Here is a 57,671-nt window from a genome sequence, read left to right on the forward strand (position 1 = left end):
TGTCATCCCGGAAAGACCGATCGCTTCCATCATGAGTGACAAACCAGGGCCCGCACTTGCAGTAAATGCGCGAACACCGCCATAACTTGCTCCAATCGCCATGTTTGCAGCAGCAATTTCATCTTCTGTTTGAACCACTGCACCGCCGACTTTAGGAAGATTTTCAATCATGTATTCCATAATTTCTGATGCTGGCGTAATTGGATAAGCCGCCATGAATCGAGAGCCGGCAGTAATCGCTCCTAAGCCAATCGCATCGTTACCAATCATATAAAGATGCGCATCTTGGTTAGAATCTTCAAGTTCAAAATCCCCTTCAATCGTATCGAGCTGATCTTGCATAAGTCGATAACCTTCATTTAACGCTTCGATATTCATTGAAACGACTTTTTCCCCTTTTTTCTCAAACATGTGTGTAATAATCGTTTCGAAAACGTTGGTATCGAGATGCATTAAAGCAGCTGTTGCTCCTACAGCCACCATATTTTTCATTAATGCCGTACCTAATTCCTTAGCTGTACTTGTAAATGGTAGATCGATGAGTTGGGTGTCACAATCAGCTGGTTTTTCTGGTTTTGCTTTTGTATCTGCGATGATAATACTATCTTTTCTCATTTCTTGATGGTTTAATTCAATGGTTTCTTGGTCAAATGCAATTAATATATCTAAATCATCACTGATTGCATGGACAGGTTGCGTCGAAACTCTAATTTTATTGTTTGTATGTCCGCCTTTAATTCTGCTAGAAAAATGACGATAACCATATAAGTGGTAGCCTTTACGATTCATAGCTGTGGCAAAAAGTTCCCCAGTTGATTCGATACCTTCACCTTGTTGCCCCCCCACTTTCCATGATATTTGTGATTGCATATCATTCTGCCTCCTAAGGTTTTACTCGTTCGTACACTATCATAACAAATATACCACTCTACAACATGAGTTCAGAGTGGTATAAGCTCAAAATGTTTACAAATCTTTACGGATTATTTAAACGGGTGATCATCATTGATTAACACACGTTCAATATGAGATGTGCGTCCATTTTTATCTAAATCAACAATCACACCGGATAAGATACTACGTCCTTCATCTGGTATCACATGACGTTGTGGTAAACTTGTAATAAAGCGACGAATGACTTCATCTCTATTGACACCTAAAATACCATCATAAAAGCCTGTCATACCGACATCTGTGATGTAACCTGTACCTTTAGGTAACACGCGCTCATCAGATGTTTGAATATGGGTATGGGTACCTACAACAGTACTCACTCTACCATCTAAATACCAACCCATCGCATTCTTTTCAGACGTTGTTTCAGCATGAAAGTCTACAAATATATAATCGGTGACGCTTTGAGCTTCTTCAATGAGCGCATCCGCTTTTTTAAAAGGATCATCAATGTCTTGCATGAATGAACGTCCTTGTAAATTGATAATTGCTAACTTGATATCATTGATTTGAATAAATCGCATGCCAACACCTGGTGCTTCTTCAGGGAAATTTGCTGGTCTCACCATTCTATTCGCATCATTGATAAAATCATAGATTTGACGTTGACCGTATGTATGATTACCCATCGTCATAAAATCAACGCCTTCTCGTAAAAGTTGTTTATATATTTTTTCTGTTAAACCTTTACCATGTGCAGCATTTTCTGCATTTACAATTGTCACGGTTGGACGATAATGTTGTTTCAATTTAGGTAAGTATTGTGTGATTGCTTCTCTCCCTACCTTACCAACAATATCACCGATAAATAATATTCTCATTATGTGATGTTCATCCTCTCTCAACCCTTAGTTTAATAGATAATAGTGGATATGAAAAGTAGTAAGCATAATTAAATTTCACTTGCAAGGTTTTATTCGAAATGCAAAGGGTATGGATAATGTAAGAATTGATTTTAAAAAGAAACTAGGAGATGTTTTTAATTCATGTCAATTAATATTGAACCAGAGAAATTTGCTGAATTAGTAGTAAGAGCAAATCCATCTAAAAGTGAAGATCCAGATGATATCGCTAAGGATAGTCTGGAATTATATATCAACGCTTTTCGTCTAGCTGAAAGATACGCAAGTATTTCTACACACAGCTATGACACTGCTGAAACATTGAAAGCAGTGCGTGATACAGACTTAGAACTTGAATAACTAAATGAAATGAACTTCATAAATGAAAAAACGGTTGCCATGGCGGCAACCGTTTTATTTTGCATATTCTATTGCTCTAGTCTCACGAACTACTGTCACTTTAATATGTCCAGGATATTGAAGTTCATCTTCAATTTGCTGTTTAATATCCCTTGCTAAACGGTGTGATTTTAAATCATCAATTTCATCTGGAGAGACGATAATACGTACCTCTCTACCTGCCTGTATGGCAAAGGCTTTATCCACACCATCATAACTTTCTGATAGAATTTCAAGTCTTTCTAATCTGCGAATATAATTTTCAAGCGTTTCTTTACGAGCACCCGGTCTAGCAGCTGATAATGCATCCGCTGCTGCAACTAATATCGCAATAATAGAAGTCGGTTCGACATCACCATGGTGTGAATGAATGGTATTAATTACGATTTCACTTTCGTTATATTTCTTACCTAATTCAACACCGATTTCAACGTGACTGCCTTCTACTTCATGGTCGATGGCTTTACCTACGTCATGGAGTAGACCTGCACGTTTAGCTAATGTTACATCTTCGCCGAGTTCTGCAGCTAACATGCCACTTAAGTGTGCCACTTCTACCGAATGTTTTAAGACATTTTGGCCATAACTTGTACGATAATTTAAGCGTCCAAGAATTTTAACCAAGTCAGGATGGATATTGTGAACATTGATTTCAAACGTTGCTTGTTCACCCGCTTCACGAATGATGTTATCCACTTCTTTACGAGCTTTATCCACCATTTCTTCGATGCGACCTGGGTGTATGCGGCCATCTGATACTAGGTTGACGAGTGCAACTCTAGCAATTTCTCTACGAATAGGATCAAAACCGGATAATATAACCGCTTCAGGTGTATCATCGATAATCAAATCAATACCTGTTAATGTTTCCAATGTTCTTATATTACGACCTTCACGACCGATAATACGTCCTTTCATTTCATCGTTCGGTAGGTTAACGACAGATACTGTAGACTCAGAAGTATGTTCTGCTGCTAAGCGTTGTACGGCTGTAGCCAACAGTTCTTTCGCATTTTTATCAATTGTTTCTTTTGCTTCTTTTTGTTTTTCCTTAACAAGGATTGCAATATCTTGTGACAGTTCTTCTTCAACACGTTGAAGTTGTTCATTTACTGCTTCTTCTTGAGTGAGACCAGAGATGCGTTCTAATTCTTGTTCATGTTTATTTATTAAATCTTGAACACTACTCTCTTTTGCATCTACTTGTCGTTGTCTTTCTTCAAGTTTGGATTCTTTTTGCTCTAAAATCTCATCCTTTTTATCTAACAGATCAGATTTACGCTCCAAGCTATCTTCCTTTTGAAGAAGTCGGGTTTCTTGTTGTTGAAGTTCACCACGGCGTTCGCGAAATTCGCTTTCGCTTTGATCTTTCAGTTTTTGATATTCTTCTTTAGCTTCAAGAAGTTTTTCTTTTTTAGTGTTTTCAGCTTCTTTGTTGGCTCTATCTATAATATCTTCCGCAGTCTGTTTTGCTTGTGATTGTTTTTGCTGCAAAATATTATGGGCAATGATATACCCCACAACAACTCCGAGTATAATTCCTAACAAAATGAGTAGGAGGCTTATTAATAAATTCACATAAACACCTCCTTTTCTCTAGAATCGGGCACTTTATATCAATTTCAATATGATTATATGTGGTTATATAAGAATCATACAATGTAATTGTACGTTTTAAATATGAGGGGTGTCAAGGTTTCAAACTGCAAATATACAAGTAACCGCGCTGCATTGAGTACTACATACTTAAGGTTTATTTTCACTTAACTAAAAAGAGATGGTTTAGGTGTTAAAACTGTTGATTTTAGCATTATATGACGTGGTTCTTTATGTTTTGCAACATTTAATCATCATTTATGTCATAAATATAGGAACATGTAGTGCTAAAATTATAATTTTGTACTGTCCACTACGTGTTTCTTTACGAATAAAGCAAAAGAGACTGAAACAGATATAAGTCTCAGTCTCTTAAACATTGCAATATATGGTACTAATTTTAAATACAGTAAAACCTCATGTATGAAGTTATCCATCTCAATAATACGTTTTTGTGTAATCAACAACTATATATTGATTATTCGTCAAAAAGTGAAGCTGGAGCTTCTTCAGCGTTGTCATTGTCAGGTTTTTCTTCAACATCTCCATCAAAGATACCTAACGCTTCACGTAATTTATGCTCTATTTCTGAACGAACTTCTGGATTTTCTTTCAAGTACGTTTTCACGTTCTCTTTACCTTGGCCCATGCGTTCATTGTTATATGAGTACCAAGCACCAGATTTATTGATAATATCATTTTCGACACCAAGATCGATGAGCTCGCCTTCTTTAGAAATACCTTCACCATACATAATATCAACTTCAGCTGTTCTAAATGGAGGTGCAACTTTGTTTTTCACGACTTTGAGTTTTGTTCTGTTACCCACGACTTCTTGGCCTTGTTTCAATTGTTCAGCACGACGTACTTCTAATCGTACAGAACTATAGAATTTCAATGCACGACCACCAGGTGTCGTTTCTGGGTTACCGAACATCACACCGACTTTTTCACGGATTTGGTTGATGAAAATGGCAGTTGTATTTGATTTAGAAATCGCACCAGATAGTTTACGTAGCGCTTGAGACATTAAACGTGCTTGAAGACCTACATGTGCGTCTCCCATTTCACCTTCGATTTCTGCTTTAGGTGTTAATGCAGCTACTGAATCGACAACGATAATATCAACCGCACCACTACGCACAAAGGCTTCTGCGATCTCTAAACCTTGTTCACCATGGTCTGGTTGAGATAAGTAAAGATTGTCGATATCTACACCGAGCGCTTCTGCATATTCAGGATCTAACGCATGTTCTGCGTCGATAAATGCAGCTACGCCATCTTTTTTCTGAACTTCTGCAATCGCATGTAACGCCACGGTTGTTTTACCTGAGCTTTCTGGTCCGTATATTTCAATGATACGGCCTTTCGGATAACCTCCGACACCTAGCGCATTATCCAATGTGACTGAACCGCTTGAAGTACTTGATACTCGGCGTCCTTTATTATCGCCAAGTTTCATCACTGCACCTTTACCAAAGTTTTTTTCCATATTTTTAATCACTGTATCTAAAGCTTTTTGACGTTCGTTATCCAATACTGGCCCTCCTTAAAGAGTTTAGTCTCTGTAATTGTCTTACTCATACTATACATGGAAATTCATGTTTACGCAAGCATTTTGCGAATATTTGTTCGCTAGAATCTGTCCGTTTCGAACACAAAAACGAACAGACGTGCTATATTTTTTGAAAACTTGAAATGCTATTGTTCACCTTTTAACCACTTCAATAATCGGATTAACACGTAGTTTTGTGATCTATTTTTTAAGATATTGCGTTGATTAGTTAAATGGAAGGTTTCAACCGTTAAATCATTATCATCTAGGATACCTAAATATACGGTATTCCCTTCATTTAAGATAGAAACAATTAATTCTGTATCATAAAATGATTTCGCAAGTCTCGTTGAAATTGCTAACGCGTCTTCGGTATCTTTTGCACCTTTGACGAATTGAGGTGTATGAAGTAATACACCTTCTAACTTGCCGCTCGTATTATAATCTTGTAGACGAGAGTACAACGCACCATCTGTCACACCATCATATAGCACCATCGATTGGTCAAGTTGCTGCATGACTGCTTGTTCGAGCACGATATCGTCAGAACCATAATAATAGTCCCCTATGCGTTCTAATATTTGTTGTTTTATCGGCTCAATCAATTTTTGACATTCTGCTTTTGTGTTTCCATTGGCTGTCAAACGTACTTCCACCTCATGATGACCTGCTAATGGTGCAATGGTAGGATTCGTTTGTGCATCTATCAAATCGTCTATTTCCGTTTCTAATATAGATTCTCCGATGCCGGCAAAATGAAGAGACTCAGAAAAGATGCTTTGTTCACCATCAAATAGTAATGGGAGGAGTTCATTTTTTGCCATCGGTTCCATTTCTTTAGGAGACCCTGGCAATAAAATGATTTTCTTGTCTTCGTAATCTAAAAGCATACCAGGCGCCATACCTACTTTATTTTCAAGTACCTTCGCACCTTCAATCACCAATGCTTGTTGTTTGTTATTTTCTGTCATCTGTTGTTTCGATTCGGCAAAGGATTGTTCGATAAATTGAAGTGCTTGATCATCTGTGACTAAAGATTTATTTAACACGCGAGCCACTGTTTGTTTGGTTAGATCATCTTTCGTAGGTCCTAACCCGCCAGTGAGCACGATCAAATCGTTATGGTCAATTGCGTTTCTAACCACGCGTTCCAAGCGTTCAGGATTATCTCCAACCACGCTATGTGCTAATACACTATGCCCTACAGTGTTAAGCAATCTAGATAAATACTGACCATTTGTATTCGCAATTTGCCCTAATAAGAGTTCTGATCCAACCGCTATGATTTCTGCTTGCATGATGTGATTCCTCGCTTTTCTACATAATCAAAACATAACCTCGTAAAAGACTTTCAATTTCTAAGTTAACTCATTGTTCATTATATCGTGTTAACCTTTGATAATCGAAAAAAAGAGTTTGCTCAGGTATAAAATATTAAAACCTGTACAAACTCCTGCTTTAACTTATTTAGCTTTAAAGACGTCTCGACCTTTATAGAAGTATTCAATACCAGATAATATTGTGAAGAATACGCCAATATAAAGTAAGATTTGTCCAATTGGGAAGCCGAGCCACATTGCGAACGGATCACCTAATAGGATCCAAATTAACGCTACCATTGTGATAGCTGTTTTGATTTTACCTAAATTACCAGCTGCACTTACAAATCCTTGTTCGATTTGAAGAAGTCGTAAACCAGTTACGGCGAATTCACGTGCAATGATAATAATAGCGACAACAGCATTCGTTAAATTAATGTCTACGAGAACGATTAATGCGCTCGCAACAAGTAATTTATCTGCTAATGGGTCTAAGAATTTACCCATGTTCGTTACTAAGTTCCATTTTCTAGCTAAGTAACCATCTGCAAAATCACTCAGCGATGCCACGATAAAAATGACACCACTAATGATGAGTTCGATACGTACCTCATAACCACCTAAAAAGGAGATTTGTCCGAATCCGAAATCAACTAATGCAAATAAAATAAAAAATGGAATCATGATGACACGAAACACTGTAATCCAATTAGGAATATTCATACTAATCCTCATTTCTATATATAACTTATTATAACAACAGCATAGCAATCAACCATATGATAGCTGTAATGACTACTATTGTACTGATGATCACAATCAATTGTAAAGGTTCTTTATCTTTCGTTCTAAAAGATGGTGCTTCAGATTGTTGAAATAAATCAATTGCTTCTTCAATAGAACCTGCGCTACTTGGGATTTCGTTACGATGTTTATCGATGAGTTGCTTGCCGTCAATATTTACTGCACTGGCATATTTTTCGATAAAACCTTCTGCGTAATTGGCATGACGTAATGTATAGAAGTCGTTATTTTCGATGAGTTTTAACGTATCTCGCTTAATCTGTGTACGGTCTTCTAATTCATTTAATGTCATACCTAAGCGTTCTCTACGACCTTTTAGTGTCTGACCCACTGAACTCAAGTTGCTCTTCCTCCTCTAAATCATTTAAAAGAATCCAAAACCATCGCCGAATCCATCACCACTGAAATCAAGATTATTCTTGCTTTTCACGGTTTGTTTTTTCATCTCGTCGTATCGTATTTCATCACTATTATTTTCTCTTAATTCAATGATATAGTCAAAGTCTTCCATATCATAGTCACTCGCTTCAACAAATAAATCAGGATGCTCAACGACCTTAACGGCAGGTAAACTCATCACTTCTTTAACCAATTCTTGGTGCTTCGGATTGGATTCTCTCGCAGTGACAGCTCCATCAATAATATAGACATGATCAGAATCGTATTCACCTTTGATCAGTGAGCTCCGCACCGTCTGTTTAATGAGTGTTGAACTGATGAACAACCAACGTTTGTGTGCACACACTTGAAGCCACGATGGATTCCGTTTTCCCTACACGAGGCATGCCACGAATTCCAATTAACTTATGACCTTTTTCTTTAAACAATTCAGCCATAAAATCAACGAGTAATCCTAAATCGGCACGTTCAAAGCGAAATGTCTTTTTATCATCCGCATCTTGTTTAATGTATCGGCCATGTCTCACTGCAAGACGATCACGCAGTTCGGGTTCACGTAATTTGGTAATCGAAATTTCTTCAATTTCTCTGACGATATTTTCAAATCGTTCTACCTTTTCTAAATCATCCGATTTAATTAATAATCCACGTCTGTTACGATCGATGCCGTTGATGGTTACGATACTGATTCCCATCATCCCGAGTAAACTAGAAATATCTCCAAGTAAACCTGCACGATTTGTTGTAATTTCATATTCTAAATACCATTCTCTTTTAGCTGCTACTGTCACGATTAAACACCCCTTAGTTTAAAAATTGACCCTTTTCTCCGCAAAATTGATGTGTTGCTCTGATGGAAATGATTATTCGGCGGCATCAGATATGGATAAAGTGATGATAGTGTACATCAAAATTATTATAACACTGATCTTTCAGTTGATGGCTTTAAAATGAAACATTTTAAATTATGAGATGTACCAACCACCGTTTACCTTTTGAACGGTGCCTGTCACACTTTGTGCTAACGGATGACAGAGATAAGCACATGTGTGAGCAACTTCTTCGGGTTCAACTAACCGTTGTTGAGGCAGTTCTTCAACAATTTCCGCTAAAGTTTGGTCATCAAATTCACGAGCCATGTGTCCATTCACAAATCCTGGTGCAATGGCGTTCACCGTGACAGTGGTCATCGCTAATTCTCGACTAAGTGCTTTTACAAAACCGAGCTGGGCGCTCTTCATCGTAGAATATACAGTTTCGAAACTGGCACCCGCTTCACCCCAAATCGACGAAACAACGACGATTCTTCCATGTGCACTTTGTCTCAATTGATCCACAAAATAACGAGTTAGACGTAGCAACTGTTTAACATGCAACATATAACTGTCATCGATATCGTCATCGGTCATGTCTTGTAACATCCCATATAGCGAAGCCCCACTCGTATAGATGAGACAATCTAAATTTTGGATAAAACCAAAGATCGCATTAATATCGACATCCTTCGTCAAATCTGCTTGAACCAATTGCACAGGTTGGTTTTCATATAACTCGACTAACCGATCATAATCTGCGCTATTGTAATGTACGATGACTTCATAATCTTCAGCTAATAAGCGTTGTACAATCGCTTGGCCAATGGATCCCGAGCCCCCTATGACCAATGCTCTCATTTACTTTTCATCTCCAGACGGCTATCCACACTTTGTTCTAAGTTGAGATACTGTAAGGATGTACGATTGACACTATCTAACGTAATCTCTTCCATGATATCTAACATATCAAAGAGTGAAATCCCTTCAAAATGTAATTTCGTATATTGGTTCGCAATGTATTCTGGTGAATTCAAACCAGAAATAAATTCTCCTATGAATTGTTTTTTCAATAATTCAAACGCTTCTTGATCTGTAAGTTGACCTTGATAGCGTTTCATTTGATTCAACAAGCGCTGTTTCAATTCATCAGGTGCTTCTGTGGCACTTGTAATAATAGAAAAACTATATGTATCTTCCAATAAGAATTGATAACCAAATGATTCATCAATGAGTGATTCACTAAGTAATGATTGATAGAAATCCGTTTCCTCTCCGAAGATTAATTCAAAAAACAATGTCATTTCAAGGTCACGTTTCATATAATCTTTAGATGATTCATTTAAAGGAAGACCTTTGAAACCTAGCATTAATCGCGGCGCATACAATTTCATCGATTCTTTCACTTCTGATTGTTTTACTTTTTCTGGTTCTTCTACCACATCACGTACGATATGGGGTTGTGCCGTTTTATTTCTCTTACTTTCATGCGTAGACACGACATCATAAATATGTTCTGGATCTACATCACCGACGACAAACAGCACCATATTAGAAGGATGATAAAACGTTTCATAACATAGATAAAGGTCATCCTTTGTAATCTGATAAATGCTATCCACGGTACCCGCAATATCTACTTTAATCGGATGTTTTTCGTACATCGCATTCAGCGTATTGAACATTAACTTATAGCTAGGTTGTTCTAAATACATTTTAATTTCTTCAGCAATAATACCTTTTTCTTTTTCAACGCTGGCTTCTGTAAAATGAGGTGTCTCAACCATTTTTAATAATCGTAGAATATTACGATCGATGTTTGATGTGGCACTAAATAAATAACTCGTGCGATCGTAACTTGTGAACGCGTTGACTTGTGCGTTATCTTCAGCAAATGCGGTAAACAAGTCTTCATCTTCTTCATTATCGAACATTTTATGTTCTAAAAAGTGAGCCACCCCATCTGGTACGGTCACGAATTCATCTTGACCTAAGGGTTTGAATCTACTATCTAAAGAACCAAATTCAGTCGTATATGTGACAAATGTTTTTTGGAAGCCTGGTTTTGGGATAACGAATAAATTAAGTCCATTGTCTAATTGTGTATCATATACATATTCGTCCATTTGTTCATAATATGTTCGTTGCACTAGCTACGCCTCCATTTCTTTCGTCAAAATATAAATTGTATCGAGTTCGGTTTGTTGTGCTAATGCCACAACGTCTTCTTTCGTCACGCGATTGATACCATCTGTATATTCTTCACTCGTCATCACTTCATCTAATAAAATACTCATATTTAGAATTTCGATAATACCTTTGGGCATATCTTGTGCCTCAAGTCTTTGAGAAATGAGTACCTTTTTAGCTAAGGCAAGTTTATCTTCAGTTAACTCACCTTGTTGAATATTTTTAAATTCTTTAATAATCGTATCTTTCGCTTGTTCATATTTGTCACGAGAAACGCCACTCAATACATACATATAGCCATTTTTAGCATCCGTTTGTGAGTGGATAGAGTAAGCGAGACTTTGTTTTTCTCTGACTTCACTGAATAAAATAGATGATGGGCTACCGCCAAAGATTGTATTCAATACGATTAGTGCAAAGTAACCTTCCTTACCAAACTGAGTCGGACATTTAAAGCCCATGTTTAACTTAGCTTGGTCTACATCGTCATATTCTACAACTTCTCTAGGTAGCGGTTCATCTGACGGCTTCGGTTGATATGTATGGTGAGTGATAAATGGCGTAACAGGAATATCAAAGTATTGTTCCAATTGACTTTCAACAGCGCTTTCGTCAACATTCCCTACCACATAGACTGCACAAAAATCATCTTGAATCATGGATTGATATGTATCATAGAGCGATTCAGGTGTGACTTGATCAATCATGTCAGACCGACCACTTGCTAATTCGCTATAAGCTTGATCCCCAAACATCACTTTTAATAAGTTTAAGAAGGATAATTGTGCTTTATTGTCGACTGTCGCATCTAATTTCTTTTTCAATAAAGATTTTTCTTGCGCGACTAACGTGCGATCAAATGCTTTCTTTTCAACGAGGGGTTCCCAAATAACTTGTTGTAACAACTCTAGACCTTGTTCGAATAATGGTGGCGCATCGTTTAAGTACCGCTCGTTCACAAGTTCTAATGAAATAGTAATCACATGTTTATCCTTAAACTTAGAAACATTGCTATAAATATACGCACCGTAAAGCTCAGATAGTCGTTTATTTAACGCTTTATCGCTCGGCCAACGTTTCGTCGCTCTTGTTAAGAGATTACTAAGCAAGGCACGTGATGCCGTTGTTTGTTGATCTAGAGGTGCCATGAATTTGACGGTGATCGTCGTCGTTTTAAATTTAGTTGTTGGCATAATATGTATATGTGATTGTTGTGTTTTACTCATATGTTCCAAATGATCTAACCTCACTTTCTTATGTTTCGTATCTAAAATTAGTTGTTTTAAACTTCACTAAGCTACTTCTGAAATAGTTCAGTGAATAGAGCACAGGGTTGCCTTCCGTATCGTAATGCACAATTTTAAGCAACATTAATGATTCGTGTGGCATCGCATCTAAATTATCAGAGATGTGTGGCTCATAACTTACTGTATCTAATTCCACTTCAACATGTTTAATGTCTATATTGGAGTACTGTTTCATCGCATCTAAAATGGAACCCTCATTGTATTGTTGAAACGCTTGGCATGTTAAATGCGCCGTCGCTACTTTATCTATACAATAGACGAGCGGTGCGCCATCTGCAGTGCGTATGCGCTCAATTTGTGTCACAAGTGATTTCAACTCCAATTGCAGGATATCTGCATCTAATGTCGTTGCAGGAATTTCATCTAAAGCGATGTATTCTGTCCCAGAATGATATCCTTGAGATTCAATCATTTTACTAATGCTTACAAGCTCTCCTAAAGGGTAGTAGAAAGGCCGTAGATGTTTCACTCTTGGCCCTTCTTCTACATGTTCAGTCAATACTTGTTCTGCGATCAATTCCGCAATCCCATCGTAAACGTCATCTGTTTTAACATCTAATGCTCTCGCAATGCCTAATGTGCTTGGTAACGGATGACCTGGTTTTAATTCTCCTGATTTAATCTGTCTGATTAGCCACTCTTTAACTCGATATTTTGAAGATAGTTCCATCATTACACCTCGTCCTCATTTAAATCCACCAAAATTTGTCTTGGTTTGCTGCCTTTTTGTGGTCCAATTACTTGATTGCGTTCTAAATCATCCATCAGTCTTGATGCACGATTATACCCAATTCTAAATTGGCGTTGTAACAATGACGTGCTTGCTTTTTGCTGTTCGATGACAAATAAATAGGCTTCATCATATAATGAATCTTCACTTTTCATCTCAGATTTATCTACTGCAGCATCGGGTTCCATTTCTTTTACATAATTGGCTTTCTGTTGTTCTACGACATGATTTACGACAGCTTGAACTTCTTGGTTGCTTAAAAATGCACCTTGGATACGGGTTTGATTATTAGAATTGTTTGAGACATAGAGCATGTCCCCTTTACCTAATAATTTTTCAGCACCACTGCTGTTAATGATTGTGCGTGAATCGGTTTGAGAACTGACCGCAAATGCGATCCGAGATGGGATATTATTTTTAATAATCCCTGTGATGACGTCTACAGATGGTCGTTGTGTAGCTACAATTAAATGAATACCAGCTGCACGTGCCATTTGTGTGATGCGTTGGATAGAATTTTCAACGTCTTTACCGGCAACCATCATTAAGTCAGCAAGTTCGTCCACGATCACGACGATATAAGGTAACTCTGCTTGTTTTTCCTCTAGCTCTTCGTTCTGATTGCGAATGTAAGCATTATACTCTTCCATATTACGTGTGGATGTATGTTGGAAAAGATCATAACGGCGTTCCATCTCAGCAACGATTTTTTCTAACGCTTGAGATGCTTTATGTGGGTTAGTAACGACAGGAATGAGCAAGTGTGGGATACCATTATACACATTTAATTCCACCATTTTCGGATCAATTAACATCAATTTCACTTCATTTGGTCGTGCATTTAATAAAATGCTCACGATGATGCCATTGATACAGACTGATTTACCACTACCTGTAGATCCTGCCACGAGTAAGTGAGGCATGTCGTTCAGTGAGACGGCGATAGGATCGCCCGAAATATCACGACCTAATCCTACATCGAGTTTGTTGTCTGAAGGGAAATGCGCATCGAGCACTTCTTTTAATGAAACGAGTGAAATCTTCTCGTTCGGCACTTCTATACCTACTGCAGATTTACCAGGTATCGGGGCTTCAATTCGGACATCTTTTGCAGCGAGCGCAAGCGCAATATCATTATGTAAGTTGACGATTTTACTTACTTTAACCCCTTGTGCAGGCTCAATCTCATACTGCGTCACGGCTGGGCCAATTTTAATTTGAGTCACTCTTGCATTTACCCCAAAGTTTTTCATCGTCGTTTCTAACAATTTACCTTTTTGTTGGACTTCTGATTTAGAAGTTGTCCGTTGTTTTTTCGGCTCATTGAGTAATGTCAACGGCGGAATTTGGTAAGCTGCATTTTCGACTTCGCCAGCGTCAGAGATTGAAGTTGTCGCTTCCGATGTTTCAGCTGACTGTCCACGTTCCTCTGCATCAGTTGAACGTTGAGGTTTACGGCTTTGTGTTGTGGTACCTTGTTCATCCTTCGCAGATGGTGTATCTTCTTGATCATAAACGCGGCGTTTATTTAAAGTTGATTCAGTTTCTGATCCTTCATCTTTATCACTGTGACCGTAAATTGGGATAGAAGATGTGGTTTCATCTTGTGGGACTTCAGGTAAGTCTGAAACATCTGTCACAGGTTGAGATTTTTTATCTTTCGCAGCTTGTTCTCGTTGTTCCACTTTGACCCGAGCTTTAGCATCTCGTTTCACTTTGGCTTTTTGACGATGATCTTTAAAGCTTTCTGATGCTTGATGACTAGATGATTTGAGTTGTTCCATTAATGTTTTGGAAACATCTCTGTGACGTTTTTTCAGTAATAAAATCGCACTAGAGACAACGAGTAGCAACGCTAAAATCACAACACCAGCCATTGAAATAAGCGGATTTAATAGTTCAAAGAGATAATAACCCGTCACCCCACCACCAAAGTTTGGAAAATGTGTATTGTCATAAGCATGATACACTAATGATAGTACAGGTTCACGCTCTGCTTTAATCCCATCCGTAAAGTGATAAATCACTTGAGCGATTAACACGAGCGTAAATTGAAGTAAAATAGCACCTACTGTACGGCGAGTACGTGGTATTTTCTTATAGAATGCTATATACCCTGTTGCGATAAATATAAGCGCATATGTATAATAACGGGCTATACCAAATAAATAGTTAAAGAAACTATCAAGCATCGTACCTATAATTCCAAGTTGAAAAATGCCGAGAATGAGAACGATGAATACGACGACTGCAATCAAATAACGCACCGTGTTGTCTTGTTTTTTACGTTTGTTATTCGTTTTTCGTTTCGTTTGAGATGTTTTTTTCCGATTTGTCGTCTTTCTTTTTGTTTGAGGCAAAGCAATTCACCTTCTTTTTATAACTTATTTTCCATCAAATGCATGTATGTGAGACTCAGTTAACTTTCTTGTTCATTCTAGAGCTCAATCTGTATGTATATCCACAAGCTAGTGACATGTGGCAGTTGACAATTCAGCAGATAATATGAAGTAAAGAGGCAAAGACAGCATCAAGGATCCATCGCACATGCACTTACACAACTGTTACTGTTCAAGTCATCCGTCTGTGCTTTCCTCTTTGTGTCTCAACCTCTTATTGTTACATCACATATTATATTTCTGAAATGATTGGAATAATCATTGGTCGACGTTTCGTGCTTTCAAATAATAACTTGCTGATTTTATCACGCATATTTTGTTTAATTTCAGACCATTCAATATGTTTTTCCATTAAACCTTGTTCTACAATCTCTTTGACTTTTTCTTCTGCTTCTTTCAACAGTGCTTCACTTTCACGCACATAAACAAAGCCACGAGATTGGATTTCTGGTCCTGCAGCGATGCGACGGTTTTTAGGATCTAAAGTAACTACTGCGATAAAGATACCATCTTCCGCTAGCAAATGACGGTCTCTTAATACAATGTTTCCTACGTCTCCAACACCTATACCGTCGATGAGCACGTTACCTGCATTCACTTTTTCGTTGAGTATCATCGTATCGCCATCATAATTAACCACGTCCCCTTTTTCAACTAAGAAGATATTTTCAGGTGCAACGCCCGCTTCATTCGCTAGCTTCGCATGCGCGATTTGCATTTTAAATTCACCGTTAACAGGTATGAAATATTCGGGTTTCATAATGTTTAACATGAGTTTCAGTTCTTCCATGCAACCGTGACTAGATGCGTGAATTTTTTTGTTGTTTGGAATGACTTCTGCGCCAGCACGAACGAGATCATTCAATGTATCTTGTACGATGACTTCCATGTTTGCTGATGCAGTGACTGCTAGGAAGACTGAATCCCCCGGAATAATGTTTAATATCTTATGTTTTTGTTTAGCCATTTGACTCAATGCTTCGATAGGTTCACCTTGCATACCTGTCGCAATAATCACGACTTCGTTTTTAGGATAGTTTTCAACTTCTGAGATAGGGATTAATAAGTCTTTAGGAATGTTGAAGTAACCCATTTTTCTCGCAATATTAAAAGAGCTTTCTAATGAACGGCCTAAGAAAGACACTTTGCGATTTAAACGGCTCGCGATGTTAAATACTTGTTGAATACGTACGAAGTTTGACGCATAACAAGAGACGATCAAACGTCCGTTAGCTTTTGAAAAGGCATCATACATATGAGATTCGATGACGTTTTCAGGTGTATTATAGCCTGGTTTTTCTGCTTCAGCTGAGTCACTGATGAGTACGAAGACGCCTTCATCACCAATTTCAGTCATTTTTTTCAAATCTGGTGCATATGCGCCTTGCAGACTTTGATCAAATTTAAACTCGCCTGTATATACAATCGCACCGTATGATGTATGAATACAAACACCTAAACTGTCTGGAATACTGTGCGTCAATTTGAAGAATGTGACGTTCACGCCTTTAAAGCGCATCACTGATTCATCATTGACGACGTAATAGCGAATTTTCTTATCGATATGACGTGATTTCACCGCTTCTTTGACGAGTTCTATGGTAAGTTTAGACCCATAAACCGGTGCATCCACTTGTTCTAAAATATAAGAAGCAGCCCCGATGGCATGTTCATGACCATGCGTTAAAAATATCCCTTTGAGTTTATGTTTATTTTCTAACACATATTGGATGTCTGGAATGACGATATCGACGCCTAACATTTCATCGTCTGGAAACATTAATCCAGCATCTAACATAAACATTTCATCGTCTACTTCGACAATGTACATATTTTTCGCAATTTCCCCAACGCCGCCGAGGGGGATAATACGAATATTTTTATTCTTTTTCTTAATTAAATTCAAAATTTTACCTCCTATAATTTTTACCCGACCATACATAAACTCATAGTATATTATAAGTTAAAAACAAGCTGCTGTACACTATTAAAGCAATTGTCGCGCAACTGAGATAGGATCATTATGTATCGAATATCAAGCATAAATATAAAATAAGAGCAGTGCTCAACCTAACGAAATGTTAGGCACAAAAGCCTGCTCGCATGATGATATTGCATTGTAGAAATTATTCGTTTAACAATACTCTGTGTGACGCATTCACTCTACCTTGTTTGTCGATTTCTGTGACTTTAACTTTAAGTGTATCGCCAATTTTGAGTACGTCTTCCACTTTATTAATGTGTCTATTTTCAATTTGTGAGATGTGAACGAGCGCATCTTTACCTGGGAAGAGTTCAACAAAAGCACCGAATTTTTCAATACGTTTTACTTTTGCTTCATAAATCTGACCTACTTCTGCTTCACGTGTGATCTCACCGATGATTTCACGTGCGCGATTGATGGCGCTTTGATCCACAGCTGAAATAAAGATGGAACCGTCTTGTTCGATGTCGAGTTTAACACCTGTTTCGTCAATGATTTCATTGATTTTTTTACCACCTGGTCCAATGACATCTCTAATTTTTTCCGGTTTGATTGTCATTGTTTCAACTTTAGGTGCGTAGTCGCTCAATTCACTACGTGGTTGATCAATGGTTTGTAACATGTGATCTAAGATAGCTAAACGACCTTGACGTGCTTGCTCTAAAGCTTCTTCAATGATTTCTCTTGTTAAACCATCGATTTTAATATCCATTTGAATAGCTGTGATACCTTCAGATGTACCTGCAACTTTAAAGTCCATGTCACCAAGCGCATCTTCCATACCTTGGATATCAGTTAAAATAGTATAGCTATCATTACGAGTGACTAGTCCCATTGCAATACCAGCAACAGGTGCTTTAATTGGGACACCTGCATCCATTAACGCTAGTGTAGAACCACAGATAGATGCTTGTGAAGAAGAACCGTTTGACTCTAATACTTCACTGACAAGTCTAACTGTATAAGGGAAATCTTTCGTGTCTGGAATGATATAGCGTAACGCGCGTTCGCCTAATGCACCGTGACCAATTTCACGACGACCTGGAGAACGAACTGGACCCGTTTCACCTACTGAGAAGTTCGGGAAGTTATAGTGATGCATAAAACGTTTTTCTTGTTCACCATCTAAGCCATCGATCATTTGACAATCACTAAGTGAGCCTAGTGTAAGCACGGATAACGCTTGTGTTTGTCCACGAGTGAATAATCCAGAACCGTGCGCTCTTGGTAAAATGCCAACTTCAGAATCTAGCGGACGAATTTCATCTGTTTTACGTCCGTCAGGTCTGATTTTTTCATCAGCAATGAGACGACGCACTTCTTCTTTCACTAAGTCGTTTAAAATGTTGTAGACTTCTGCGATTAATTCCTCGTTGTCAGGATCTTCTTCATCTACAAATTCTTCAGCAACCACTTCTTTTAAGGCATCAAGATTTTCATCACGTTGTTGTTTATCAAACGTTAACACTGCTTCCTTTAAGCCTTTTGATTCAGTTGATTTTGTCACTTGATCGATGAGTGCTTCATCTTGTTCTGGTGGAATGAATTCTTGTTTTTCTGGTTGAATGTGTTCGACAATTTCTTCTTGGAATTGAACGAGACGTTTAATTTCATCGTGACCGAAGAAGATGGCATCTAACATTTCTTGTTCTGTGATTTCGCTCGCACCTGCTTCTACCATGTTGACCGCATCTTTATGGCCAGCGACTTCTAAGTCTAAGCGAGAAACTTCTTTTTGTTCTACTGTAGGGTTAATGACATATTTTCCATCTACAAAGCCGACATTAACGCCAGCAATGGGACCTTGGAAAGGAATGTCAGAGACACTCAACGCCATAGATGAACCGATCATTGCTGCCATTTCAGGAGAACAATCTGGATCTGCACTTAATACTGTGTTCATGATTTGTACGTCGTGTTTATAGCCTTTAGGGAATAATGGACGAATCGGTCTATCGATTAAACGCGCAGTCAGTGTTGCTTCATCACTTGGGCGACCTTCTCTTTTCTTAAATCCACCAGGGATTTTACCTGCTGCATACATTTTTTCTTCATAGTTCACAGTCAATGGGAAAAAGTCACCTTCACGAGGTTCTTTAGATGCAACTGCTGTAGATAATACGACGGTATCACCGTAACGTACTAACGCTGCCCCGTTTGCTTGTTTAGCGAGTTGGCCGATTTCTATTGTTAATGACCGATTAGCCAACTCCGTTTTGAAAACCTTTTTCTCTTGAGACATTGATAATCTCCTCTCCTATATCTATTAGTACTATCATATCATTTCTAATGTATTTTTTATATGACTAATATTGTATAGCTTACTTGACTTTATTTAAAGTTATTTACAGTAAAAAAGGGAAAGAACCAAATCTGGCACTTTCCCATTTAAAACCGTATCTAAGATTAACGACGAATACCTAAAGATTTAATTAATTCACGGTAACGTTGAATATCTTTGCTACGTAAGTAGTTTAATAAATGTCTACGACGACCTACCATTTTTAATAGTCCACGACGTGAATGGTGGTCTTTTTTATGTTCACGTAAGTGTTCGTTTAACGCACTGATTTCTGCAGTAAGTACTGCGATTTGTACTTCTGGTGAACCAGTATCTGATTCGTGTGTACGATATTCTTTGATTAATTCGTTTTTACGTTCTTGTGAAATTGCCATGATCAATTTCCTCCTTTTTTATTTATGCGCCTTTATCTGAGCGATACGTCGGAGTCTCGTAAAGCCAAGGTAAAGGTTACTGTCATGTTAATCACGACTTATATATTATATGATACATCGTCATTAAAATCAACAGATAATAAATATTTTGCTTCTTCTTTGTCTTTATTCATTTGTTCTACGAGTGCATCAATGCCGTCAAATTTAACTTCTGGTCGGAGATAGTGATGCCAATATACCGTCACGCGTTCACCGTAAATATTTTCTTTAAAATCAAATAAGTTTACTTCAATGACAACTTGCGCCTTGGCTGGATCGTGGAAGGTCGGTTTCACGCCTACATTTGCCACACCACGATAAACCTTGTCATGTGAACCGAGTGTCATACTGACAGCGTACACCCCTTTTTTAGGCAACACGTAATCATACGTCGGTTGCACATTTGCTGTTGGGAACCCAATCGTTCTACCGCGTTTTTCACCTTGCACGACCGTCCCTTTAATGCGGTAACGATAACCTAATGATTCATTGACTTTTTTTAAGTCTCCATCTTTTAACGCTTTACGAATTTCCGTCGTCGCAATTTTTTCAGATTTAAGATCTTGTTTATTCACGATCGTGGTATTAAATGCATCCATGTCTTGAAGTAATAACATGTTGCCTTTCCCAAATTTGCCGAATGTGAAATCAAAGCCTGCAACGACTTCTTTAACATGATTATTAATAATATAATCTTGAATAAATGCATCAGCACTCACGTCCGCGAATTTTGAAGAAAAATTAATGACAATACAATAATCAATGCCATATGATTCTAATATATCTAGCTTATCAGGTAGCGGAGTGAGGTAATCCGTGCGTTTCAGCTTAGGATTTAGCACAACAGAAGGATGAGGATCAAAAGTCATGACCGCTTTCTTTAAATTTGCTTGAGATGCGCGTTCATCTAACACTTCAAGTACCTTGTGATGTCCCTTATGCATACCATCGAAAAAACCAAATGCCATGGCTATATCTTCTTTTATATATTGATCTTCACTAATTGGGTGCGTAACTTCTATGACTTTCATCACTTATATCTCCTTTAGTTAAATACTTTTTTCGGTTTAATGACATGTGGTTGTTCTGGATGAGGCATGTATAAGGCAAGTGCCTGTCCCGTTGCTTCATCTAACATGACCACTATTTCATTCACATCATCATCAAATTGATCTTTGCGAAATTTTTGCCCATTCAAAATCGCTTGCTTCAAGTGCTGATCTGATATGACGATTTGTTTCAATCCGTTTAAACCATATTCTATAGGATAAAGTCGCTGTTGTAAGGCATCGCGCTCAACTTCTGCTCGAATTTGATCAAGTGTCAAACTTTCGTCTAATTTAAAGCCACCACTTGTAGTACGTGTCAGTTTTGACATATGTGCAGGTAATCCTAGCGCTTTGCCGATATCGGTCGCTAGCGTTCTAATATAAGTCCCTTTTCCGCAACTCACATCGATTTCAAAATGCGCAGTGCCATGTTGCTGATCAAACATTAAATCAGATTGACGGCTAATCTCAGAGATAGTAACTTGTCGTGCTGGTCGTTCCACTGTTTGATTTTGTCTAGCATATTCATATAATTTTTTACCGTTTACTTTAACTGAAGAATACATGGGTGGAATTTGAGTGATCGTACCTTGAAATTGCCCTAATACTTCATCGATTTTTGTTTCATTTATGTGATTTTCATCTACGGTCTGAGTTTCTATGACATCGCCAGTTTGATCTTCGGTCGTCGTACTCACGCCTAACGTCACAGTGGCATGGTAGGATTTTCCCATATCCATCACATAATCACTCACTTTTGTCGCTGCACCGATACATATAGGTAAGACCCCTGATACTTCTGGATCTAATGTACCTGTATGTCCAATTTTCTTCGTATGTAATATTTTTCTGAGTTTAAAAACGACATCATGGCTCGTCAGTCCGCGTTCTTTATATACGGGTAAAATTCCATTATACATCAGTACATCTCCTTATCTATCCGCAGCAAACAATATGAGGAGCTGGAACTTTCATCCGGAATGAATAGGTCCCAGCTCACATTTATTGTTCTTTTCTGTGTAGTTCTTGGATCATTTTTTCAATTCTATTACCGTATTCGATAGATTCATCGTATTTATATTCAATATCTGGAACGATACGTAAACGCATACGTGAACCAATTTCAGATTTGATAAAGCCTTTTGCTTTTTCTAAACCTTTGAATGTATCATCGACTTCTTTTTCATTACCGAGTACAGTCAAGTATACTGTCGCAATAGATAAATCATTGGTTAACTGTACATCAGTGATAGTAATAAAACCAATACGTGGGTCTTTCACTTTATTATTAATGATATCCATTAATTCTTGCTTCATTTGTTCCCCAACACGTTCTGCTCTCATGTTCATTTCGTTTCACCTCTCTATCTATTCTTAGTTTCCTTATTTTCATCCACAAATTATAAAATATGATATTTTAACACGTCAATCCTTGATAATACAGTGACAATAAAAACGGCCGAGATATGAATCACTTGATTTCATCTCAAACGTAACACATGTGTCTCGACCTGTCTCACTGCCTAAAATTATCGTTCAACTTCCACGAGTTCAAAGGCTTCAATAACGTCGCCTTCTTTAACATCGTTATATTTTTCAAGTGTAATACCGCATTCGTAACCTTGTGCGACTTCTTTCACATCATCTTTGAAGCGTTTAAGTGTGTTGATTTCACCTTCGTATTGAACAATACCATCTCTGATGACACGAACGCCAGCGTTACGAGTAATTTTACCTTCTGTGACATAACTACCAGCGATGGTACCCACTTTAGATACTTTGAACGTTTGACGTACTTCAACTTCACCGATGACTTTTTCTTCGTATTCAGGATCAAGCATCCCTTTCATCGCTGATTCGATTTCTTCAATAACGTTGTAGATGACACGGTGTAAACGCATGTCTACATTTTCTTCTTCTGCTGCACGTTTTGCACCTGAATCTGGGCGAACGTTAAAGCCAATGATAATACCGTTGGACGCATTCGCAAGTGTCACGTCGGATTCATTGATGGCACCTACTGCAGTATGAATGATACGCACGTTAACGCCTTCGACTTCAATTTTCATTAGTGATGCAGACAGTGCTTCTACAGAACCTTGAACGTCACCTTTGATGATGACATTTAAGTCTTTCATTTCACCTTGTTTCATTTGTTCGAATAAGTTATCTAATGAAACATTTTTACTGTCTTGACGGTGTGAAATGATACTTGCTTCGTGACGTGCTTCACCGATACGGCGTGCTTGTTTTTCATCAGAGAATACAACGAAGCGGTCGCCGGCTTCTGGTACATCATTAATACCAGTGATTTCAACTGGTGTAGATGGACCTGCAGATTTGATGCGTTGACCTAAATCATTGACCATTGCACGAATACGGCCATAAGTATTACCTACGACGAGTGAATCACCGACGTTAAGTGTACCGTTTTGAACGAGTAGTGAAGCGGATGGACCACGTGATTTATCTAGTTCCGCTTCAATAACAGTACCTACTGCACGTTTGTTTGAATTTGCTTTAAGTTCTTGAACTTCTGATACAAGACCAATCATTTCTAGTAAGTCGTCGATACCGTCACCGCTAAGTGCTGAAAGTGGAACGAAGATAGTATCGCCGCCCCAGTCTTCTGGGATTAAACCGTATTCAGTAAGTTCTTGCATCACACGGTCTGGGTTTGCAGTCGGTTTATCGATTTTATTCACTGCCACGATGGTTGGTACTTCTGCTTCTTTAGCGTGGTTGATCGCTTCGATTGTTTGTGGCATGACACCGTCATCAGCTGCAACGACGAGAATAGTAATATCAGTGACTTGGGCACCACGTGCACGCATTGTTGTAAATGCTGCGTGTCCTGGAGTATCTAGGAATGTGATTTTTTTACCATCATTTTCGATTTGGTAAGCACCGATATGTTGCGTAATACCGCCTGCTTCTCCTGCAGTGACTTTCGTATGACGTATTGAGTCAAGAAGTGTTGTTTTACCGTGGTCAACGTGACCCATGATTGTTACAACAGCTGGACGTTCTACTGCTTCTGGATCTTCTGATTCGTCATCAAAGTATATTGATAGATCTTCTTCATCTACTACAACTTCTTTTTCGATTTCTACACCGTAATCATCCGCAATCAATTCAACTGTTTCATCATCTAAGGATTGGTTGATGTTAGCCATGATACCTAAGAGGAATAATTTTTTAACGATGCCTGATGAATCAACGTTTAATTTGTTAGCTAACTCGCCAACGGTAATGCCTTCTTCATAAGTGATTTTTGATGGCATTTCTTTAGGTTCACTTTGTTTACCATGTTGGTTCTTTTTGTTTTGTTTTTGATTTTGGTTTTTATTTTTCTTGTTCTTTTTATTGTTTTTCTTATTATTACCTTTTTGTTTTTGATCTTTACGATTTTGATCTTTGTTACCTTGATCTTTAGGTTGTTTGTGATTATTTTGAGCAGATTTTTCTTTTTTATCCTGAGATGGTTGCGCTTGTTTGTTATATTTTTGATCTAGTGCTTTAATCTGGCTGTCTTCTAGGGTTTGCATATGACTAGATACATCTATATCCATCGCCTTTAACTCATCAATGACATCTTTGCTCTTCACATTTTGTTCTTTCGCATATTCGTAAATTCTTTTTTTACTCATATAATCACTCCTTACGATATTCATCTATCATCGACATTAACTTCGTCGCAAAACCTTGATCAGTTAAACCGATATTCACAGCTTCCGCTTTGCCTAATGCTTGGCCTAAAGCGTCCCTCGTTCCATATATCCGTATAGGAATTCGATAGGATGCACACTTGTTTCGCATTAATTTCTGTGTGTTTTCAGCCGCATCTTCAGCAACGATGACCAATTTAATTCGTTGTTTTTTTATATCCGTTAAAATTACAGACTCACCGGACTTAACCTTACGCGCACGCATAGCCAGACCTAAAAAATTTTGAATTTTAGTATCCATCATGTTGGTATATCTTCACGATAAATCAAACGAATAATTTCTTTATAGACAGGCTCTAATGTGTCACGGTCTGCATTGAAGAATTTCTCGAGCACTTGTTTGTCACGTGCTTGTTCAACGAGCTCCACATCTTTTGTCACATAAGCGCCTCTACCTTGTTGTTTTCCGCTTGGATCCGCAAAGATTTCTCCATTTTTATTTCTAACAACTCTTATCATTTCTTTTTTCGGCTGCATTTCGTTAGATAAAATGCATTTACGCATTGGGATTTTTCTTTGTTTCATAAGTGAATCCCTCCAAATTATTCTTCAGTTTCAGAGTCAGTTTCTGTTGCTTCAGCAGGTTCACTATCATCTGAACTATCTACATCATCTTGAATAACAGCTTCTGTATCAACTTCGTCTTCAGTTTCTGGTTGTTCGTCAGCTTCATTTACATCTGCTTCTAACTCAACATCTTCATCTACGATTGCAGTGGCTGTTTCACTTTCTTCGTCTTCATTTTCCAATTTGTTTGTTAAAGTATCTGCTTCTGGATCTTCTACAGGATATAAGCCAGCTTCTCTCGCATCTGTTTCTGATTTGATATCAATTTTCCAGCCAGTTAATTTAGCTGCTAAACGCGCATTTTGACCTCTTTTACCAATGGCTAATGATAATTGATAATCAGGAACGACAACCAATGTAGATTGGTCTTCTTCGTCCACAATGACTTCTAACACTTGTGATGGGCTAAGTGCATTCTTAACAAAGATTTTAGGATCTTTGTCCCATTGTACGATGTCAATTTTTTCACCGCCGAGTTCTTCTACGACCGCTTCAACACGAGACCCTTTTGCTCCGACACATGCACCGACTGCATCGATATCATCCATTTCTGAGTACACACTGATTTTTGAACGATCACCAGCTTCACGTGCTACTGATTTAACAATAACCGTGCCATCAAAGATTTCAGGTACTTCTTGTTCAAACAAGCGTTTTAAAAGACCTGGATGACTTCTTGATACGTAAATTTGAGGGCCTTTTGTCGTTTGTTCAACTTTATTCACATATACTTTAATGCGTTCATTCGGTATATATTGTTCGTTTGGACTGCGTTCTGCAGAAGATAACACAGCTTCAGTACGACCAAGGTTCACATAGACATAACGGTGATCCACGCGATCGATAATACCTGTCATAATGTCTTCTTCTTTATCGATGAATTCATTATAAAGGATTTCACGTTCAGCATCACGTAAACGTTGCATGACTGCTTGTTTTGCAGCTTGTGCACCTACACGACCAAAGTCATTGGGTGTCACGTCTTCTTCGTAAATGTCTCCCACTTCATATGCTGGGTTTTTCTCGAGTGCTGTACTGATATCTACTTCATCACGATCATCAAAGACTTCGTCTACCACATTTTTACGTGCGATGACTTTAAATGTACCTTCATCCATATTTAGCTCTACGCGAACGCTACGTGCACTATCATAATTCTTTTTATATGCAGTAATTAAAGCCGCTTCGATCGCATCGATTAAAACTTCTCTTGGAATTTTCTTCTCTTTCTCTAAATACTCTGTAGCTAATAATAGTTCATTACTTGACACAACTAATCCTCCTGAGCTGCTTAAAGCATTACTGCGTGGCGTGCTTTAGCAATTTTATTTTTCGGAATTTCAACTTGTTTCGTTTTCGCTTTATCTTTGACTTCCATCACGATATGGTCATCTTCGACTGACTGTAATGTGCCTAGCCATTCTTTTGCGCCTTCAATCGGTGCGTACAATGACACATATATCGGTTTAGAAATCGCATTTTGATAATCTTTTTCTTTTTTAATGGGTCTTTCGGCACCTGGTGAAGCTACATCTAGATAGTACATTTGATCAATTGGATCATGCTCGTCCATCACTTCACTGATTTTTTCAGAAGCAAGCGTGCAATCGTTTAAATCCACGCCGCCTTCTTTATCGATGGATACTCTTAAAAAATAATCTTTGCCTTCTTTTTCAAATAAGACTTCAACTAATTCAAAATTTAATTTATCTAAGACTGGCTGTATAAGCGTTTCTACTTGCTCTGTGATTTTACTCATCTCGTACCTCCCTATTTGCAAATAGAAAAGAGCGGGTATTAGCCCACTCTTCGTGTCTGAGTCTGAATTTAAGCACTTTAATTATAGCACAACTGTTGACTCAAAACAAATTAATATCTTTTTTCACTAACTTATCATAGTGTATTAAAATCCATGCTTCATTCTCAACTGAATTTTTTAAAACGGTTACTCTGATTTTCATCTGAACATTGCGCTTTGCTTTACATATCGAAAATAGACAATTGCGCTTTGTCCGGTAAATCTGGGAGTGAACCTAATTCATCTAAATAATCGATGACTTTTTGGGATAACCCTGCTTTTTTATTTAAGTCTTCTTTAGATAAGAACGGTCCTTCTTCTCTAGCTTCTACAATACGTTTCGCAACATTTTCACCAAGGCCAGGAACCGCGATAAATGGTGGAATAAGTGTATCGCCTTCAATGATAAATTCAAAAGCTTGGCTTTTTTCAAGACTGATGGGCTGCATACGGTAACCCCGTTGTGCCATTTCATTCATGATTTCTAGCACAGTCAATAAGTCTTTTTCTTTTTTACCTAAATCCATTGAGCGACTATACATGTCTTTCACCGTATTACGGATACTGTCTTTATCTTTGATCATCGTAATTAAATCAAAGTCAGATGCACGTACTGTGAAGTAACTTGCATAATAATAAAGTGGATAGTGCACTTTGAAGTACGCGATACGAACTGCCATAAGTACATAAGCCGCAGCGTGGGCTTTAGGGAACATGTATTTAATCTTACGACATGAATCCATATACCATTCAGGTACTTCGTTTTCTTCCATAGCATCTACCATGTCATCGGTTAAGCCACGACCTTTACGTACGAATTCCATCGTCTTGAAGGCAAGTGATGGCTCTAAACCATTGTACATAAGATAAACCATAATATCGTCACGACAACAAATGACGCTAGATAAGTCGCATTGACCTGATCGAATCAAGTCTTGAGCGTTACCTAACCAAACATCGGTACCGTGAGATAACCCGGAAATACGAACCAATTCTGAGAATGTTGTCGGTTTTGTATCTTCTAACATTTGGCGTACAAAGGCAGTACCAAATTCTGGTACACCGAATGTGCCTGTTTTACACATGATTTGATCTTCTGTCACACCTAATGCTTCAGGCGAATTGAAGATGCCCATTGTTTGTTTGTCATCTACAGGAATGGTTTTCGGATCGATGCCTGACAAGTCTTGTAACATCCGGATCATTGTCGGATCATCGTGGCCAAGTATATCCAATTTCAACACGTTGTCATGGATAGAGTGGAAGTCGAAATGCGTCGTCATCCATGAAGCAGACTGGTCATCTGCTGGATACTGTACAGGTGAAAAGTCGTAAATATCCATGTAATCAGGTACGACGATAATACCACCAGGGTGTTGTCCGGTTGTACGTTTCACACCCGTACAACCTTTGACAAGACGATCCACTTCAGCGCCCCGTTTATGAATACCTTGGTCGTTCAAGTAACCTTTCACATAACCAAAAGCTGTTTTTTCGGCAACTGTACCGATTGTACCCGCACGGAATACTTTATCTTCACCGAAGAGTACTTTCGTGTAGTTATGCGCTTCTGGTTGATATTCCCCACTGAAGTTCAAGTCGATATCGGGAACTTTATCCCCTTTAAATCCTAAGAACGTTTCAAATGGAATATCATGTCCGTCTTTAATCATATCGCAACCGCAGTGTTCACATTTTTTATCTGGTAAATCAAATCCAGAGCCGACAGAACCATCGTCAAAGAACGTACTTTCTTTACATTTCGGACAAATATAGTGCGGTGGCAGTGGGTTTACTTCAGTGATTTCAGTCATCGTTGCTACAAAGCTTGACCCAACGGAACCACGAGATCCAACTAAGTAGCCGTCATCGAGCGATTTTTTAACCAAACGTTGGGAGATGAGATAGATGACTGAGAAACCATTACCAATAATACTTTCTAATTCTTTTTCTAAACGATCGATCACGATTTGTGGTAAATCTTCACCATAGATTTCTTTGGCATGGGTGTAGCTGAGTTCACGAATTTCTTCGTTCGCACCATCCATACGTGGCGTATACAGTTTGTCTTTGATTGGTACCACGCGTTCGATGCGGTCAGCGAGTTCGTTCGTATTTTTAACAACCAATTCGTAAGCTTTATCTTCGCCTAAGAAATGTAATTCTGACAACATTTCATCTGTTGTTCTAAAGTGCGCTTCTGGTAAAGTTGAGCGATTTAACGGATTACCTGGTTGTGAAGCAATCAATATTTTTCGTGCAATCGCATCGTGTTCAAATAAATAGTGAGCGTTGCCTGTTGCTATCACAGGTATTTGATTGGCCTCACCTGCTTGAATTAATCTGTCATAAATTTCATGTAACGTGTCATTATCACGTACTAATTCACGATCGATTAAGTCTTGATACAAGGCTGGAGGTTGTACCTCGATGAAGTCATAATATTTTGCGATACGTTCAACTTCAGATTGGTCTTTTTGCATTACTGCTGTGAACACTTCACCTTCATCGCACGCTGTTCCTACTAAAATACCTTCACGATATTCATCAAGCAAGGAACGAGGAATACGTGGTGTCCGGTAATAATATTTCACGAGTGATGCACTCACAATTTTGAAGAGATTTTTGAGCCCTTTTTGATTTTGTACGATGAGTGTCACATGGTTCGGACGTGCGCGTTTATAAGCATCTTCGTTCGATAGTGATTGATTGATATCTTTATGATTTTTGACATTTAATTCTTCAAGTTGTTTCAACATTTTAATAAAGATATAAGCTGTCGTTTCTGTATCGTAAATGGCTCTGTGGTGTTGAGTAAGTTCAACGCCGTATTTTTTAGCCAAATAATTCAAACCGTGTTTACCATATTCGGTATTAATTGTACGAGATAATTCCAACGTATCAATGACACCGTTCGTTGATTCACCAAAGCCAAGACGTTCATAACCGGTATCGATGAAGCCCATATCGAACGAAGCGTTATGTGCAACAAAGATGGCGTCTCCTACCCATTCTTTGAATTCAGTTAATACTTCATCGATTTCAGGTGCATCTTCTAACATATCATCTGTAATATGTGTGAGGTTTTTAATCGTATCTGAAAGTGGTTCATGTGGGTTACTGAAACGTTCAAACTGATCAATGATTTCACCGTCTTTAACTTTAACCGCTGCAAGTTCAATAATGTGATCATACTGGTTGGATAAACCTGTAGTCTCAACGTCAAATACGACATATGTTGCTGTTTTTAGCTCTCGATCTTGCGGTTTATATGCGATTGGAACCCCGTCATCTACGAGCATCCCTTCCATACCGTAAATCATTTTTATATCATTTTTCTCAGCCGCATTATGCGCTTCTGGAAATGCTTGAACCACGTTATGGTCCGTCACTGCGATCGCTTTGTGACCCCATTTTGCTGCTTGTTCCACGTATGATGTAATGCTTGGTACACCATCCATTTGACTCATTGAAGTATGTAGATGGAATTCAACACGTTTTTCAGGTGCTTTATCTTGTTTAGGTGATTTCTTAATTTCTTCGATATCATTCATCATCATAACGAGGTCACGGACGAATGAGTCTTCTTCTATACGACCTTGTGCACGAATCCATTTTCCGACACTGAGTGCTTTAAAATGTTCAAGATCATCTTTATTTTTACGTGTAAACATTTTAAGTACGAGTGAGTCTGTATAGTCAGTCACTTTAAGCTCAATGATATGACGTCCACTTTTAAGCTCTTTAATATTCATATCAAAGATGACACCTTCAATCGCAACTTTGAATTCTTCTTCCACAATTTGTTCGATCGGGCGCACTTGTTCGACTTGTATAGGTTTACCGATTTGACATTTTTCAACGGTACTTTCGTTGTTATCTTGTTGTTTTTCTTTTTCAGCTTTCATTTTTTCAAGCTTTTCAGTCGTTTCTTTGGCGCTTTGTTCATCTTCTTGTTGAATGTAAGCCTCTAATGACGCAAGGTTTTTGTCTTGATCCGTTTCATCTGTTTCAAACACGACTTTATTGATATCGAAGCCACATTGTTTGAATGCCTTCACTAAGCTACCATTACATACTTTATCAAAGTGATTGCGTTCGATGTCGTTTTGACAGATGACTTTTAACACGTTGCCTGATACAATCAATTCTTTTTGTTTCAATTGTCCCTTAACTTTAGGAGATAAAGCAGTTTGATCTATACAGTGGCCGAAATACTTGCCAGCATGTTCATCCTGGTTTGATGTATCACGAATTGTAAATTGCCAATTCACTTCCGCAATTGGACTGAATTCTTCCTTAATTGCATGGGTGAACAGTGTATAATCCTCTTGAGATAAAAAGCGTGGTAATGTGATTTGAAATGTCCAACTGCGAGATTTAGTCGAAACATCAATGCGCGTTAACTCACTATTTTCTAAAATATCTTCATCTAATTGATTCGCTATTTTCACTTGATCTGCAAGGATTTTAAATTTTTCTTGACTTGTCATGGTCATGACGCTTACCACCTTATTTTCCTTATGCATGCGCTATCTTTATCGTCATGCTTTATTATTAAAAATCATTTCATGCAGCTAAAATTTCATTAATTAATATGATAATACGAATTTAAATTATTTTCTATTCGTTTGGTTTAAACAAAGAAAACAGGAGAGAGACACGTATGAATGAAACACATTTCAATCTGAGGTCTCTGTTTCCCGTTTAAAATTGACTTTGAAAGTACGTTTATTTTACTTCTTTCAATACGTTGGCTACATATTGATTCACATCATTGATAGATACTTCGTCGCTATCACCTGTGTCACGACGTTTAACTTCTACGATACCTTCGCCTGCTTTTTTACCTACCACAATTCTTACTGGAATACCGATGAGATCGGCATCATTGAATTTCACGCCTGGACTTTGTTTGCGATCATCGTGTAACACATCATAATTTTCATTAAACTGAGCATAAAGTTCTTCGCCAAGTTCACGTTGCTCTTCTTTTTTCGGATTAACCGTAATGATATGGAGATCAAATGGTGATACTGCTTTTGGCCAAATAATACCGCGGTCGTCACTGTTTTGTTCTACCACCGCACTTAATGTACGTGATACACCAATACCATAGCAACCCATGATTAATGGTTGCGCTTTACCTTGATCATCTAAGAATGTGGCGTTCATAGGTTCTGAGTATTTCGTTCCTAATTTGAACACTTGTCCGACTTCAATACCTTCTGCAAATTTTGCTTCTCCTGAACCATCTGCTAAAGGCTCACCTTCAGTAATAAAACGGAAGTCACTATAAGCCTCTACAGTGAAATCACGATCAGCATTAGCATTCACGTAATGATAACCATCTTCATTGGCACCAATCACGAGGTTTGTTAAATCTTGAACGTGATTATCAGCATAAACTTTAACTTCTTTATCAGTAATCGGACCTAATGAACCTGGATGTGCACCTAATAAATTAACGATGTCATCTTCAGTTGCGATTTCAACTTCTTCAGTTTGGAAGTAATCTTTAACTTTAACTTCGTTAATTTCATGATGACCACGTACGAGGATTAAAATATATTCACCTTGTACTTTGAACACCATCGTCTTAACGATTTCATCAAGCGGTTTATTTAAAAATTCAGCGAGTGCTTCAGCTGTTTTAACATCTGGGGTTTCAATTTTTTCTATATCCTCTGCAGTTTCTTCTTTATCAGAAGGTTCATAGACGACTGCAGCTTTTTCAAGATTTGCGGCATAATCGCTATGGTCACTGTAAACAATCGTATCTTCACCAATTTCACTCAATGCCATAAATTCATGTGTATGACTACCACCAATTGCACCTGAATCTGCTTCAACAGGGCGTGCATGAATCCCTACACGTTCAAATATTTTTGTATAAGCTTGGTACATATCTTGGTAAGTTTCATCGAGGGATGCTTCATCCGCATGGAATGAATACGCATCTTTCATGATAAATTCTCTTCCTCTTAATAATCCGAAGCGCGGACGTTTTTCATCTCTAAATTTAGTTTGGATTTGGAATAAGGTCATTGGAAGTTGCTTATAAGATTTTAACTCATCACGTACGAGAGATGTCACTACTTCTTCATGTGTAGGACCTAACGCAAACTCACGGCCATTACGATCATTGAGACGCATGAGTTCCGGACCATAGGCTGACCAACGTCCAGATTCTTCCCATAATTCACCTGTTTGAAGCACAGGCATTAAAATTTCTAATGCGTTGATATTTTCCATTTCTTCACGAATAATTTGTTCGATTTGGTTCAATACACGCGCAGCAAGCGGTAAGTAACTGTACACACCACTTGTATTTTGTTTAATCATACCTGCTTTAAGTAATAAACGATGACTTGTTGCTTCTGCCGTAGCAGGTACTTCTTTTATCGTAGGAATAAATACTTTCGATTGTTTCATTCAATAACAGTCCCTTCTTATAAGAAATAGCGTTGGATATCATTCCACGTGACGAGTACCATAATGATCAGTACGAAAACAGCACCGATGGCAACGATGGCTGTTTCTGCTTTTTTGTTTACTGGTTTTCTAAAGATTGCTTCATAAAAGACAAAGAGGATACGTCCACCGTCTAACGCTGGAATTGGTAATAAGTTCATCAATCCTAAGTTTACACTTAAAAGTGCAGTCCAGCCAATGAGATTGATAATACCTGTTTTTACAACGGAATCGACTTGGTGATAAATACCCACTGGTCCGTTCAGCATATCGAAGGAGAATTCACCAGAGAAGATACTGCCGACCATTGCGACAATCGCTGTGAAAATCATTTTACCTGCATCTATAGATTGTTCGATACCTGTCACAATCGGTTGAACAATCGTATGCTCAGTTGCAGGTTTGATCCCTAATTTATATGATGTTTCAGATGTGAGTTTGGTTTGTTGTTCTACTACTTTTTTCGGTTGAACATGAACCGTTTGCGTTTCACCATCGCGTTTAATCGTCAATGCCGTATCTTTACCTTTAGTCGCATCAAGTGCAGGTTGTAAGTCACTGTATTTAGAGATGTCTTTATCTCCTACTTTGACAATTTCATCTCCTGATTTAAGGCCAGCTTTTTGAGCAGGGAAATTATCCGCAACCTGATCGACCGTACTCACGGGTGTACCTTGATAGTAAGCAAGACCTACGAAAAGCACAATTGTAAGTAAAAAGTTAAATAATGGACCTGCAAAGAGAGTTAAAAACTTCTGATAAGGTTTTTTATACGTAAATTGTCTATTTTTAGGAGCGATTTGAATTAAACTACCATTTTCAACGAAGAAAGCTTTATCTGCAATATTGTAATGATGGCGTTCATCATCAAAAGCGGTCACACCTTCAATGAACAAGCCATCTTTAAAGTCTGTTTGCTTCACTTCAATAGCTTCAATTTTTTGGAATTTGTGTTGATTATCTAAAATGATGTGAGTGATTTCTTCATCATCATTCAGTTTGATCTTCACGTGCATGCCAGGTTGAACGGGCGGTTCTTCTAGTCCATCCCCAGCCATACGCACATAACCACCGACTGGAAGTAAGCGGATGGTATAAAGTGTCTCATTTTTTCGGAAACTAAATATTTTAGGTCCCATACCGATGGAAAATTCTGGACACATAATACCTGCGCGCTTCGCAAAGAACATATGCCCGTATTCATGGACTGTAACAAGGACACCAAAAACGATAATAAATGCGATTATGGTTACTAAAAAGCTCAACGATCTCCACCTCGTCTATCTTCATTCAAATTATTCGTTATCTATGTATTGGGTCGTTTGATAGATGTTTCTAAAACGACTGGGATTATAAAAGTATAACACAACTGAAGCGAATTAGAAATTCAGTTCTATGATTCATTGTGATCTCATGTGATTTAAGTAAATGGTCACGCAAACAGATAAAATGAGATGTCATCAACTTGAATCACAAGTAAATCAACATCTCATCCTCATGTTTACATTTGTATCAATAATATATTTAATAAAGGTAACACGAACATAAAGCTATCAAATCGGTCGAGTATACCACCGTGACCAGGTAAGATACGTCCTGAGTCTTTGACACCAAAATGACGTTTGAATCCTGATTCTACAAGATCTCCTAATTGACCAAACATACTTAGGATTACTGTATAAATCAGCAATAACCAGATTGCTACGTTAAAATCAACGAAGAGCATCATCACGAGTGGTACGAGTAAACTACAAAAGATACCGCCGATGAAGCCTTCAATCGTTTTGTTAGGACTAATGACTGGCCACAATTTGTGTTTACCGATTAAGCGACCAAATATGTATGCACCAGTATCAGTGAGCCAAACCACTAGGAATGCTAATAAAATGTAATGCAGACCTTCAGCACGTGTTTCATACAAATACATGAAACCGATTCCTACATACGAAATAGACATTAAACAAAACGCAGCGTCCATGAAACTAAATCTATTTTTCGATAGTACAGTGTAACTCAATAAGATAAAGCTCAACGCAATGAGAGATTTTAACTGTAAATTTCCAACCCAATCCCCAGCATTTTGCGGTAACATGATCACTAGAATACCGAGTGCACTGATGATGCCGGGTATAGAGAGGAATTTAATCATATTCATATTTAACAGCTCTTTTAACGCAATAAAAGCTAGTAAATATGAAAAAACCATTAGCAACATGCCGCCCTTAAGCAATATAGGAAGGAAAATTATTAATGCTACAATAGCTGTTAATGTTCTTACTTTCATACCTCACTTTACTCCTAACTATTATAACCCGCCAAATCTTCTTTGACGTGATTGATATATTTTTATACACGCATTGAGTGCTTCGCCATCAAAGTCTGGCCATAATTTGTCATTGAATACAAATTCACTATAAGAGAGTTGCCAAATCAAAAAGTTACTTAAACGCTCTTCTCCAGATGTACGTATGAGCAATTCAGGATCTGGGAAGCGAGAGGTCATTAAATGATCGGCAAATGATGTCTCGTTGATCTCTTCAATATTCAGTTCGTTCGCCTGTACTTTTTTACATACCTCTTTCACCGTGTGAACAATCTCTGCTCGTCCACCATAATTAATCGCAAAAATTAATGTTAAACCTGTGTTTTGAGCCGTTTCATGCTTCGCTTTTTCTATCGCTTCAACTGTAGATTCAGGAAGCCCTTGCATAAAACCAATCGTTTCAACTTTGATGTTGTTTTCGATTAAGTCTGGTAAGAAGGTATTGAGAAAATTAACAGGTAAATTCATAATATAATTTATTTCATCTTGGGGACGAGACCAATTTTCCGTTGAGAACGCATAGAGTGTTAGATATTTAATACCAAGCTTGCCCGCTTCTTTCGTCACGGTCTTCACTGTTTGCATACCTTGGTAATGACCTTTCACTCTCGGTAAATTTCGCTGTTTTGCCCAACGGCCGTTACCATCCATTATAATCGCGACATGTTTCGGTATGTTTTGAGCATTTAAGTCATATGTTAATTCACCTGGCTGTGATTTTTTCTTATTTCTAAGCTTTTTAAACATGGTCTTTCCTCCGAGCATAGTTATCCTGTTTTAAATAAGTGATATGTATAATTAACTATCATTCTATCATATTCAATTGACTCATTACATAATCAAACAAAAAAACTGTACCAAAGTCTGATTTGATACAGTTTCAAGAAGTGTGCATTCCTTTTAATATAGCGGCTCATATTGTATTCTCACATATTTGGCTACAGTGAAATTCATTCAGCATGTGAACAGATCGCACACCTACCTATTCTCAAGATAGGTTATTCAATGGCATGTCAATTAGACTGACATAATGTCGTTTTCTTTATCATCGATGAGTTGATCAATTTCTTTAATTGAGTCATCTGTTAAGCTTTGGACATCGTCAGTTTGACTTCTTAAATCATCTTCTGTGATATCTCCATCTTTTTGTTGTTTTTTCAAAGTATCATTGGCATCACGGCGCACATTACGTACTGCGACTTTCGCATTTTCACCAATTTTTTTAACTTCTTTAAACAACTCTTTACGACGTTCTTCAGTAAGCGCTGGGACAGTAATACGGATAACTTCACCATCGCTTGTTGGGTTTACGCCTAAGTTTGCAGCAATGATAGCTTTTTCAATATCACCTACAGACGATTTGTCATAAGGTGAAATGACAAGTAAGCGTGCTTCAGGCACATTGATGCTTGCCAGTTGTTGTACGGGTGTTGGTGCACCATAATAATCGACTGTCACGCCGTTTAATAAGTTAGAGTTTGCTCTTCCGGCACTAATGTTAGCTAATTCTTGTGATAGGTTATCGATCGATTTATTCATTTTGGCTTTCGTATCTTTAATGATATCAGTCATACTCATACACCTCTAATTATTTTGTAATTAATGTTCCTATTTTTTCACCCATTACGGCACGTTTAATGTTACCTTCTTCCATGATAGAAAAGACATTTAACGGAATATTATTATCCATACAGAATGAAGAAGCAGTAGAGTCCATCACTTGGAGTCCCTCTTGTAACATTTGAATATGTGTAAGGTGATCATATTTAATCGCATTTTCGTCCACTTTAGGATCCGCTGAATAAACGCCATCTACATTGTTTTTACCCATTAAGATGACATCAGCTTCAACCTCAGCAGCACGTAATGCAGCAGTAGTATCTGTTGAGAAATAAGGGTTACCGATACCTGCAGCGAAGATGACGACACGTTTTTTCTCTAAGTGTCTAATTGCACGACGACGGATGTAAGGTTCAGCAACTTGTTTCATTTCAATTGATGTCAGTACGCGCGTATCACACTCTAATTGTTCTAAGCTGTCTTGTAACGCGAGTGCATTCATTACTGTCGCTAGCATACCCATGTAATCCGCAGTACCACGATCCATACCTAAATCGCTTCCTGTTTTGCCTCGCCAAATGTTACCGCCACCAACGATGACAGCAATTTCGCAATCCATTTTTGCTACTTCAGCGACTTGGGATGCAATGCTTTTGATAATCATTGGGTTGATACCAAAACCTTTTTCACCCGCTAATGCTTCGCCACTTAATTTTAGAACAACACGTTTGTATTTAGAAGTCTGAGCCATTGTTTTATCCTCTCTATAGAAAATATGTAGTTGATACAAGTAAAGAAGACACAGCAGGATCTTCCAATACAAAAGGGAACCTTTTATTGGGTATCACAAAGGTGTCTTCTTCCTCGTACTATCTATGAAAATTATTTCATTTGTCCTTTAACTTCTTCAGCAAAGTTTTCTTCACGTTTTTCCATACCTTCACCTACTTCGTAACGTACGAAGTCTGAAAGTTGTCCACCTTTAGATTTTAAGAAACCTTCAACAGTTTGATCAGGATCTTTAACGAAGTTTTGATCAACAGCACAAATTTCTTTCAAGTATTTACGTAAACGACCTTCAACCATTTTTTCAACGATTTTTTCTGGTTTACCTTCGTTTAATGCTTGTTGTTTTAACACTTCTTTTTCATGTGCAATTTCATCGTCGCTAACTTGTTCAGATGAAACATATTTTGGATTAATTGCAGCGATATGCATTGCAACATCTTTAGCTGCATCTTCATCAGTTGTACCTTCAACTACTGATAACACACCGATACGTCCGCCCATGTGTAAGTATGAACCGAATGCATCGTTGTCTGATTTGCTGCGTTTAGCAATACGACGGATGTTAAGTTTTTCACCAATTGTTGAAGTTGCTTCTTTCATGCGTTCATCAACAGTTTGACCGCTTTCTAATTTAGATTCCATCAATGCGTCAACGCTGTCAACATCTGCATGAATGACTTGTTGTCCAATTTCTTTTACTAAAGCTTGGAAGCCTTCGTTACGTGCAACGAAGTCAGTTTCTGAATTGATTTCAACGATTGAAGCAGTATTGCCTTCAATTTCAACGTGAACAAGACCTTCTGCTGCGATACGGTCAGCTTTTTTAGCTGCTTTAGCAATACCGTTTTCACGTAAGTAGTCGATTGCTTTGTCCATGTCTCCGTCAGTTTCTGTTAGCGCTTTTTTACAGTCCATCATACCTGCGCCAGTTTTTTCACGTAGTTCTTTTACAAGTTTAGCTGAAATTGCCATATCTTTATTCCTCCAATTATTCCATTTTTTAACTGTATTATTTTAAAAAAAGGTGATAAGCATGAAAATCTTATCACCCATTTTACATTATTCTTAGTTTGATTCAACAGAAGTGTTTTCTTCAGTTGTAGTTTCTTCAGTAGCTTCTTCATTTGATTCTTCTAAATCAATGTTTTGTTCTGCTGCTACTTCATCATTAGATACACCTTGTTGACCTTCTAAGATCGCGTCAGCCATTTTACCAGTTAATAATTTAACGGCACGAATAGCGTCATCATTTGCAGGGATTACGTAGTCGATTTCATCTGGATCGCAGTTTGTATCAACGATACCTACGATTGGGATGTTTAATTTACGTGCTTCTGCAATTGCGTTGCGTTCTTTACGAGGATCAACGACGAATAATGCTTGCGGCATTGATTTCATGTCGCGAATACCACCTAAGAATTTGATTAAACGGTCGTATTCTTTTTTAAGTTCAACGACTTCTTTTTTAGGTAATACTTCAAATAAGCCGTCTTCTTCCATTTTTTCAATTTCAGAAATACGTTTGATACGTTTAGAGATTGTTTTGTAGTTAGTTAAGATTCCACCTAACCATCTTTGGTTAACGTAGAATTGACCTGCACGTTCTGCTTCAGCTTTCACTGATTCTTGTGCTTGTTTTTTAGTACCAACGAATAAGACTTTACCGCCATCTTCGCTTAATTGTTTAAGGAAGTTGTATGCTTCCCCAACTTTTTTCACTGTTTTTTGAAGATCGATAATGTAGATACCATTTCTTTCAGTGAAGATATATTTTTTCATTTTTGGGTTCCAACGGCGTGTTTGGTGACCGAAGTGAACACCTGCTTCTAACAACTGTTTCATAGAAATAACTGCCATGATTTAATTCCTCCTATTGGTTTTTTACCTCCACAAATCGCTAGTACAACAACGATTGGCTACCAATCGCACCGATTGTACTTCAACGCTTTTGTGTGTGTATTGGCACTTTAGCCGTCAATTAATATACCATAATTGACATAAAAAGGCAATAGGCAAACTCGTTTTCACAATTAAAACGACGGTTTTTATCATGCCTATTGCAATGTCATCAATTTTTTACGTCTTATTCTGATTTCAAGCGTTCAAGTTCATCAAGGAATTTATCTTTTTTAACTCGAATAAATGTCCCTTTCATACCAAGAGAACGAGATTCAATTACGCCCGCACTTTCTAACTTACGTAGCGCGTTAACGATAACTGAACGTGTGATACCTACACGGTCTGCTACTTTAGAAGCGATGAGCAATCCTTCTTTACCACCTAATTCTTCAAAGATGTGTTCAATTGCTTCACTTTCTGAGTAAGATAATGAACTGATTGCCATGTTGATTGCTGCTTTATCACGAGCATCTTGTTCTACTTCGTTGTGTTTTTCACGAAGGATTTCCATACCGATGACTGTCGCAGCATATTCGCCTAACACCAAGTCATTTTCAGAGAAATCGTCTTGGACACGTCCAAGTACGAGCGTACCTAAACGTTCACCGCCACCTAAGATTGGGAAGATTGTTGTTTTACTTTCGTTGAATAATTCTTTGTTTTCTGGAGGAAATACTGTAAGCACTTCGTCAATCCCAATATTAGATCTTGTTTCTCTCACATCCATGAGTTGTTCAGTGTATTCACTAGGAATATGTCTGTCTTCTAACATGTCGATGATACGTTGGTTTTTCAATAATTCGTTCAAGCTAGAACCGAGTATTTTACCTTTTCTTGAAACGATAAATACGTTTGATTCAGTGACACTGCTGATAGTTTGGGCTACGTCTTTAAAGTTTACTGCAATCCCTTTATGCTTTTGTAAAAGTATATTTAATTCTCTTGTTTTGGATAATAAACTCATTACATGCTTCTCCTTTATTATAAAATAAATGAACTTAAATCTTTGTTTGTAGAAATGGATTTCAATTTATCATCTACATACTGTGCGGTTATATCTACAGATGCATAAGGCATACTAGGTGCTTCGAATGATAAGTCTTCTAACATTTTTTCTAATATTGTATGCAGTCTACGTGCACCAATGTTGTCGGTATCTTGGTTCACTTGGAAAGCAATTTCGGCTAATCGATTGATCGCTTCATCACTAAAGTTAACCGTAACCTCTTCAGTTTTTAATAATGCTTCATATTGTTTGATTAGTGAAAGTTTAGGTTCTTTCAAGATGCGAACAAAATCGTCAACTGAAAGACTATCGAGTTCCACGCGAATTGGGAATCGACCTTGTAATTCAGGAATGAGATCGCTCGGTTTAGACACGTGGAAGGCGCCTGCACCGATAAATAACATATGTTCCGTGTTTACAGTACCATATTTGGTTTGAATCATGCTACCTTCAAGAATTGGCAGGATGTCGCGCTGAACACCTTGTCTAGAAACATCTTGACCTGTATTTTGATTGTTTGTAGCAACTTTATCGATTTCATCTATAAAGATGATACCCATTTGTTCAGCTAGTTCAATCGCTTCTTGGTTTGCAGATTCTTGGTCGATGAGTTCATCCGCATATTCATCCATCAAAATCTTACGTGCTGTCTTCACTGGTACTTCACGTTGTACTTTTTTCTTCGGCATCAATTGGTTCATCATGTCTTGCATTTGTTGATTTTGGTTGATGCCAAGCATTCCCATTGCACCAGGGTCTTGTTCGACTTTGATGCGCACTTTTTCTTCTTCTAGTTGTCCGTTGAGTAGTTGTGTTTTGATCTCTGAACGTTTCGTTTTGACCTCTTCAGTCGGTGTCTCTTCTTCCTCGTCATCGTTCTGACCGAAGTTTGGGATTGATCCCCCAAATAGAGATTCTAACGGATTATTATTTTGTTGGTTCGCTTTTTTCTTCATGCTCGGTACAAGTAATTTCACTAATTTATCATTTGCTTTCGCTCTCGCTTCTTCTTCGACGTGTGATTTTTTCTGATCTTTCACTAAGCGAACAGCGACATCGACTAAATCACGTACCATGCTTTCAACGTCACGGCCAACGTAACCTACTTCTGTAAATTTCGTCGCCTCAACCTTGATGAACGGGGCTCCAACTATTTTTGCCATACGACGGGCAATTTCAGTTTTACCCACACCGGTTGGACCAATCATCAATATATTTTTAGGACTGATTTCTTGCTTTTCAGCGTCATCTAACTGACTTCTTCTGTAGCGATTACGCAATGCAATAGCGACTTTACGTTTCGCATCATCTTGTCCCACAATATACTCATTTAATCTCGATACAATATCTTTCGGTGTGAGCTTAATGGCACTCGCATCCATAGTACAAGCTCCTTTCTCTTTGTTATTTAATTAAAAATATTCGCACAGTTGTACTTATAATGCGCTTCACTCCATACTATAACTTATTGTTTTTAAAATTGCATGTAAATTAATGTGCGAGTTTAAAAAGTTCAGTAATATATTCTTTTTTAATCTATTTAAATTATAATTCTTCTACAGTGATATTGCTATTCGTAAAGATACAAATATCAGAAGCGACTTTCAAGCTTTCATAAGCCATATCTTTCGCAGATAAATGTTGTGCATGGCGTTTTAATGCACGGCCTGCGCTTAACGCATAATTACCACCAGAACCAATTGCAATCAAGTCGTCATCTGGTGCGATGACTTCACCTGTACCACTTACCACTAAGATAGAAGATTTGTCCATAACGATTAACATCGCTTCTAGTTGTCTTAACTGTTTGTCTCCTCGCCACTCTTGTGCCAATTCAACTGCAGCTCTTTCTAAATTACCACTAAATTGTTGCAGTTTCGTTTCAAATTTTTCAAATAATGTAAAGGCGTCTGCCACACTTCCAGCAAAACCTGCAAGCACTTTACCATCATAGAGTGTACGTACTTTACGTGCAGTTTGTTTCATGATCACTTGCTCGCCGAGTGTCACTTGGCCGTCACCAGCCATCGCAGAATGTCCGTTATGTTGGACAGCAAATATCGTCGTTGCGTGTAATGAAGTTGAACTCAATTCCTATTCCTCCTTATGTGCTCTTGGATGTGCATTCAAATACACTTTTCTTAATTGTTCTTTAGATACATGCGTATATCGACCTGTGGTTGATAAATTCACATGTCCTAACAATGATTGAACGGTACGTAAATCCGCACCTTCATTTAACATATGTGTCGCAAATGTGTGTCTCAATTTATGTGGATGTATGTCTGTCACACCTGCTGTTCGTTTCACAATATCATTTAACACATGACGTACACCCCGCTCTGTTATCGGATCACCTTTCATGTTGACGATCAGATAATCATGGGATGCATGTAGTTTGGGAGTGAAATCGGCCCAATATTGTTCGATACTTTGTCTACAAAATTCACCAAACGGGATAAACCGTTCTTTATTCCCTTTTCCTAATACTTTCACACCAGGTAAATGCATGTCCAAATCATCATCTTTAATATTGACAAGTTCTGACACACGCATGCCTGTCGCATAGAGTAGTTCTAAAATGACACGATCACGAAGTCCTTTTTTAGTATCGCGCATCACTGTGTCAAAGAGTGCTGCCATTTCCTCTTCATAAAAGAAGTGAGGTAAGTATTGTTCTTTTTTTGGATGAACAAGTTGAATAAATGGATTGACCACTGAATCATCTTTAATCATCCAATACTCATAAAAACTTCTGAGCGTAGAAATCTTTCGAGAAACCGTTGTTCTTTTTAAGTTCTTTGCATAAAGATAACTTAAATAATTTCTAGCATCTCTATACTCAAAAGATTCTAAGGAGAGATGCTCTTGTTCTAAAAACTGATTAAATTGGACTAAATCATCATAATATGATTTCAGTGTATGTTCTGAAAATTGGCGTTCAACTTTCAGCATGTATAAATATTCTTTTTGGATTTCTTCCAATTAAAAATCCCTCCGTCAACATGCATTGTAGCATATAAACGAAGGGAACTTCTAAGAAAAGTACTTCATCGAATACAATTTTTGAAATTTTCTAAAGACTGCATAACGATACACATAAATTTATGAAAGTGTTTGTTTGTAATGATCGAGATATGTTAATGCACGATCAGCTAACTGTGAATAACGCTCTTTTTTATCTTTAATACGTTTTTCTAACGGAGGTAATAAACCAAAGTTCGCATTCATCGGTTGGAAATTCTTTTCATTTTTAGCGTGAGAAATATAATAAGCCATACTTCCTAACATCGTTTCTCTTGGGAAAATAACTTCCCCTTGACCATTCACGCGGTGTGCGAGGTTAAGTCCAGCGATTAGACCACTTGCCGCACTTTCAACATAACCTTCCACACCTGTCATTTGGCCAGCGAAGTATAGGCCTTCTCGACCGATGAGTTCGTAAGTTTCTTTTAACACATCTGGAGAATTGATGAATGTATTTCTGTGCATCACGCCGTAACGCACGATTTCAACATTTTCTAAACCAGGGATTAGGCGAATGATGTCTTTTTGTGCACCCCATTTTAAATGAGTTTGGAAACCGACAATGTTGTAGAGCGTACCAGCTGCATCATCTTGACGTAATTGTACAACCGCGTATGGTCGCTTACCTGTTTTAGGATCTTCTAATCCGACTGGCTTCATCGGACCAAAAAGTAATGTTTTACGTCCTCTTTCGGCCATGACTTCAAACGGCATACAGCCTTCAAAATGTTTTTCTTTTTCAAATTCATTCACGGGTGCGACTTCGGCTTCTAGTACAGCATCGTAAAAACGATTGAATTCTTCTTCTGTCATCGTGCAATTGAGATAAGCCGCTTCACCTTTATCATAACGTGATTTCAAATACACTTTATCCATATCGATGCTTTCTTTTTCGATGATTGGTGCAGCAGCATCGTAAAAGTATAATTGATCTCTACCTGTAACTTCGACCACTTGTTGCGCTAAATTAGAAGTGGTTAAAGGTCCAGTTGCAATAATCGTTTTTCCTTCTGGTATTTCGTTGATTTCTTCATTGATCACATTCACATTTGGATGATTTTTTAATGTGTTCGTTACAAAACCAGCAAAGTCATGTCTGTCAACCGCTAATGCCCCACCAGCAGGGACACGTGCTGCATCTGCTGCTTTGATGATGAGCGAGTCGAGTCGTCTCATTTCTTCTTTTAATACACCGACTGCATTCGTTAACGAATTTCCTCTCAATGAGTTAGAACAAACTAACTCTGCAAATTGATCCGTATGATGGGCAGGTGTTTGTTTTACAGGTCTCATTTCAATTAAGTTCACTTGAATGCCTTGTTCAGCAAGCTGATAAGCAGCTTCTGAGCCCGCAAGACCTGCACCTACAACATTAACCGTCTCTACCATTTGTCTTCCTCCCTTGCAAAAGAATTTAGAAGTTATCCTCTAGCATTCTATCGTGCGATAAAATATATGATTGATACATTATTTTTGTGCTTCTTCTTTATAATCACAATTTGAACAAATAACTTGGCTCGTACGACCTTTCTTATGCTCAACCAAGTAATGCTCACATTTCGGACATGAGCGGCCAACCGGTTTATCCCAGCTTACAAAATCACACTCAGGATAGTTTGAGCAACCATAGAAAATGCGATTTTTCTTAGATTTACGTTCGACGACATCGCCATCATTACATTTCGGACACGTTACGCCGATTTTTTTAACGATAGCTTTTGTATTACGACAATCAGGGAAATTAGAACAAGCCATGAATTTGCCGTAGCGACCCATTTTGATAACCATAGGTGAGCCACACACTTCGCAATCTTCGCCAGCTGGTTCATCTTTAATTTCTATTTTTTCCATTTCTTCTTCAGCACGTTCAACGTCTTGTTTAAAGCTATTATAGAAATCACCAATGACTTTTTGCCAGCTTAAATCACCTTCAGCAATTTTATCTAATAATGTTTCCATATTGACGGTGAATTCTACGTCTATGATTTCAGGGAAATAGTCTCTCACTTGTTCATAAACGATTTCACCTAATTCTGTTGGCACGAAGCGTTTACTTTCAATTTTCACGTAATTACGTTTTTGAATCGTATCAAGTGTTGGCGCATAAGTAGAAGGACGACCGATTTTGAGTTCTTCTAACGTTTTAACTAATCGCGCTTCTGTATAACGTGGTGGGGGTTGGGTAAAATGTTGTGAAGGTTCAATATTTGTAGCCGTTACCATTTCGCCTTCTTTTATTTCTGGAAGTTTGTTTTCTTTTTTACCTTCCTCATCGTCTTTCGTTTCAACATATAATGTGGTGAAACCTTTAAATTTGATGGTTTGTCCATTTGCTCTGAATTTAATGTCACCTTGAGTTAAATCAAGTGCGACCGTATCAAGAATCGCAGGTGCCATTTGACTTGCTACGAAACGTGCCCATATTAATTTGTATAAGCGGTGTTGATCTCTTGTTAAATAGGCTTTCATTTCATTCGGTGTACGCATCGTACTTGTTGGTCTGATCGCTTCGTGGGCATCTTGGTCACCTTTACCTTGTGCCTTACGTTTAGAAGTATACTCATTCCCATACGTTTCTTGAATGTATTGTTTTGCTTCTGATTTCGCTTGTTCAGAAATACGCGTTGAATCCGTACGCATATATGTGATTAAACCAACAGTGCCTTGTTTTTTTAAATCGATACCTTCATACAATTGTTGTGCAAGCATCATTGTTTTACGCGCTTTAAAGTTTAATTTACGTGCTGCTTCTTGTTGAAGGGTGGATGTCGTGAATGGATTTGCTGGATTTCTTGTTTTTTCTTTTTTCGTTACTTTAGTAACTTCAAACTGATCCCCATCTAACTGATCGGTAATGACTTTGACATCATCTTTATTGTTTAATTTGTATGGTTTGTTTTTGTAGTGTAAGAACTTAGCAGTAAACTTAGATCGTTTATATCTAAATTCTCCTTCTATTTTCCAATATTCTTCAGGCTTAAAGTTGCGAATTTCATTTTCTCTATCAATGATGAGGCGTAATGCTACTGATTGTACACGCCCAGCTGATAGACCTTTTTTCACTTTTTTCCATAATACTGGAGAAATATTGTATCCTACGAGACGATCTAAGATGCGTCGTGCTTGTTGGGCATCTACTAAGTTCATTTCAATGCCACGTGGATGTTTAAAGCTATCCTTTACAGCATCTTTAGTAATCTCATTAAATACGACTCTGTTATCGCCATTTTCGTCTAAGTCTAAAATGTTTGCCAAATGCCAAGCAATCGCTTCACCTTCACGGTCAGGGTCACTCGCTAAATAGATATGTTTTGCTTTTTTAGCATGTTTTTTTAAATCCTTAACGACGGGTCCTTTACCTCGAATTGTTATATATTTCGGCTCATAATCATTTTCAACATCGACACCCATTTGACTCCGTGGTAAATCTCTCACATGCCCCATAGATGCGATGACTTTGTATTTTTTACCCAAATATTTTTCAATAGTTTTAGCTTTTGCAGGCGATTCAACAATGACTAAATTATCTGCCAAAGTTATTCCCCCTTGCATATCTAGTTACAAGCATAAATGATAAACGCTCTATTTTAAGTTTGTCAATGTTTTTTATTTAGTGATATACGATTGTTGATCATTTCTAGTAATATTCAGTTGAGAAATATCGTGTACAACCTCGTTTGTGCGTTCATTCTACATATTGAAAATCTTCTATAATATCTTCAACATTTGAAACGATTTTAGCACCTTGTTGTGCAGATAAAAGATTGCCTTCTGTCATCGGATCAAAAATAGTACCCGGTAGAATATAGACTTCTCTATTTTGATCCACAGCATATTGCGTCGTGATATGCGTTCCACTATTCTTTCTTGCTTCAGTGACTAAGACGCCACGAGACAAACCACTAATGAGGCGATTGCGCTGAGGAAAATGAAATTTTCGAGGCGGTGTTTCTGGAAGGTATTCACTAATGACGAGTCCTTCTCGTTCAATCAGTTGTCTTGTCTCTTTAGTCATATGTGGATAATGACACATATGTCCAAAGCCAAGTACTGCGATGGTGGGGAGATGATAAGCTAAAGCGAGTTGATGTGCGAAGTGATCGGCGCCTTTTGCGAGGCCCGATACAATGGTAAGTTTCGATGCTTTAAAGGATGGAAAGAAAGCATTGAGTGCGTCATACGTATATCGAGTCGCATGACGCGATCCTACGATTGCTAGTGTCTTCGTATGATTTAATAATTGGAGCTTGCCTCTATAGAATAGCACTAAAGGTGGATCATAAATTTGGGTTAATAATGAAGGATAATGAGGATGATGGATCGTAATAAATTGCGTTTCACATCTTTTTAAATAACTTAGGAGATCATCAATCTTTAATGTGCGATAACGTGCTCTTAATTCATCGTCCATTTTGATTCTAAACGACGTCGCTAACTTCGTTAATACCTCGTATTGTGCATGAGCATCATAAGTCACAAAGTCAGGCGCGTAATCTAAAATACGATAAATTTGGGCGGTGGTGTAGCCTGCAAATCTGAGCTTTAAGTAAATATAGTCTATGGATGTATGTTGATAAACCATGCGGCCTCTTTTTTCAATATTATATAACGCGTCATCAAGTAATGCACGTTACGGTTTATTTTCAAATTGGCTTTATATTTAACACGATTTTAAAGAGTAAAAATGAAAGTCGGTCATTTTTTAATCAACACGAATATTTAGGCTTCGATTTTTAAAATCTCTACACTGCTTACCCAATCAATTCTAAACGAAAAAGTAGGTCCGCACACGACGAACCTACATATATAATGAAGCTTTTAATTTTACCGTTACCTTGAATACGTACAAATAGCGATATTCAAATAAGTATAACCCACACAGTATTACTTATTAATTGTTAATAAAGATTCATAAATATTGGCTTCTTTAGCCGCTTCAATTAATGTCGTACCGATTTCTGAAGGTGTATCAGCAGTTTTAATACCACATGCATTTAATGTTTTAATCTTTTCAGCTGCAGTACCTTTACCACCTGAGATAATCGCACCTGCGTGACCCATACGTTTACCTGGAGGGGCTGTTTGACCTCCGACGAAGCCGACCACAGGTTTTGTCATATTGGCTTTTACCCATTCAGCCGCTTCCTCTTCAGCAGTACCACCGATTTCACCGATCATTACGACAGCTTTTGTATCTTCATCTTCATTGAATGCTTGAAGTACATCGATAAAGTTCGTACCGTTCACTGGGTCTCCACCAATACCTACAGCAGTTGATTGACCGATACCTTCTTCAGTTAATTGATGTACCGCTTCATAAGTTAAAGTACCTGAACGAGATACGACACCGACGTGACCTTTCTTATGAATATATCCTGGCATAATTCCGATTTTACATTCATCCGGCGTGATGACACCAGGGCAGTTTGGACCCACTAGGCGTGTATGCTTACCTTCAGCATAACGTTTTACTTTAATCATATCGACGACTGGAATATGTTCAGTGATACAAATGACTAAATCAAGTTCTGCATCGATACACTCAACAATCGCATCTGCTGCGAATGGCGCAGGAACATAGATGACAGACACTGTTGCACCTGTTTCTTGTCTTGCTTCTTCAACTGTATTATATACAGGTACCCCTTCTACGACTTGACCACCTTTACCAGGTGTCACACCTGCGACAATTTGCGTACCGTAGTCTAACATTTGTTTTGTATGAAACAGTGCAGTAGACCCTGTAATACCTTGAACCATTACTTTTGTATTTTTATCAATAAATACACTCATCTTAGTGCTCCCATCCTTCCCTTACGCTTCGCTTACACTTTTAACGATTTTTTGTGCACCTTCTGCCATTGTTGCAGCAGGTTCAATAGCTAATCCAGATTCATGTAGGATTGCTTTCCCTTTGTCTACATTCGTACCTTCTAATCGAACCACGAGTGGTAAAGTGAGATCAACTTCTTTCACAGCAGCTACGATACCTTCAGCGATAACATCACATTTCATAATTCCACCGAAGATATTGACGAAAATACCTTTAACATTTGCGTCACCTAAAATAATCTTGAATGCTTCAGTAACTTTCTCTTTCGTCGCGCCGCCCCCAACATCTAAGAAGTTTGCAGGGTTACCGCCGAAGTGATTGATCGTATCCATCGTTGCCATCGCAAGACCAGCGCCATTAACCATACAACCAATATCACCTTCTAATGCGATGTAAGATAAATCATATTTTGACGCTTCAATTTCTTTTGGATCTTCTTCTTCAAGATCACGATATTCTAAGATGTCTTTGTGACGGAAAAGTGCATTGTCATCAAAATTGATCTTAGCATCGAGTGCTAGCACATCGCCTTCACCTGTCGTTACAAGTGGGTTGATTTCTACAATTGAACAATCTTTTTCAATGAACACATTGTACAATGCGAGTAAAAATTTCACGGCTTTATTGACGGATGCTTGTGGAATGTTGATGTTGAATGCAATTCTTCTTGCTTGATAAGGCATGAGACCCACAACTGGATCGATGACTTCTTTGAAGATTTTTTCTGGTGATTGTGTAGCCACCTCTTCAATTTCAGTACCGCCTTCTTCTGATGCCATCAATGTCACACGGTCTGTCGCACGATCAATGACAAAACCTACATAATATTCTTTTTGAATGTCACAACCTTGTTCGATGTAAAGTCGTTTGACTTCTTTACCTTCTGGACCTGTTTGGTGTGTGACCAATTGTTTACCTAATAATTCGTTTGCATATGTTTCGACTTCTGAGAGTGATTTTGCGATTTTAACGCCACCCGCTTTACCTCGGCCCCCTGCGTGAATCTGCGCTTTAACCACATACACATCAGAATCTAATTCTTTTGCTTTATCAACCGCTTCTTCGTCAGTAAATGCAACACGTCCTTCTGGAACTGCTACGCCCATCGAACGAAATATTTCTTTACCTTGATACTCGTGGATATTCATGCTCCATCCTCCTGTTTTTTGGTTAATTTGCATCTTAATTATAAAAAATGAAAGCGCTATTGTAAACAATTACACGACGGTATTTTTGAATTATTTTAATTTTTTAACTATTTGATCATCGATTTAATCGGTTCAAATGATTTGCGATGCACAGGGGTTACACCGAATTTATCAATCCCTTCGAGATGTTTCTTCGTACCATAGCCTACATTTTGCGCAAAATCATAACCAGGGTACTGTTCGTCTAACGTTGTCATATATTGGTCACGATATTCTTTAGCAAGAATACTGGCAGCAGCAATCGTCACACTCTTACTATCCCCTTTAATAATAGATTGTTGTGGTATTGCAACGTCTAACTGCATCGCATCTATCAGTAAATGCGTCGGCTGAGGGGACAGTTTGTTGATGGCACGCAGCATCGCTATTTTCGTCGCTTGGTAGATGTTGTATTGATCTATCTCTTCGACAGAGGCACTACCAATCGCAAAATCGATGAGCCCTGCTTCTAATTGTTGTTGTAACGCAGCGCGCTTCTTATGATTGAGTTGTTTGGAATCATTAATGCCAATGTATGCGTGATCTGGATTAAGAATCACAGCACAAGCGACAACTGGACCTGCTAAGGGACCTCGCCCCACCTCATCAATGCCACAAATTAAGGCTGATGGATCTTGTTGATAAATCTTGTTCTCTAGTTGAGACATTGTTTCATATTGCTGTTTAAGCTGTAAATCTCTTTCTATTTGTTTACGTCTCGAACGAAGCTCTTGTTGCACTCCCTTTCTTGAATCATTGTTAAACGGAGATTGTTCCAGTGTTTCAATTGTATCAATCGTGGCGAGCGCTTCTTTAATTTGTGCGATGGTTAAATTCAAAGTTACACATCCATTTCTGTCACGAGATCAAAGGTAAAGGTACCTATTTTTGCATTACGGATATCATTGATAATGAGTTCTATTACTGCTTCATAGTCCACTTCATTTCCTTTTTGCAGTAACCCTCTGCGTCTACCGATTGCATCAAACCATTCTAAAATCGGCGCCTCTTTGTCTACTGAAATACTGTAATGATTAATCAAGCGATCATAATCATGTTCTATGATAAATTCTAAGCCATAAATTGCAACTTCATCTAAGTGCACAATGCTGTCTTTAATCGCACCAGTTAGACTGAGTTTTTTACCTATTAATTGATCTTCAAACTTCGGCCATAATATTCCAGGGGTATCTAGTAATTGTAATGCATTACCTACCTTAATCCATTGTTGTTGTTTCGTTACACCAGGTTTATTACCTGTTTGTGCAATGGATTTCTTCGCGAGTTTATTAATTAATGTAGATTTACCGACATTAGGGATACCGACAATCATTGCACGGATTGCACGTGGTTTAAGTCCTTTTTCTTTTTCACGGGCCATTTTTTCTTTCGTTGCTTCGATGGCAGCTTGTTCTACTTGTTTGAGCCCTTTTCCGTGTTTCGCATCGACTTCAACTGGATAGAAACCTTGTTCCTTAAAGTAACTTTCCCATTTTTCAAGTTCTTTTAAATTAGCCATATCTTTTTTGGCGAGTATGACAACACGTGGTTTTTGTTGTATCACGTCGTCGATCATTGGATTACGTGAACTATAAGGAATTCTTGCATCCACGAGTTCAAAGACCACATCGACTTTCTTTAATTGTTCTGTTACTTCTCTTTTAGCCTTGGCCATATGACCTGGGTACCATTGGATTGCCATGTGACTTCACCTTTCTCTCTTACAATAAACTTTCTTTATTTATATGAAATAACACAAATACTATTGTAATATGTTTTCAGCGATTTCGCATGCGTTTTTGATTTAAAAATGATGTCAAAAAGAGACCCCCTATGGTTTCATATCATCATACATCGCCATAGGGGGAATGTTATTACATATTCAAACATTCGTTTATTTTATCTTTGATTATTCACTTAAATTGCTCATATCATCAACTAATTGTTCTGTTGAAATTAAGCCACGTGATTTAGCCCAAAGTTCACGATCAGTAAAGTGAACACGGTTGTTTTTAACTGCATCTAGATTATGCCAAATATCGCTATCTTTTAATGATTGTACTGAGTCTTCATTTTCGTCAGCTACCATTAAGATAAGTCTTTGTGGATTTAATTCAGCTAATTGGTCATAAGTGAATTCTAAATAGTCACCATTCATATATTCAGGTACTGATTCTTCAAGTTCTTGTGTAAGTGAAAGTTTGAAATCAAGTACATCTAATAAACTACTCATGTATGATTTTAATCCATGTGCAGTTACGCCGCGTTCAGAAACGACAGCTGGTAATGTTTCAATTGATTTATCAATTGTGATTTTGTCATTGTTTGCTTTCATTGTTTCTTCATGTTGTTCTAAACGTTTTTGAGCTTCACTTTCTTTAGATACTGCATAGCCAATGATTCTGAAGACATCAATGTTTTCATTGTAGTCTGCGTTGAAGCTTCTTAATAGAAGTGTTGGTGCAATTTCTTCTAATTGGTCATAAATTTCAGAATGACGGTTTTCGTCTGCAATAATAAGTTGAGGTTGAACTTCTTTAATTTTATCCAAATCGGGTTCTAATCTTGAACCTACTGATTTGTAGTCACCTACATGATCACGTAATGGTTGGATTAAATTATTTCTGTCACCATCATCTGCAATGCCAGCTACTTCCATGTCTAATTCAACGAGTGCATCAACGAATGAATATTCTAAAGCTACTACAGTTTCAACATCGTCTGGTATAACTGCTTTTCCTGCGTTATGTTTTATTTCTATTGTCATAACTCTACCTCCAAAACTCAGTTATTTCTTATAATTTGTATTACCGTCGTTGAAGATTTAAAACATAGAGATATTACAATTTAAGTTTTAATATTCACTTTGAAGTTAAACTTTCTAGAAATGCCACGAATTTTTAATAGTTATTTTTATCTATCTATCGCTAAAATTGATACAATTTAGATAAGAAAAATGGCTAGGAGTATGTAAATGAGAAAAATATTGAGCTATTTAATCATCTTTCTAATCATCTCTCTCATTGGACATAGTTATAGCATCTACCGGTTTATTTATGACGGGGTATTATTTACTGGGCCAAATGATGGGATGGAACAAATGATTCCAATTCAAATGTATCTATTTGATCAATGGAGCCAAGGCCATTGGTTTTATGCTACTGATTTTGGACTCGGTGGAGACTTCTTTCAAGATTTAGCCTACTACTTCTCCACAAATATACTCTTTATCATCAATGTATTAGTGATCCATGTCATACAACTTTTTGTCGACTTAAACACGGACATGCCCATGTTTTGGATGATCAATGCCATCATTATATCCATTATAAAAGCAACCATTGCCATGTTTGCGACGTGGATGTATGCCAAATATCTTACACGCAATCAATGGGTATCGGTACTAGGGGCGGCACTCTTTGTCATTTCGCCACTATATTTTAGATTTACCGTTTACTGGCCATTCTTTAGTGATATATTTATTTGGTTGCCTTTACTATTATTATCGATTGAACTGTTCTTACGGCAGAAAAAAATATCATTATTTATTATTGTCGTCGCACTGTCATTAATCAATAACTTTTACTTCGGATATTATCAATTATTGACGGGGTTAATTTATTTTGCATTCAGAATCATATTCCAACACCGTAATGACATTGCTCGCCGTTTCGAGAGCATCAGTAAACTGTCCATTGCAGCACTACTTGGCCTTGGATGTAGTCTATTTATCTTTTTCCACAGCATTCAAGGTTTCTTAGGCAATCGACGTACCAGCTATGATGTTAAAAACGATTGGATCGAACCCTTAAATGTAGATAACAACATTTTTTACGATAATTATCTGATTGTAATTCTATTTGTAGTGATTCAAGCGTTGCTTTCATTCAAACTGTATAAGCATTATTATTATAGATTATTTGCGATCTTTACTTGGCTTGCAATCATCGCTACTTTCTTCCCGATTGTCGATCAAATCTTTAATGGGTTTTCAGCCCCTCAAAAACGTTGGCATTACCTACTTGCCTTTACAACGGCCATATTGATTGCACAGTACATCAAATACTTCAGTACTCAGTCCATCAAATGGTATACCGTTACGTCAGTCATTGCGCTGGCAATTGTGTTTGCTAGTGCCTATGGTGCAGATCATATCGTTGCTTGGGTGTGTTTTACACCCATTGTCTGCTTGTGTGGACTCTTTGTGCTCATCATGAAGTCACCGATCGACCGAAGACGTGTATTGGGACTCTATAGTTTAAGTGTCTTTATGCTTGCAATCCTTGTCACCTTTGTCTTCATTAAATATCAAATTTACTTTGAAGATCACCAAGAACGTGCGAATACCTATGAGGTAAAAGCAAGCATGTATGATACACCTCAACAACGTGAGCTAGTGAAGCAAATGGACCAGCAGAAAGATGCAGACGAACGGATTGATTGGCGTGTCAATGAACAAGATAATACGCCGATGTATCAACACTTCAAAGGATTGAGTCTCTACTCAAGTATATTCGATCATCATATTTTAGATACGTATTACGACGATCTGAAAATTAACCTTAAAGAAGAATCTGTGAGTCGATACCAATCAACGAATGCACGTCAAAATATTGATAGTTTGTGGTCTGTAAGATATTTAATGCTGAAAGATAATCAGCAAGGTGTACCTGCTCATTTTTCCAAAAAAGCCGAAGAAGGACAATATCGCATTTATGAAAATGACTATAACTTAAATGGCGTTCGCATCAGTAATCACATTTATAATGAAGCAACACTCGCGCAACCTATTGACCGAGAACACGCGATGTTAGATGGTATTGTGATGGCAAATGAAGGTAAAAACTATACACATAACGCACCTAATTTACTTAATCAAGCAGACATCACAACTGAAAATATCAACTTTGAAGATGGCAAGCCATACAAGTCGGAATCAGATATCAATCAACAACGACACATCAAAGTGACTCAAGATGGCGGCACGATCAAACTGTCATTACCACAATCATTACGAGAAAAATATAAAGACTTTTATCTTGAGTTAAAAGTTAAACGTGGAGAGCCTGATAGTAACTACACGGTGGGCATTAATGATTACGAAAATCACCGTCTCTTCAACGGTTCCACTTACAAAACAGGCATTCATAGACAGCTCTATCGTGCACAACCTGACGAAAATGGCAACATCAGTATTAACTTAAGTCCACAGGGTGGTTTCGATGTCACACTTAAAGGATTATACGGAGAAGATTATTCACGTTTACTTGCAGCACATCAACGCGACAATTTAAAATATCATTATACAGATATAAATAATAGCGTAAAAATTCAACTGGGTAATCATCAAGAAGGAATGGCTGCCGTGAATATACCTTATCGCAAAGGGATGACGGCTTATATTGATGGGCATAAGATTGAGCCAACAAGGGTAAACTACATGATGACAGGTGTTCCAGTGAAGCAAGATACGCACACAATCACGATTAAATACCGCCCACCTTACTGGTATACAATGATTATCGCGTCTATGATAAGCATCATACTCAGTATCTGGTTTGTTAGAAAAAATAAAAATTCTCATGATTAAGGCGAGGTAAAAAAGCATGTTTAGAACTGTGTGGGCTAAGATTTGGTCTAACAAATATTTAAAGTTTTTATGTATCACATTATTGAGTTTATTAGCCTCTCTCATTATTTTTATTCCTTATATTTATAGATATATAACTGAAGGTACTGTATTTAGTGGGAGCGGCGATGGATTCAGACAAATGATGCCTTTCCAAATGTATCTCTACGAACATTTCACATCGTTTGTCAGCTTCTATGACCATTCATTTGGTTTAGGTGGCGATTATGCGAAGGATCTCGCTTATTATTATTCAACCTCTCCATTTACATGGTTGAACTTTGCAGGTGTATGGATTGCAGAACATCTCTTTCATGCAAATCCACATGACATAACGTTTTGGCCGACTGATCAACTGATATTTTCAATCGTCATGATTAGTATTACATTTATCATTTCTTATTATTTATTTAGCTACTTACGCTTTAAATTACCAGCTGTCATCATCGCATGTGTGCTCTATGCTGGTTCGACGATTGGTATTTATTTTAATTTTACTTGGTCATTTTATGGTCAATTAGTCATTTTCCTACCACTATCGATATTAGGAATAGAACGTTACTTTAAAGAACGAAAAATCGGTTTATTCATTTTTGCGATTGCACTAACCTTATTTTCTAACTTTTATTTTAGTTATTATCAAGCATTAGTGATGCTCGCTTACTTTGTGTATCGGACGATTTGGCCGCATCCAGCTGACATCGTCAATCGCTTGCGAAAAGCAGGAACAATCATCACTGCTGTCATGTTAAGTGCGTTGAGTAGTATATTAGGATTCTATACCGGTGTTAGCTCAT

At 37.8% G+C, this 57,671-nt stretch carries 47 protein-coding genes and 1 pseudogene (1 of these 48 running past the window's edge); 3 read left to right on the plus strand and 45 right to left on the minus strand.

Going from position 1 to position 57,671, the window contains the following annotated elements; all coding sequences use genetic code 11:
• A partial coding sequence (locus tag APS80_RS02130; RefSeq protein ID WP_211259535.1) for a 2-oxoacid:acceptor oxidoreductase family protein occupies nucleotides 1-870 on the minus strand: 870 nt, incomplete at its 3' end.
• A 113-nt stretch (nucleotides 871-983) separates the two neighbouring features.
• Nucleotides 984-1,775 carry a TIGR00282 family metallophosphoesterase gene (locus tag APS80_RS02135; protein ID WP_059106640.1) on the minus strand — a complete coding sequence of 264 codons (792 nt, stop codon included), beginning with the start codon at nucleotides 1,773-1,775 and terminating at the stop codon, nucleotides 984-986.
• Between the two features lie 165 nt (nucleotides 1,776-1,940).
• Here APS80_RS02135 and APS80_RS02140 point away from each other — a divergent pair, with 165 nt between their 5' ends.
• On the plus strand, nucleotides 1,941-2,156 hold the full coding sequence (locus tag APS80_RS02140) for a hypothetical protein (RefSeq protein ID WP_059106641.1): 216 nt from the start codon (nucleotides 1,941-1,943) through the stop codon (nucleotides 2,154-2,156).
• Between the two features lie 54 nt (nucleotides 2,157-2,210).
• On the opposite strand, the gene rny is transcribed toward APS80_RS02140, so the two are convergent.
• The 43 genes and pseudogenes from rny to APS80_RS02355 all read right to left on the minus strand — a co-directional run bounded on the left by rny (nucleotide 2,211) and on the right by APS80_RS02355 (nucleotide 54,012).
• Entirely contained in the window at nucleotides 2,211-3,773 is a 1,563-nt protein-coding gene (gene rny, locus APS80_RS02145) for a ribonuclease Y (RefSeq protein WP_059106642.1), read from the minus strand.
• A 496-nt stretch (nucleotides 3,774-4,269) separates the two neighbouring features.
• Complete coding sequence (recA, locus tag APS80_RS02150) at nucleotides 4,270-5,328, minus strand: recombinase RecA (protein WP_059106643.1); 1,059 nt, start codon at nucleotides 5,326-5,328, stop codon at nucleotides 4,270-4,272.
• A gap of 164 nt (nucleotides 5,329-5,492) precedes the next feature.
• The gene (locus APS80_RS02155) at nucleotides 5,493-6,644 is read right to left on the minus strand and encodes a CinA family nicotinamide mononucleotide deamidase-related protein (RefSeq protein ID WP_059106644.1); all 1,152 of its coding nucleotides are present in this window, start codon (nucleotides 6,642-6,644) and stop codon (nucleotides 5,493-5,495) included.
• 165 nt (nucleotides 6,645-6,809) lie between these two features.
• The gene (gene pgsA, locus APS80_RS02160) at nucleotides 6,810-7,388 is read right to left on the minus strand and encodes a CDP-diacylglycerol--glycerol-3-phosphate 3-phosphatidyltransferase (protein ID WP_059106645.1); all 579 of its coding nucleotides are present in this window, start codon (nucleotides 7,386-7,388) and stop codon (nucleotides 6,810-6,812) included.
• Between the two features lie 28 nt (nucleotides 7,389-7,416).
• Entirely contained in the window at nucleotides 7,417-7,809 is a 393-nt protein-coding gene (locus APS80_RS02165; RefSeq protein WP_059106646.1) for a helix-turn-helix domain-containing protein, read from the minus strand.
• A gap of 24 nt (nucleotides 7,810-7,833) precedes the next feature.
• Nucleotides 7,834-8,659 (minus strand): annotated as a pseudogene (locus tag APS80_RS02170) (YmfK family protein).
• 174 nt (nucleotides 8,660-8,833) lie between these two features.
• On the minus strand, nucleotides 8,834-9,541 hold the full coding sequence (ymfI, locus tag APS80_RS02175) for an elongation factor P 5-aminopentanone reductase (protein ID WP_059106647.1): 708 nt from the start codon (nucleotides 9,539-9,541) through the stop codon (nucleotides 8,834-8,836).
• Complete coding sequence (gene yfmH / locus APS80_RS02180) at nucleotides 9,538-10,830, minus strand: EF-P 5-aminopentanol modification-associated protein YfmH (RefSeq protein ID WP_059106648.1); 1,293 nt, start codon at nucleotides 10,828-10,830, stop codon at nucleotides 9,538-9,540. Before yfmH ends, ymfI begins: the two co-directional genes overlap by 4 nt.
• Nucleotides 10,831-10,833: 3 nt before the next feature.
• Nucleotides 10,834-12,096, minus strand: coding sequence for an EF-P 5-aminopentanol modification-associated protein YfmF (gene yfmF / locus APS80_RS02185; RefSeq protein ID WP_059106724.1), 1,263 nt, complete (start codon nucleotides 12,094-12,096; stop codon nucleotides 10,834-10,836).
• 28 nt (nucleotides 12,097-12,124) lie between these two features.
• Nucleotides 12,125-12,850, minus strand: a complete 726-nt coding sequence (locus APS80_RS02190; RefSeq protein ID WP_059106649.1) for a GntR family transcriptional regulator — start codon at nucleotides 12,848-12,850, stop codon at nucleotides 12,125-12,127.
• Complete coding sequence (locus tag APS80_RS02195; protein ID WP_059106650.1) at nucleotides 12,850-15,267, minus strand: DNA translocase FtsK; 2,418 nt, start codon at nucleotides 15,265-15,267, stop codon at nucleotides 12,850-12,852. Before APS80_RS02195 ends, APS80_RS02190 begins: the two co-directional genes overlap by 1 nt.
• Nucleotides 15,268-15,538: 271 nt before the next feature.
• Complete coding sequence (rnjB, locus tag APS80_RS02200) at nucleotides 15,539-17,212, minus strand: ribonuclease J2 (protein ID WP_059106651.1); 1,674 nt, start codon at nucleotides 17,210-17,212, stop codon at nucleotides 15,539-15,541.
• Between the two features lie 220 nt (nucleotides 17,213-17,432).
• On the minus strand, nucleotides 17,433-19,532 hold the full coding sequence (pnp, locus tag APS80_RS02205) for a polyribonucleotide nucleotidyltransferase (protein WP_059106652.1): 2,100 nt from the start codon (nucleotides 19,530-19,532) through the stop codon (nucleotides 17,433-17,435).
• Nucleotides 19,533-19,696: 164 nt separating this feature from the next.
• Nucleotides 19,697-19,966, minus strand: coding sequence for a 30S ribosomal protein S15 (gene rpsO / locus APS80_RS02210; RefSeq protein ID WP_059106653.1), 270 nt, complete (start codon nucleotides 19,964-19,966; stop codon nucleotides 19,697-19,699).
• Nucleotides 19,967-20,064: 98 nt separating this feature from the next.
• Nucleotides 20,065-21,036: a bifunctional riboflavin kinase/FAD synthetase gene (locus APS80_RS02215; RefSeq protein WP_059106654.1), complete on the minus strand. Its 972-nt coding sequence runs from the start codon at nucleotides 21,034-21,036 to the stop codon at nucleotides 20,065-20,067.
• A gap of 14 nt (nucleotides 21,037-21,050) precedes the next feature.
• On the minus strand, nucleotides 21,051-21,974 hold the full coding sequence (truB, locus tag APS80_RS02220; protein WP_059106655.1) for a tRNA pseudouridine(55) synthase TruB: 924 nt from the start codon (nucleotides 21,972-21,974) through the stop codon (nucleotides 21,051-21,053).
• A gap of 82 nt (nucleotides 21,975-22,056) precedes the next feature.
• Nucleotides 22,057-22,404, minus strand: coding sequence for a 30S ribosome-binding factor RbfA (rbfA, locus tag APS80_RS02225; RefSeq protein WP_059106656.1), 348 nt, complete (start codon nucleotides 22,402-22,404; stop codon nucleotides 22,057-22,059).
• Between the two features lie 179 nt (nucleotides 22,405-22,583).
• On the minus strand, nucleotides 22,584-24,704 hold the full coding sequence (gene infB, locus APS80_RS02230; protein WP_059106657.1) for a translation initiation factor IF-2: 2,121 nt from the start codon (nucleotides 24,702-24,704) through the stop codon (nucleotides 22,584-22,586).
• 4 nt (nucleotides 24,705-24,708) lie between these two features.
• Nucleotides 24,709-25,026, minus strand: a complete 318-nt coding sequence (locus APS80_RS02235; RefSeq protein WP_059106658.1) for a L7Ae/L30e/S12e/Gadd45 family ribosomal protein — start codon at nucleotides 25,024-25,026, stop codon at nucleotides 24,709-24,711.
• Nucleotides 25,023-25,307: an RNase P modulator RnpM gene (gene rnpM, locus APS80_RS02240; protein WP_059106659.1), complete on the minus strand. Its 285-nt coding sequence runs from the start codon at nucleotides 25,305-25,307 to the stop codon at nucleotides 25,023-25,025. The genes APS80_RS02235 and rnpM overlap by 4 nt, the downstream gene beginning before the upstream one ends.
• Before the next feature lie 17 nt (nucleotides 25,308-25,324).
• Nucleotides 25,325-26,620, minus strand: coding sequence for a transcription termination factor NusA (gene nusA, locus APS80_RS02245; RefSeq protein WP_059106660.1), 1,296 nt, complete (start codon nucleotides 26,618-26,620; stop codon nucleotides 25,325-25,327).
• A gap of 20 nt (nucleotides 26,621-26,640) precedes the next feature.
• Entirely contained in the window at nucleotides 26,641-27,108 is a 468-nt protein-coding gene (gene rimP, locus APS80_RS02250; RefSeq protein ID WP_059106661.1) for a ribosome maturation factor RimP, read from the minus strand.
• A gap of 221 nt (nucleotides 27,109-27,329) precedes the next feature.
• Nucleotides 27,330-31,646, minus strand: a complete 4,317-nt coding sequence (locus APS80_RS02255) for a PolC-type DNA polymerase III (RefSeq protein WP_059106662.1) — start codon at nucleotides 31,644-31,646, stop codon at nucleotides 27,330-27,332.
• 232 nt (nucleotides 31,647-31,878) lie between these two features.
• Nucleotides 31,879-33,582 carry a proline--tRNA ligase gene (locus APS80_RS02260; RefSeq protein WP_059106663.1) on the minus strand — a complete coding sequence of 568 codons (1,704 nt, stop codon included), beginning with the start codon at nucleotides 33,580-33,582 and terminating at the stop codon, nucleotides 31,879-31,881.
• Nucleotides 33,583-33,599: 17 nt separating this feature from the next.
• Nucleotides 33,600-34,886 carry an RIP metalloprotease RseP gene (gene rseP / locus APS80_RS02265; RefSeq protein WP_059106664.1) on the minus strand — a complete coding sequence of 429 codons (1,287 nt, stop codon included), beginning with the start codon at nucleotides 34,884-34,886 and terminating at the stop codon, nucleotides 33,600-33,602.
• Between the two features lie 236 nt (nucleotides 34,887-35,122).
• Complete coding sequence (locus APS80_RS02270; RefSeq protein WP_059106665.1) at nucleotides 35,123-35,905, minus strand: phosphatidate cytidylyltransferase; 783 nt, start codon at nucleotides 35,903-35,905, stop codon at nucleotides 35,123-35,125.
• 21 nt (nucleotides 35,906-35,926) lie between these two features.
• A complete protein-coding gene (gene uppS, locus APS80_RS02275; protein ID WP_059106666.1) occupies nucleotides 35,927-36,691 on the minus strand; it encodes an undecaprenyl pyrophosphate synthase in 765 nt (254 codons plus the stop codon).
• Between the two features lie 270 nt (nucleotides 36,692-36,961).
• Nucleotides 36,962-37,516 carry a ribosome recycling factor gene (gene frr / locus APS80_RS02280; RefSeq protein WP_059106667.1) on the minus strand — a complete coding sequence of 185 codons (555 nt, stop codon included), beginning with the start codon at nucleotides 37,514-37,516 and terminating at the stop codon, nucleotides 36,962-36,964.
• A gap of 16 nt (nucleotides 37,517-37,532) precedes the next feature.
• A complete protein-coding gene (gene pyrH, locus APS80_RS02285; protein WP_059106668.1) occupies nucleotides 37,533-38,255 on the minus strand; it encodes a UMP kinase in 723 nt (240 codons plus the stop codon).
• Between the two features lie 131 nt (nucleotides 38,256-38,386).
• Complete coding sequence (tsf, locus tag APS80_RS02290; protein ID WP_059106669.1) at nucleotides 38,387-39,265, minus strand: translation elongation factor Ts; 879 nt, start codon at nucleotides 39,263-39,265, stop codon at nucleotides 38,387-38,389.
• A 93-nt stretch (nucleotides 39,266-39,358) separates the two neighbouring features.
• The gene (gene rpsB / locus APS80_RS02295) at nucleotides 39,359-40,150 is read right to left on the minus strand and encodes a 30S ribosomal protein S2 (protein ID WP_059106670.1); all 792 of its coding nucleotides are present in this window, start codon (nucleotides 40,148-40,150) and stop codon (nucleotides 39,359-39,361) included.
• Nucleotides 40,151-40,376: 226 nt separating this feature from the next.
• Entirely contained in the window at nucleotides 40,377-41,156 is a 780-nt protein-coding gene (gene codY, locus APS80_RS02300; RefSeq protein WP_059106671.1) for a GTP-sensing pleiotropic transcriptional regulator CodY, read from the minus strand.
• Nucleotides 41,157-41,173: 17 nt separating this feature from the next.
• Nucleotides 41,174-42,580 (minus strand): ATP-dependent protease ATPase subunit HslU, encoded by a 1,407-nt coding sequence (gene hslU / locus APS80_RS02305; RefSeq protein WP_059106672.1) that lies wholly within the window; start codon nucleotides 42,578-42,580, stop codon nucleotides 41,174-41,176.
• Between the two features lie 163 nt (nucleotides 42,581-42,743).
• Complete coding sequence (hslV, locus tag APS80_RS02310) at nucleotides 42,744-43,289, minus strand: ATP-dependent protease subunit HslV (RefSeq protein WP_059106673.1); 546 nt, start codon at nucleotides 43,287-43,289, stop codon at nucleotides 42,744-42,746.
• Nucleotides 43,290-43,292: 3 nt separating this feature from the next.
• Nucleotides 43,293-44,153 carry a tyrosine recombinase XerC gene (gene xerC / locus APS80_RS02315; protein WP_180991900.1) on the minus strand — a complete coding sequence of 287 codons (861 nt, stop codon included), beginning with the start codon at nucleotides 44,151-44,153 and terminating at the stop codon, nucleotides 43,293-43,295.
• A 150-nt stretch (nucleotides 44,154-44,303) separates the two neighbouring features.
• A complete protein-coding gene (trmFO, locus tag APS80_RS02320) occupies nucleotides 44,304-45,614 on the minus strand; it encodes an FADH(2)-oxidizing methylenetetrahydrofolate--tRNA-(uracil(54)-C(5))-methyltransferase TrmFO (protein ID WP_059106675.1) in 1,311 nt (436 codons plus the stop codon).
• A 78-nt stretch (nucleotides 45,615-45,692) separates the two neighbouring features.
• The gene (topA, locus tag APS80_RS02325) at nucleotides 45,693-47,765 is read right to left on the minus strand and encodes a type I DNA topoisomerase (protein ID WP_180991899.1); all 2,073 of its coding nucleotides are present in this window, start codon (nucleotides 47,763-47,765) and stop codon (nucleotides 45,693-45,695) included.
• A gap of 145 nt (nucleotides 47,766-47,910) precedes the next feature.
• Complete coding sequence (gene dprA / locus APS80_RS02330; protein WP_059106677.1) at nucleotides 47,911-48,807, minus strand: DNA-processing protein DprA; 897 nt, start codon at nucleotides 48,805-48,807, stop codon at nucleotides 47,911-47,913.
• Between the two features lie 302 nt (nucleotides 48,808-49,109).
• Nucleotides 49,110-50,018 carry a succinate--CoA ligase subunit alpha gene (sucD, locus tag APS80_RS02335; RefSeq protein WP_059106678.1) on the minus strand — a complete coding sequence of 303 codons (909 nt, stop codon included), beginning with the start codon at nucleotides 50,016-50,018 and terminating at the stop codon, nucleotides 49,110-49,112.
• A gap of 21 nt (nucleotides 50,019-50,039) precedes the next feature.
• Nucleotides 50,040-51,206: an ADP-forming succinate--CoA ligase subunit beta gene (gene sucC, locus APS80_RS02340; RefSeq protein WP_059106679.1), complete on the minus strand. Its 1,167-nt coding sequence runs from the start codon at nucleotides 51,204-51,206 to the stop codon at nucleotides 50,040-50,042.
• Nucleotides 51,207-51,313: 107 nt separating this feature from the next.
• Nucleotides 51,314-52,084 (minus strand): ribonuclease HII, encoded by a 771-nt coding sequence (locus APS80_RS02345; RefSeq protein WP_059106680.1) that lies wholly within the window; start codon nucleotides 52,082-52,084, stop codon nucleotides 51,314-51,316.
• A gap of 2 nt (nucleotides 52,085-52,086) precedes the next feature.
• Complete coding sequence (gene ylqF, locus APS80_RS02350) at nucleotides 52,087-52,947, minus strand: ribosome biogenesis GTPase YlqF (protein ID WP_059106681.1); 861 nt, start codon at nucleotides 52,945-52,947, stop codon at nucleotides 52,087-52,089.
• A gap of 207 nt (nucleotides 52,948-53,154) precedes the next feature.
• Nucleotides 53,155-54,012: an ABC transporter substrate-binding protein gene (locus APS80_RS02355; RefSeq protein ID WP_059106682.1), complete on the minus strand. Its 858-nt coding sequence runs from the start codon at nucleotides 54,010-54,012 to the stop codon at nucleotides 53,155-53,157.
• A 207-nt stretch (nucleotides 54,013-54,219) separates the two neighbouring features.
• On the opposite strand from APS80_RS02355, the gene APS80_RS02360 reads away from it, so the two are divergent.
• Nucleotides 54,220-56,835, plus strand: coding sequence for a YfhO family protein (locus APS80_RS02360; protein WP_059106683.1), 2,616 nt, complete (start codon nucleotides 54,220-54,222; stop codon nucleotides 56,833-56,835).
• A 28-nt stretch (nucleotides 56,836-56,863) separates the two neighbouring features.
• A protein-coding gene (locus APS80_RS02365) for a YfhO family protein (protein WP_373364593.1) crosses the window boundary here: on the plus strand, nucleotides 56,864-57,671 show its 5' end (the start). It continues 1,811 nt past the right edge of the window; 808 of the gene's 2,619 nt are visible here — the first part of the coding sequence; the start codon lies at nucleotides 56,864-56,866; the stop codon falls past the right edge of the window.

This window comes from Staphylococcus auricularis (assembly GCF_001500315.1).
Taxonomy (GTDB): Bacteria; Bacillota; Bacilli; order Staphylococcales; family Staphylococcaceae; genus Staphylococcus; species Staphylococcus auricularis.

Coding starts and splice junctions, on each gene's coding strand:
- APS80_RS02135 (WP_059106640.1), bottom strand. CDS start 1,775: ATGAGAATATTATTTATCGGTGATATTGTTGGTAAGGTAGGGAGAGAA.
- APS80_RS02140 (WP_059106641.1), top strand. CDS start 1,941: ATGTCAATTAATATTGAACCAGAGAAATTTGCTGAATTAGTAGTAAGA.
- APS80_RS02155 (WP_059106644.1), bottom strand. CDS start 6,644: ATGCAAGCAGAAATCATAGCGGTTGGATCAGAACTCTTATTAGGGCAA.
- pgsA (WP_059106645.1), bottom strand. CDS start 7,388: ATGAATATTCCTAATTGGATTACAGTGTTTCGTGTCATCATGATTCCA.
- ymfI (WP_059106647.1), bottom strand. CDS start 9,541: ATGAGAGCATTGGTCATAGGGGGCTCGGGATCCATTGGCCAAGCGATT.
- yfmF (WP_059106724.1), bottom strand. CDS start 12,096: ATGAGTAAAACACAACAATCACATATACATATTATGCCAACAACTAAA.
- APS80_RS02190 (WP_059106649.1), bottom strand. CDS start 12,850: ATGATGGAACTATCTTCAAAATATCGAGTTAAAGAGTGGCTAATCAGA.
- pnp (WP_059106652.1), bottom strand. CDS start 19,532: ATGTCTCAAGAGAAAAAGGTTTTCAAAACGGAGTTGGCTAATCGGTCA.
- rpsO (WP_059106653.1), bottom strand. CDS start 19,966: ATGGCAATTTCACAAGAACGTAAAAACGAATTAATCAAAGAATATCGT.
- APS80_RS02215 (WP_059106654.1), bottom strand. CDS start 21,036: ATGAAAGTCATAGAAGTTACGCACCCAATTAGTGAAGATCAATATATA.
- truB (WP_059106655.1), bottom strand. CDS start 21,974: ATGTATAATGGAATTTTACCCGTATATAAAGAACGCGGACTGACGAGC.
- rbfA (WP_059106656.1), bottom strand. CDS start 22,404: ATGAACATGAGAGCAGAACGTGTTGGGGAACAAATGAAGCAAGAATTA.
- infB (WP_059106657.1), bottom strand. CDS start 24,704: ATGAGTAAAAAAAGAATTTACGAATATGCGAAAGAACAAAATGTGAAG.
- APS80_RS02235 (WP_059106658.1), bottom strand. CDS start 25,026: ATGATGGATACTAAAATTCAAAATTTTTTAGGTCTGGCTATGCGTGCG.
- rnpM (WP_059106659.1), bottom strand. CDS start 25,307: ATGAAACAAAGAAAAATCCCAATGCGTAAATGCATTTTATCTAACGAA.
- rimP (WP_059106661.1), bottom strand. CDS start 27,108: ATGAGTAAAATCACAGAGCAAGTAGAAACGCTTATACAGCCAGTCTTA.
- APS80_RS02255 (WP_059106662.1), bottom strand. CDS start 31,646: ATGACCATGACAAGTCAAGAAAAATTTAAAATCCTTGCAGATCAAGTG.
- APS80_RS02260 (WP_059106663.1), bottom strand. CDS start 33,582: ATGAAACAATCGAAAGTATTTATTCCTACGATAAAAGAAGTACCTGCT.
- APS80_RS02270 (WP_059106665.1), bottom strand. CDS start 35,905: ATGAAAGTAAGAACATTAACAGCTATTGTAGCATTAATAATTTTCCTT.
- uppS (WP_059106666.1), bottom strand. CDS start 36,691: ATGTTTAAAAAGCTTAGAAATAAGAAAAAATCACAGCCAGGTGAATTA.
- frr (WP_059106667.1), bottom strand. CDS start 37,516: ATGACTGATATCATTAAAGATACGAAAGCCAAAATGAATAAATCGATC.
- pyrH (WP_059106668.1), bottom strand. CDS start 38,255: ATGGCTCAGACTTCTAAATACAAACGTGTTGTTCTAAAATTAAGTGGC.
- tsf (WP_059106669.1), bottom strand. CDS start 39,265: ATGGCAATTTCAGCTAAACTTGTAAAAGAACTACGTGAAAAAACTGGC.
- rpsB (WP_059106670.1), bottom strand. CDS start 40,150: ATGGCAGTTATTTCTATGAAACAGTTGTTAGAAGCAGGTGTTCACTTC.
- codY (WP_059106671.1), bottom strand. CDS start 41,156: ATGAGTTTATTATCCAAAACAAGAGAATTAAATATACTTTTACAAAAG.
- hslU (WP_059106672.1), bottom strand. CDS start 42,580: ATGGATGCGAGTGCCATTAAGCTCACACCGAAAGATATTGTATCGAGA.
- xerC (WP_180991900.1), bottom strand. CDS start 44,153: ATGCTGAAAGTTGAACGCCAATTTTCAGAACATACACTGAAATCATAT.
- trmFO (WP_059106675.1), bottom strand. CDS start 45,614: ATGGTAGAGACGGTTAATGTTGTAGGTGCAGGTCTTGCGGGCTCAGAA.
- dprA (WP_059106677.1), bottom strand. CDS start 48,807: ATGGTTTATCAACATACATCCATAGACTATATTTACTTAAAGCTCAGA.
- sucD (WP_059106678.1), bottom strand. CDS start 50,018: ATGAGTGTATTTATTGATAAAAATACAAAAGTAATGGTTCAAGGTATT.
- sucC (WP_059106679.1), bottom strand. CDS start 51,206: ATGAATATCCACGAGTATCAAGGTAAAGAAATATTTCGTTCGATGGGC.
- ylqF (WP_059106681.1), bottom strand. CDS start 52,947: ATGGCAATCCAATGGTACCCAGGTCATATGGCCAAGGCTAAAAGAGAA.
- APS80_RS02355 (WP_059106682.1), bottom strand. CDS start 54,012: ATGACAATAGAAATAAAACATAACGCAGGAAAAGCAGTTATACCAGAC.
- APS80_RS02360 (WP_059106683.1), top strand. CDS start 54,220: ATGAGAAAAATATTGAGCTATTTAATCATCTTTCTAATCATCTCTCTC.